Below are 55,225 nucleotides of genomic sequence, written 5' to 3'. Positions count from 1 at the left end.
CGGCATCTCCCGACGATTTCCGTGGAACCGACTGGCTGGTGCAACTTGTCGGCGCGCTGGTGCTGCTCACCGTGCTGGCGCTGGTCTTCTGGAGAGCGCTAGGTCCGACGTAGAAAGCCCAGCTGCGCCGGCGTCAGCCGCAACATGCGCGCAGCCTTGTGTTCGGTCAGGGTCGGCAATTCGCTCTCCGGCAGGCGCGCTGCGCTGGAAGCCAGGTTGACGATCAGCGCCTCGCGGCTGAACACACCGCTGTCGATGGCATAGGCCGCAGCGATCAGGTTCCGCAGCTCCAGAGGCAGGCGCCAGCGGGTGCGCAGGGCGGAGCCGAAGCTTGCGCCGTGCTCCTCCAGGGCCGTCTCCACGTCCGCCTTGCTCAGCTCGCCGCCAGCGCTGTGCCAATCCTGCAGGCTGCGCAGCAGTGCGAGATCGCCCAGGCAGTGCAGCAGGCCGGCGGTGAAGCAGCGGTCGGCATCGGCATCCAGGGACTCGGCCAGGGCGAAGGCGCCATCGGCGGTGTACCGGGACAGATCCCAGAAGTGCTCGGCGCGCTCTTTCAGCAGCGGGTCGGCCAGGGTCGCGGCGCGTTGCAGCGCCACCGCCAGCATCAGGTTCAGCGCCTGCGCCACCCCCAGGCGCGACAGTGCCTGCATCAGCGTCTGACAGGGCATGCCGACATGCCGTGCAGCGCTGTTGGCGGCGGAGATCAGGCAGGCGGTGATCTGCGGATCGTGGCCGAACTCCTGCTCGAGCATTTCCAGGTTGATGTCGCTGGCTTCCATGCAGCGGTTCACTGCCGCGCCGACTTCACCCATCAGCGGTGCGCCCTCGGTAGCGTCGCGTTCGGTTTGCAGGAAGCGCTCCAGCGACAGGCTCTGCTCCAGGGTCGGCAGCTCGCAGACGACGCTCTCGCCCGGAGCCAGCAGCAGGGAGCGCAAACGCTCGCGCAGGTTCTCGGCATTGAAGGGTTTGACCAGATAGGCCGTGGGCGCCAGCGGCAGCGCGGCGCGCACACTGGCGGCGTCGGCCTTGGAGCTGATCAGGATGAAGGGCTGGGCGACCGGCCCGCGGCGGCGCATACGCACGTGGCGCAACAATTCCAGGCCATCGCTGCCGGGCAGCTCGCGCTCGGCCAGGATCAGGGCAAAGGGATGGCGGCGGCAGGCCTCGATGGCCGTGTCGCCGTCTTCGCAGAACTCGACGTTCGCGTCGCAACGCACGCTCAGCACCAGTTGGCCAAGCAGCTCGCGGCTCCAGGGATCGCTGGCAGCCACCAGCACGCCGGGAGAAACGCTCATGGATCACTCCTCGTTCGGGACGGATGCCGTCGCGCACGGAAACAACCGGTCCAGAGCCTTCCCTGTCGAGCGCCCGGTCCTTCGGATGCCGCCGGCCAACGGCCTTCGGATATTGCGCAGCGTAGTCCAAAGCCCACGGGCTTTCCCATGCGCGCCATCAACATCCAAGGAGACTTCACACAAAAAAAGCACAAAAAAAGGCCCGCTTGCGCGGGCCTTTCTCTCGAACGGTTAGAGCGGTAAGGCTCAGGCCAGTTCGTCGAAGCACTCGGCCAGGATGGCCAGGCCTTTGTCCAGCTGCGCGTCCGGGATGGTTACCGGCATCAGGAAACGGATCACGTTGTAGTAGGTACCGCAGGAGAGCAGGATCAGACCTTTCTCACGGGCACGAACCACGATCTTGCTGACCAGTTCAGCGGCCGGCTTGTTGTGATCGCCGCCTTCGAACAGCTCGATGGCGATCATCGAACCCAGGCCACGAACGTCGCCGATTACCTTGTGCTTGGCCTGGATATCGCGCAGACCAGTTTTCAGGCGCTCGCCAACGGCTTGCGAACGATCCAGCAGCTTCTCTTCGTCGAACACTTTCAGCACGGCCAGGGCCGCGGCGCAAGCGATCGGGCTACCGGCGTAGGTGCCGCCCAGGCCGCCCGGAGCGATGGCGTCCATGATCTCGGCTTTACCAGCAACGCCGGAGATCGGGAAACCGCCGCCAACGGACTTGGCGAAGGTGGTCAGGTCCGGAACGATGCCCAGTTGCTCGGTGGCGAAGAAGGTGCCGGTACGGCCAGCGCCAGTCTGCACTTCGTCAGCGATCAGCAGGATGCCGTGCTCGTCGCACAGGGCGCGCAGGCGCTGCATGAAGGCCTTGGAGTTGACGTAGAAGCCACCCTCGCCCTGAACCGGCTCGATGATGATGGCAGCGATGTCGCGCGGCTGAGCGTCGTTCTTGAAGATGCGCTCGATGCTTGCGATGGACTCGTCTTCGCTCACGCCATGCAGTTCGCACGGAGCCAGGGCGCGGAAGATGCCGCCCGGCATCAGGCCCATACCAGCGGAGTACGGAACGACCTTGCCGGTCAGGCCCAGGGTCATCATGGTACGGCCGTGGTAGGCGCCGGTGAAGGCGATCACGCCAGCGCGGCCGGTGGCGGCACGGGCGATCTTGACGGCGTTCTCAACGGCTTCGGAGCCGGAGGTGACCAGCAGGGTCTTCTTCGGGAAGTTGCCCGGAACGCGCTTGGCGATTTCTTCGGCCAGCTCGATGTAGGGCTCGTACGCCAGTACCTGGAAGCAGGTGTGGGACAGCTTGGTCAGTTGTTCCTGAACGGCGGCGATCACTTTCGGGTGCAGGTGACCGGTGTTCAGTACGGCAATGCCGCCGGCGAAGTCGATGTACTCACGACCTTCGACGTCCCACACGGTGGAGTTCTCGGCGCGCTCGGCGACAACCGGGTGGATCTGGCCTACGCCGCGCGGTACGGCGGCCTGACGACGTTGCAGCAGGGATTCGTTGGTTTTGCTCATAGCTTCCTCAGTGGCCGCTCATCGGGCGACCGGATCAAAGGATGAAAGCGGGGAGAAGCCACACACGACAGCATACGATGATCGACTGTCGTGGAACTTGCGGCCCGCCAGACGGGTTGTCCGGTGCTACCACCGGAAAACGCCGACGCGAAGGTGGCTGTCAGCTCTTGCCTGCCACCCCGCGCCCACGGAAAAAACGGATCAGATACCGCCGAGGCAGAGGTATTTGACTTCGAGGTAGTCCTCGATGCCGTACTTCGAACCTTCGCGGCCCAGGCCGGAGGCCTTGATGCCGCCGAACGGCGCGACTTCGTTGGAGATCAGGCCGGTGTTGATACCCACCATGCCGTACTCCAGCTGCTCGGCGACGCGGAACACGCGGGCCAGGTCGCGGGCGTAGAAGTAGGATGCCAGGCCGAACTCGGTGTCGTTGGACATGGCGATGACTTCGGCCTCGTCCTTGAAGCGGAACACCGGCGCCAGCGGGCCGAAGGTTTCGTCCTTGGAGACCAGGGCGCTCTTCGGTACGTCGACCAGGATGGTCGGCTCGAAGAAGGTACCGCCCAGGCTGTGCGGCTTGCCGCCAGTGAGGACTTTCGCGCCTTTGGAAACGGCGTCGGCGATGTGCTCTTCGACCTTGGCGACGGCCTTGGAATCGATCAGCGGGCCGGTGGTGACGCCCTGCTCCAGGCCGTTGCCGATGTTCAGCTTGGCCACGGCGGCCTTCAGCTTCTCGACGAAGGCGTCGTACACGCCGTCCTGAACGTACAGGCGGTTGGCGCAGACGCAGGTCTGGCCGTTGTTGCGGTACTTGGAGATCAGCGCGCCTTCGACGGCGGCATCCAGGTCGGCATCGTCGAACACGATGAACGGAGCGTTGCCGCCCAGTTCCAGGGACACTTTCTTGATGTCCTTGGCGCATTCGGCCATCAGCTGGCGGCCGATCTCGGTGGAGCCGGTGAAGGTCAGCTTGCGCACGATCGGGTTGCTGGTCAGCTCGCCGCCGACTTCGCCGGCGCTGCCGGTAACCACGCTGAACACGCCTTTCGGAATGCCGGCGCGCTCGGCCAGTTCGGCCAGGGCCAGGGCGGAGTACGGGGTCTGCGAGGCGGGCTTGAGCACCATGGTGCAGCCAGCGGCCAGGGCCGGACCGGCTTTACGGGTGATCATCGCGGACGGGAAGTTCCACGGGGTAATAGCCGCGGTCACGCCGATCGGCTGCTTGATCACGATGATGCGCTTGTCGGGCTGGTGGCCCGGAATGGTGTCGCCGTAGATGCGCTTGGCTTCTTCGCCGAACCACTCGAGGAAGGAGGCAGCGTAGGCGATCTCGCCCTTGGCTTCGGCCAGCGGCTTGCCCTGCTCGATGGTCATCAGGCGAGCCAGGTCGTCCTGGTTGGCGATCATCAGGTCGAACCACTTGCGCAGCTTGTTGGCGCGTTCCTTGGCGGTCAGCGCACGCCAGGCCGGCAGGGCCTTGTCGGCGGCTTCGATGGCGCGACGGGTTTCGTCGGCACCCATCTTCGGCACGGTGCCGATGATCTCGTTGGTGGCCGGGTTGTTCACGTTGATGGTCTTGCCGTTATCGGCGTCGACCCAGGAACCGTCAATGTAAGCCTGTTGGCGGAACAGCTTGGCATCATTGAGTTGCATGACCTGTCTCCTTTCGAGGAAAGCCTGTGGACGACGGGTCTGCCTCGAGTCCCCGCCTGCCTTGTTGTCTGGATGGGAGAGACCGCAGTCTCTGCCGTTCATTCGCCCCGGCCGACCATTATCGACGCTGGATGCGAATGTCGCCTCAGCTTGGAGGCGATGCCAGGCGAACGGCTCTTAGTTCGCTCGGCATGCGGACACGAAAAAACGCAGGCCGGGGTCATTGCCCGGTCTGGTTGAACTCGTTCACGCACAGATTCCCGGGCTCGGCCCAGGAGTACGACTGCCCTACAACCTTCCGGTACGCTGATCGACGGAAGCCGCACGGAGACCTGTCACAAGGGACATGCGGTGGGTGCAACGGAAGACTGTCATCCCGCAGGCTGATGGCCGGCTGGTGTGATGCCAATTCTCCGGTCTCCTGTTGTTGTGATGGGGAGGCGTTTGAAATCTCAAACGAATCCTAGGGCCCTCGACTGCAAAGGGCAATAGCTCGTTCGACAAAACCAACGAAGGTATCAGGTTGCCGTCGGTTTTCGGCCTGTTTCTACCGACAAGCGGCTGTTTTCGTTCGATATCATGAACGAGCGTACCTGCATTGGACGCCTGCGAAGGAGATGCGTATGATTGCCGCCTGCCGCGCCAGCCGCGGCATACGCACCAGTAGCTCAGCTGGATAGAGTACTGCCCTCCGAAGGCAGGGGTCGTGGGTTCGAATCCCGCCTGGTGCGCCATCTGCCTTGTTTCGAGCTGCCTCAGGCAGTCTGCGAAACCACCTGAAAAGCCCGCCATGAGCGGGCTTTCCTGTTTCTGGCGGTAAAGCCCCGCGCTGTCTGCAGTGTCTGCCAGACATACCGACAGGCTCGGGGGCCCGGATCGGCCTCGACACCCTGTGATTCAACTTCGCCACCCAAGGCTGTATAAGCCTTCAGCCATCGCGCGAGAAAAGGACTCACCGCCCATGCTCCGGCTCTTGATGCCAGCCCTGCTCCTGGCCCTTGCCGGGTGTGCCACCAAGCCTCCGGCGCACCCCGAAAACCTCTGCGAGATCTTCCGCGAAAAACCGCAATGGCACGAAGCGGCGCTGAAGGTGCAAAAGCGCTGGGGCGGCACGATCCAGGTGCCGATGGCGATGATGTACCAGGAGTCCTCCTTCAAGCACGACGCCTTGCCACCGCGCTACTACTTCCTCGGCTTCATCCCCTGGGGCCGGGTCAGTTCCGCCTATGGCTACGCCCAGGCCAAGGACGAGACGTGGGCGGACTACAAGAAGGAAGCGGGAGGCTGGGGCGCCGACCGCGACGACTTCGCCGACGCGCTGGATTTCATGGGCTGGTACATGAACAAGACCTACAACGTGAACCGCGTTTCCAAGTGGGACGCCTATGCCCAGTACCTGAACTACCACGAAGGCTGGGGCGGCTACCGCCAGCGCAGCTATGACGCCAAGCCGTGGCTGAAAGCAACTTCACAGAAGGTCCAGGCTCGCGCCTCGCTGTACGGTGCCCAGTACAAGAGCTGCGAGCAGGAGCTGTCGAACGGCGGCGGCTGGTTCTAGCAGCCCCGGCTCTGCAGAGCCGAGGGCTCAGCGCCCCATGATCCGCTGGTACTCGTCCCGATATTCCTCATACGGCAGGTTGCGCCGCTGCAACTCCATGAGCTGCTGCTCCTGGCTCAGCGGGCGGGAGACATGGGCGACGGTTTCCGCCGCCACCGGCGCGGCAGGTTGCGGGACGGCTTCCGGAGGCTGGACCGGAGTGGTGGCCGGCTGCGCCCTCGGCACGCTGCGCGCCGGGCGGGCGACCAGCAGGGCACCGGTGATTTCCTCGACGATCTGTTCAGACACGGCGCCGACCTCGGACGAGCCCATGGAGGTGAAGACATCGCCGTCGGCCTCGCTTTCATAGCGGCGCGAGGCGAGCAACTGGCCGGTAAGGCCGTCGTGGTAGCGCACGGTGGAGGTAATCCACTCCTCACCACTGCCCGGCCGGCTGTTCGCGCTGTGACCGGCGCCGACCTCGATGACCACCAGGGTGGACAGGGTGTCGGTGGCGCGCGGCTCACCGTCCTGTTCGGAAACCTGGTAATCGGCCGACCCCGCCTCGTCGCGCAGTGCTTCACGCCAGCTCGCCTTCAGCGCGCTCCAGCGCGGGTTGGCGGCGACGCTGGCATCGGGCTGGAAGTTCACCACCAGCGCATGGCGGGTGTCGCGGTAGAGGGAGATCGGCGCGGTGCGGTCGTCCTTGCGAACCGCCGAGGAGCAGCCGCAGAGCAGGGAAATGGCCAAGGCGAGAGTGATGTAGCGCATGCTGCGTTCTCTTTATTGTCTGGCCAGCATTCTGCCAGCCAATCATGACGCCCGGATATCGTCCGAAGGTCAGTCTTCCAGCCAGTCCTCGCCGTCGTCCAGGCCGGGCTGGTACTCCTCCGCATCCTCGTCATCCTCCTCGTGATCGCCGGGCAGGTCTTCGAAGAACGCCGCATCCTCCTCCAACAGGCCATCGAGGTCGTCGTCGAGATCGAGCAGGTGATCGTGTTCGGGCTCGTGGAGGTCGGGATCTTCGTCAGTCATGGCCGGTCTTTCGTGGGGGTAAAAGGGGACTGGAATCACAGTATAAATGCCGGCGCCGCGCAATGACGCTTTCGATGGCGTGGACGCCGCTTTCCGACCTTGCCGGATTGCGATCTGTCCACGATTCTCTATGAACTCGGACATCGCGCCGTGAGACGACGACAGGGGGTAGGAATGAAGACTGTGGCTCAGCTGTTGACCGCCAAGGCGGACCAGCAGGTTTACACCATCGCCCCGGACGCGATGGTGATCGATGCACTGCGCCTGATGGCGGAAAAGAACCTCGGCGGGCTGCCGGTGGTGGAAGGCAACCAGCTGGTCGGTTTCTTCAGCGAACGCGACTACGCCCGGCGCCTGGCGCTCAAGGGGCGCGCCTCGGATGAGACGTCGATCCGCGCGGTGATGACCGCGCCGGTGATCACCGTGGACACCCACCTGAACGTCGACAAGTGCATGGGCATCATGACCGAGCGCCACTTGCGCCACCTGCCGGTGGTGGAGAACGGCGAGCTGCTTGGCCTCTTGTCCATCGGCGACCTGGTGAAGGCCGCCATCGCTGAACAGGCCGAGCTGATCCAGCAACTGGAACAGTACATCCGCGGCGAGTGATCGCCGCACCGGTGGCCGCTCAGCGGGCGGCCGCCGTTTCCACCTGGCCGGTGCGCATGTCGACGATGCTCAGGCAACCGTCGACATAACCGCTACCGGTATCGATGTAATGGGTGTTGCCCAGCGGCCGGACCGATTTCTGCGCGGTATGGCCGACATACAGGCGCTCCAGCCCGGCGATTGCCGTGGCGTCTTCCCTCTCGATCCGCGTGCGAGCCCACATGGCCAGCGCGGCGGCGCTGCGCCGGGCGGCGTCACCCTGCTCACCCGCCAGGGCCGCCACGCCGCTGTCCCAATCCGGGAAAGCCGGCGACACCGGCGCTTCCGCATGCACGATACCCACGCGGCGCCCTTCTCCCAGGTCCACCTCGATCACCACGGGTAATTGCTGCAGGCGGCGGGCGATGCGCGCACGAGTAACCGGCGTGAGCTTGTAGAGCCAGGCTCCGCCGTTTCGAAAGTGCAGGTCGCGGTCATCGCCGGCCAGCACCACGTCGATCACCAGTTGCTCGTGGTTGCCACGCACCGAAGCGAACCAGGGCTTGGCCAGCCAGTCCAGCACCTGCGGGGAATAGGGGCCACGATCCACCAGGTCGCCAGCGGCGAACAGGCGGTCAGCCGCCGGATCGAATCCGACTTGCTTGAGCAGGCGCTCCAGCAGTTCGAAATGGCCGTGCACATCCCCCACCACGAAATCGCGGCCGCACAGGTTGCATGGGAAGCGCTGCAGGGGTTGCTCCGGCAAGAGCGTATTCATTGCCAACTCCAGGCTGTTCGAGGGGCCAGCTTATCAGGTGCACATGGCATTCCCGCTCCACTTGCGACGAAAGCCTCAAGGGGTTGCTGCAGCGCTGCTGCCCAGGCAGCGACTGCCCAGCATGGGCTGCTGCCCCAGCAGCACACCGTCCGCAGTAAAAGTGAAAAGCCTTTAAGGATCAATGAGTTGGAAAGTCGGTACGGAAGTTGCGATGTCCCCTGCAAGCCAACCGGCCTTATCACGCGTGAGCCAGCAGAAGCGCAACGCAATAACAGCTTGATGCCTTGCGGCGACGACCGAGCACCACAGAGCCAGCCGTCCTTTCGCCGCCCCCTGGGGACACCATGTTCAAACGCAACACCCTTTCCCTCGCGATCCTGGCGAGCCTCGCCAGCGTCGCTGTGAATGCCGCCGACGGCGATACGCAGAACAAGGAAGAAGCCAGCACCGCGCCGACCCTCGGCAAGGTAGTGGTCACCGCGCAGAAGCGCGAAGAGTCGGTGCAGGAAGTGCCGGCGCCGATCACCGTGCTGAGCGGCGAAAAAATCCGCGACGCCTCACTGCAATCAGCCAACGAAGTCACCCGCTATACCCCCAACGCCTCCGCCGGCACCACCGACGGCCATGGCCGCCCGCGCTGGTGGATTCGCGGCCTGGGCACCGGCGACCAGGGCGCCAACACCGTCAGCCCGATCGGCATCTATGTCGACGACGTGTACATCGCCAACATCAGCGCCACCGGCTTCCCGCTGTTCGACCAGGAGCGCGTGGAAGTGCTGCGCGGCCCGCAGGGCACGCTGTGGGGCAAGAACACCACGGGCGGCGCGATCAACTTCATCTCGCGCAAGCCGACCTTCAGCCCCGAGGGTTACTTCAAGGTCGACATGGGCAACTACGCCAACCGCATCGTCGAAGGCGCGGTGAGCGATGCGCTGGTGGACGACAAGCTGGCCGGACGCGTGTCCTTCCACCACCAGGGCCGTGACGGCTACACCGAGAACAAGAACGACGGCAACGACCAGGGCGCGCTGGAAGACGACGCCGTGCGCCTGCAACTGGCCGCACGGGTGAATGACAACCTCGACGCCAACCTCAACGTCCACGCCCGCCACTACCACGACACCGCCAGCTACAACACGGTGAGCTACGGCACCCGGCCCAACGGTACCAACCAGTTCGGCTATTCCATCGATCCGGAACTGGGCAAGGCCAACTTCAACGCCAAGTACCAGGCCGAAATCGACCAGGCCGGCAGCAACCTCAACCTGGTCTGGCAGCTGGGCGAGCTGGAGCTGACCTCCATCACCGCGTTCGAGCATTTCACCCGCGACGGCTGGACCGACAGCGACAACACCCCGCTGGAACTGCAGCGCAGCTACAGCTACGCCGACAGCCAGCAATGGTCGCAGGAACTGCGCCTGGCCTCGCCGCGCACCGACCGGCTGAACTGGGTGCTGGGCTTCCACTACTTCAACGAGGACCTGCAGTCGAAGAACGCCAACGCGGCGCTGACCAACCCCTACGTCCCCAGCTACTACAACAACGTCAGCTACGACCAGCAGACCGAGAGCTACGCCATCTTCGGCAGCACCACCTACAACTTCACCGACGACTTCAGCCTGACCGCCGGCCTGCGCTGGACCCGCGAGACCAAGGACATCGACCTGGAGCGCCTGGTCAACCGCGGCGCGGCGAGCTTCGGTGACGGCCACTGGTGGCAGCCGGGCAACGTCGACTCGCCACTGATCGTCAACGCTACCCAGGACGAGAGCAACACCTGGAGCGACTACAGCTGGGACCTGACGCCCGAATACCGGATTTCCGATAACGCCCGCGCCTACTTCCGCTATTCCCGTGGCTTCCGCTCCGGCGGCTATAACGCCGGCGTCACCAGCCAGGCCACCGTGGCCAAGGTCGACCCTGAATACCTCACCTCCTACGAGCTGGGCCTGAAGTCGGAATGGTTCGATGGCCGCCTGAACGCCAACGCCAGCGTCTTCTACTACGACTACAAGGACATCCAGCTCAACATCGTCACCGCGGTGAACAACCAGACCGTCTCGCGCCTGGCCAACGGTGCCCAGGGCGAGGCCTACGGTGCCGAGTTCGAGCTGGAGGCGATCCCGGTGCAGAACCTGCACGTCAACTTCGGCCTGGGCCTGCTGCACACCGAGTTCACCGACTACACCTCGGGCGCCGACGACTACTCCGGCAACCACTTCGTCCGTGCACCCAGCGTCTCGGCGGTAATCGGCGCCGACTACCGCATCCCGCTGAACGTCGGCGGCGCGGTGATCCTCGGTACCGACTGGAATACCCGCAGCCGCCAGTACTTCTTCACCAACGACCAGAGCGCCAACATGCGCAGCGGCGGCTACACCCTGGGCAACGCGCGGGTGACCTACGAACTGCCCGGCGAAACCACCCGCGTCACCGCCTACGTGAACAACCTGACCGACAAGGAATACCGCAACCACACCCTGCCGGGCGGTTACCAGACCGCCGCGGTGATGTTCGGTGATCCGCGCACCTTCGGCGTCTCGGTCACCACCGACTTCTGAGCGAGGTAACTGCCATGTCCCTGATCCATCGCACGTTGCGCCGCCTGCTACCGGCCGCCGCCGTGCTACTCGCAGGCCACGCGCTGGCCGCCGAGCAGCCCACCACCCTGCGCATCGCCACGGTGGCCTATGCCAACGCCGGGCAGATCACCTTCAATGGCCCGGCCTATGTCATCGACCGCGACAAATGGCTGGAGCAGCAACTGGCCCAGCGCAACATCAAGCTGGAGTGGGTGCCCGCGGCCACCGGCTCGGTGGGCACCTTCGTCAACGAGGAGTTCGCCAACAAGCGCATCGACTTCGCCTTCTACGGCGACCTGCCGTCGATCATCGCCAACGCCTCGGGCGTGCAGACCCAACTGATCGTCCCCGGCGGCATCGGCAACAACGTCTACCTAGTGGTGCCGCCGGGATCGACAGCGAAATCCATCGCCGACCTCAAGGGCAAGCGCATCGCCCTGCACCGTGGCCGGCCGTGGGAACTGTCCTTCGCCAAGCTGCTGGAAGCCAATCACCTGGGCTTCGAGGACTTCCGCATCTTCAACCTCAACCCGCAGGCCGGCGCCGCCGCATTGAGCGCCGGACGGGTGGATGCGTTCTTCACCCTGAGCGATGCCTTCCTGCTGGAAGACAAGCAGGTCGGCCGCGTCATCTGGTCGAGCAAGGAGGCCCCGCCCGACTGGAAGATGCGCGCCGAAGTCTGGGGCGCGCGGGACTTCGTCAAGGATCACCCGGACCTCACCCAACTGGTGGTGGACGCCTACCTGAAGGCCGCGTGGTGGGTCTCCCAGGACGCCAACCAGGCGGCGTACCAAGAAGCGCAATCGCGCTCCGGCGTACCGCTGAGCGTGCTGCAACGCGAAGTCGCCGGCGAGCCATGGCCCGCGCACTTCTCCCCGCTGTATGACGGTGCCCTGCGCCAACACTATACCGACGGCATCGCCTATAGCCTGAAGGCGAAACTGATCCGCAACGAGGTGAAGGTGGACGACCTACTGGAGCCGAAGTTTGTCGAGCAGGGACTGAAGAATCAGCAGCTTGAGGGATTCTGGAAAGAGCAGGTAAAAACCGTCGCCAGTCAGCCCTGATACTCCTGACACCAGCGAAAATAATAAAGCCCCGTTCTCGGGGCTTTATTATTTTTTCGGCAAACTTCCAAGAGCAACTGTTCATAACAAGTAGCTGCCCCAGCACCACTGTAAAAGCAGTTGCTGCAGCAACAGCAGAGAAACACCTTAAATTCGCACTAAACCGCTCTAAAACGCATGGCACAGAGCTTGCTCAGGCTAATGGGTACATTATTAAAAGCCCCGAGCGACTGCCATGAAGCATGCAAGAGATTTTCGATTGAAACCGCTGGCCATTGCATTATCCAGCGCCCTTTTATTCAACGCTGAAGTTGTACTTTCCGACGAATCCAATAGCGCCGGAAATATCACCCTGAGTACCGTCACGGTCCAGGGACAAAGCCAGGAAACCCAGGTCGGCGATGCCCGCAAGGAAGTCGCCCCAGTCTCCAAGGGCACCCTCACCAAATCCCAGCTGGAAAAGTTCGTCGGCCTCGACAGCGCCGTCACCGGCGCCCTCAAATACCTGCCCGGCGTGCACGTCAGCGGCGGTGACAACAGCGGCATCACCGAAGGCGGATTGAACATCCGTGGCTTCTCCCAGGACCAGATCGGATTCGTCCGCGACGGCATCCCGCTCAACGACCCGCAGTTCCTCACGCCCCACGCTGACTTCATGGGCGATCCGGAAAACTACGAGTCGGTGTCGGTGCTCTACGGCTCCTCCTCGATCAACGCCCCGACCCTTACCGCCAGCGGTGGCAGCGTGCTGATCAAGTCCGTCGCGCCGACCAAGGAAAGCGGCCTGCTGGTGAAGCAGAACGTCGGCAGCGACAGCCTGTTCCGCACCTTCGCGCGGGTGAATACCGGCGAGGTGAACGGCTTCTCCGCCTGGCTCTCGGCCTCGCGCACCACCGCCGACCTGTGGGACAACAGCGGCGGCGAGCTGTCCTCCAACCGCTACGAAGGCAACCTGCAGTACGAGTGGGACGGCAACCGCATCAACGGCATCTTCTCCAGCTTCCTGATGCGCACCAACAGCTACAACCACCCGACGCTGGCCGAGTACCGCGCCAACAAGTACGACCAGGGCTACCCGCGGGACATCTACCCCACCAAGGGCAACGGTACCAACGGCGTGCCCGACGTCACCGTGCCCGGCCAGAGCGCGGCGGCCTCGCGCGCCGACTTCAAGATCCAGACGTATGCGCTCAACGGGTTGTTCAACCTCTCCGACAAGGTCCAGCTGAAGGTCGACCCGTACTTCGTCCGCGTCACCGACGGCACCGCCGCCGTGGCCGTGGTGCCAGTCAACGAGAACAAGGTCAACGCCGATCTCAATGGCGACGGCGACACTATCGACCCGCTGGTGACCGGCGCGCTCAGCGTCTACCCGACGCAGTACCGCATCGGCTCCACCAATACCCTGGACTTCCTGGTCAACGACGACCACACCCTGCAACTGGGCCTGTGGACCGACTATACCCACGCGCGCAACCAGTTCCCGGTGGTCGAGATCAAAAGCAACGGCAAGCCCGCCGGCATCGACGGCAGCCACAAGCTGCGCGATGGCAACGGCAACGCCATCTACTTCACCGACCAGCGCAACGAGATCACCACCCAGAAGCTCTGGGTGCAGGACACCTGGGACATCACCTCGCAGCTCGTCCTCACCGGAGGCCTGGCCTGGCAGCACACGCAGAACAAGGGCGACGATCGCCTCAGCGGCTTCAACGATAGCGCCGACTACAACCGCTTCCTGCCCAGCCTGAGCCTGAGCTACCAGCTCGACCCGCAGCAGCAGCTCTACTACAACACCACCTCGAACATGCGCACTCCGGCGGTGGCTTCGGTCTACGGCCAGGCCAATGGCGGCGACAAGCAGAAGCCGGAAGTCACCTGGAACCAGGAGATCGGCTGGCGCTACAGCACCGATGACGTGCTGCTCAGCGCGGCGCTGTTCTACGACAAGTTCAAGGATCGCCAGGCGGCGTTCGAGGAAGTCTCCGGCGTCACCTCCTACTTCAACGCCGGCGACGTCACCACCAAAGGCCTGGAGCTGTCGCTCAACGGCCTGCTGCCGGCGAACTTCAACTACTTCGCCTCCTGGACCTACCTGCGCTCCACCCAGGACGACGACTACAGCGCCGGCGGCGCCAGCCTCGACACCAAGGGCAACCAGCTCTACGACACCCCGCGCAACCTGTTCAGCGCCGGCATCGGCTACGACAACCAGACCTTCTACGCCAACTTCCTCGGCCGCCACACCGGCAGCTTCTACGGCGACCTGGCGAACAACGAGAAGATCGGCGGCTACACCGTGTTCGACGCCAACCTGGGCTACCGCCTCAAGGACCTGGGCAGCGCGCTGAAGGAAACCACCCTGACGCTCAACCTCAACAACGTCTTCGACAAGCACTACCTGTCGGGCGTGAACTCAGGGACGGTCTCCGCCGACCCGGCCGACGGCGACTTCTATGGCGCGCCGAAGTACTACAAGGGCGCCCCGCGCGCCCTGGTCGCCGGCATCTCCGTCGGCTTCTGATCACCCTGCACGCGCCCGGTGCGGGAGCGCCGGGCCGGGAGGCCACATGACCACTCCTCGCTACGACCACATCATCGTCGGCGGCGGCAGCGCCGGCAGCGTGCTTGCCAGCCGCCTCAGCGCCGACCCGCAACGTCGCGTCCTGCTCATCGAAGCCGGGCCGGACACACCGCCTCACGCCACGCCGGCGGAAATCCTCGACGGCCACAACCCCTTCCGCCTGCGCCTGGAACTGCGCGATCGCTACTTCTGGCCGGACCTGAACGTCCGCCACGGCGCGCAGCCCGAAGGCGTCGCGCGCCCCGAGCGCTACCTCGAACAGGCCCGCGTGCTCGGCGGCGGCTCCAGCGTCAATGTGCTGGTGGCCAACCGCGGCCTGCCGCGCGACTACGACCAGTGGGCCGAGCAGGGTGCCGAAGGCTGGGGTTGGAACGACGTGCTGCCGTACTTCCGCAAGCTCGAACGCGACACCGATTACGCCGGCCCACTGCACGGGCACGACGGGCCGATCCCGATCAGCCGCGTCTCCACCCGCGACTGGACGCCTTTCACCCGCTCCGTGGTCTCGGCGCTGCAAGCCGAAGGCCTGCGCGATATCGGCGACCAGAACGGCGTGTTCGACGACGGCTACTTCGCTCCGGCGGTGAACCTGGAGCATGGCCAGCGCGTGTCCGCCGCCCGCGGCTACCTCGATGAAGCAGTGCGCGCGCGGCCCAACCTGACGCTGTGGACCGAGAGCCAGGTGCTCGACCTGCAACGCGACGGCACGCGCATCACCGGCGTCGAACTGCAACGTGACGGTGAGCGCGTCACCGTAGAGGCTGGCGAAGTCATCCTCGCCGCCGGAGCGTTGCAATCGCCGGCCTTCCTGCTGCGTAGAGGCATCGGCCCGGCCAGCCAGTTGCAGGAACTGGGCATCGAGGTGATCGCCGACCGCCCCGGCGTCGGCGGCAACCTGTGGGAACACAGCTCGCTGGGCACCCTCGCTACCCTGGGCGATGCCGCGCGTTCGGACGCCGTGCTGGCGCGGCCCGGCACCTCGCACCAACTGGGAATCCGGGTCTCCTCGGGCGTCGATCCGGATACGCCCTCGGACCTCTACCTGGCCATCGGCGCGGATGCCGAGCGCGGCGTCGCCCACGCGCTGTTCTGGATCAACAAACCCAGCTCCAGTGGCCGCCTGACCTTGCGCGATCGCGACCCGGCGAGCCCGCCGCAGGTCGATTTCAACCTGCTCTCCGACCCGCGCGACCTGCAACGCGCACGCGTGGCGCTGCGCACCATCCAGCGCCTGTTCAAGCACCCGGTCCTGGCGCGCTACGAGCTGCAACTGGCGCTTACCCCCTTCGCCGTGCCGCAACCGGGCGGGCCGAAGCTGGAAACCCTGCTGGCCGACGACGCGGCGCTGGAAGCCTACCTGCGCCGACACATCGGCGGCGTCTGGCACCCCAGCGGCACCTGCCGCATCGGTGCCGCCGATGACCCGCAGGCCGTGGTCGACAGCGCCGGTCGCGTCCACGGCGTGGAAGGCCTGCGTGTCGCCGACGCCTCGATCATCCCGGTGATCCCCACCGCCAACACCAACCTGCCGACCCTGATGCTCGCCGAGAAGATCGCCGACGCCATCCTGGGCGGTGCCTGAGGAACTCGCCATGTCGCGCTATGAACTGCTGATCGATGGTCGCCTCCAGGCGGCCGAGCACTATGACCGAGTGATCGACCCGGCCAGCGAAGAAACCGTTGGCGAAGCCGCCCGCTCCAGCCTGGAGCAGGTCGACGCGGCGGTGGACGCCGCGCACCGCGCCTTCCCGGCCTGGGCCGCCGATCTCGACGTCCGCCGCCAGAGCCTGGCCCGGGCCGCCGAACGAGTACGCGGGAATGCCCAGGCGCTGGCCGAGCTGATCACCCGCGAACAGGGTCGCCCACTGCGCTCGACGCTGGAGGAAGTGGCTGGCGTTGCCGCCACTTTCGAGCACCACGCGCAGCTGGAGCTACCCGCCGACACCCAGTTGCGCGACGACGGCGAACGCCTGGTGCGCATCACCCGCAAACCCCTGGGAGTGGTCGCCGCGATCACTCCATGGAACGTCCCGCTGATCCTGCTGGTACTGAAGATCGCGCCCGCCCTGCACGCCGGCAACACCGTGGTGGCCAAGCCCTCGGAGCACACGCCGCTGTCCACCCTGCTGCTGGCGCGACTGCTGGGCGATGTATTCCCCGCTGGCGTGTTCAACGTGATTGCCGGTGCGGGCGAGGTCGGCGAACACCTGGTACGTCATCCCCGAGTGCGCCACGTGACCTTCACCGGCAGCGTCGCCACCGGCAAGCGTCTGTATGCCGGCGCGGCGGACGACCTCAAGCGCCTGACCCTGGAGCTGGGCGGCAACGATGCCGCGCTGGTACTGGAAGACGCCGACCTCGACGCCATCGTCGAACCGCTGTTCTGGGGCGCCTTCTGGAACAGCGGCCAGGTGTGCTTCGCGATCAAGCGCCTGTATGTGCATGACAGCCTGTTCGAACCGCTGCTGGCGAAACTCGCCGAACGCGCCGAGCGCACCCGCCTCGGCCATGGGCTCGACCCGCAGACGGAACTGGGGCCGCTGACCAATGCGCAGCAACTGGAACGGGTCATCACCCTGGTGGAAGACGCGAAGGCTCACGGCGCGCGCATCCACAGCGGTGGCGTGCGGCCCGACGGCTCCGGTTACTTCTACCCGCCGACCCTGGTAAGCGGCGTGGCGGCCGGTGTCGCGCTGGTGGATGAGGAGCAGTTCGGCCCGGTGCTGCCGGTGATCCCGTTCCGCGACGAAGAGGATGCCATCGCCCAGGCCAACGCCAGCCACTACGGCCTCGGCGCCTCGGTGTGGACCCGCGACCTGGCGCGCGGCGAAGCCATCGCCGGGCGGCTGGAGGCGGGCCTGGCCTGGGTCAACCAGCACGGCCACATCCAGCCCGGCGCGCCCAAGGGCGGGCACAAGTGGAGCGGGCTCGGCTACGAAGGCGGGCAACGCGGTTACGAGGCCTTCAGCGAGCTGCAGGTGCTGAACGTTTCGCGGCGTTGAGGCGCGGCTTATTTAGATCAAAGGCCCCTCACCCTAACCCTGGCTACGCGCCCCGCTCCTCAAGCGGGAGAGGGGACCGTTCTGCGCAGGATGGAACTACCGCGTCAGCCGGCACGGACTGCCCCTTCTCCCAGAGGGAGAGGACCGTTTGGCTCAGGATGAAACCACCGCGTCAACCAGCGCGGACTGCCCCCTCTCCCTGAGGGAGAGGGCTGGGGTGAGGGGGAAAGCGCCGGCACAGACTTTCCCGGAAAACAGATAGCCATTTCAACCCAACTCTCAAAGAGGATTCCCCGATGCGTGCCGGAAGCTGGCCCTCGATCCTGCTCACACTCGCCTTCGCTGTGATCATCGCAGCGTGCCACGGCAAGACCATCCTGCTGGTCGCCGACATCGCCAACGCCTTCTCGGTCAGCCCTTCGCGGGCCAGCTGGGTGGTGTCGGCGGTGGCGGTGGTCGCCGCCCTCGCCTCGCCCCTGGTCAACTGGATCGTGGCGCGGGTCGGCGAACGCCGTGCCATCGTCTTCGGCCTGTTGCTGGCGGCGGCGTGCAGCTACCTGGCGAGCCGCACTGAAGATTTCACCACGCTGATCACCCTGCGCGTCATCGAAGGCGCCGGCTACATCAGCGTGGTGCTCGCCGCACTCGCCTTGCTGGTGCACACCACCGAAGGCCGCCGCCGCACCACCGCGCTGGCGTTCTGGTCAGTGGCCTCGCCACTGGGTGGCGCCATCGCCATCTTCGCCGTGGCACCCTATGTCGGCGGCCAGCATGGCGAGTGGCGCAGCGCCTTCAGCGGCCACGCACTGGTGCTGTTGGTCCTGCTGCTGGCGACGCCGCTGCTGCCGTCGGTGAACCTGGCAACCCGCAGCGAGCGCCACTCCCTGCGCCAGACCTTCCGCCTCTACGCCGACCCGTCCGTGCTGCGCCTGGCGCTGGCCGTGGGCGCACCGCTGACCGTAGCGCTGGGCCTGGTAACCATCACCCCGGACTACTTCATCCACAGCCTGGGCGTTGCGCCGTCGACCATCGGCGTGATCTCCACCATCGGCATCCTCTCCAGCGTGCTGGCCGGGCTGCTCGCCGGATTCGTGCTCAACCTGCGCTTCTTCGGCCCGCTGGCCGTGGTCGGCGGTGCGTTGATCGGGGTGGTGCTGGAGGTGCTGGTGTTCATCCCCGGCATCGCGGCATCCACCGCCATCGTGGCGAAGATCATCCAGGGCTTCGTCGGCAGCTTCGTCGTCGCCTGGGTGTTCACCAGCATCCCGCGTATGAGCCGTGGCGGCGACGTGATGGGCGCCGGCGGCGTCGCCGAACAGGCGCTGTACCTGTCGATGTTCCTCGGCCCGGTATTGCTGTTCCCGCTGTTCAGCCTGCCCTCGCGCCTGCCGTTCTTCGCCGTGCTGATCGTCGCCAGTCTGCTGCCGCTGTTCCTGCTGCCGCTGGGGCTGCGCTGGCGGGCGGCGGAACCGCCGGTAGCTGCCTGAACGGATCGGCACTTGCAGGAAACCTCACGATCGAGCTTTCCATCGGATGAGGTGCGCCGGATAGGCCTGCCTGTGTAGGAGCGAGCTTGCTCGCGAACAAACCCGCTGCGGAATCTGTTCGCGAGCAAGAACTCGGCGTCCCCCTCGCTCCTACAAAAGCATCCGAGGTGGCCGACCCATCCCAAGGAAATGGCAACCACAGAGTGCTATCATATCGAGATAGCATTTCTGGATGCAGAACCGCCACCGCAAAACCCTCGCCATGATCTTCCGCACGCCAACCAGTGCATCGATAGTCTTTACCGACATCGAAGCTCTGGTTCTGCATTTGGGTGGCACCGTGGACGAACGTGAAGGGTCACGGGTGAAACTGGTTCTGCATGGCCAGACCTGGCGCTGCCATCGCCCGCATCCGGGCAAGGAGGCCAAGCGTTACCAGGTCGAGGAAGCCCGCGAATTCCTGCGTCGGGCTGGAGTGGAAACATGAGCCGCATGACCTACAAGGGCTACACCGCCCGTATTGAATTCGACGATCGTGATGATCTCTTCGTCGGCCGCCTACTGGGCGTGAACGACATCATCAGCTTCCATGCCGACAGCGTTGGTGGGCTCCATGCTGCCTTCCAGGATGCCGTCGAGGATTACCTGGTCGACTGCGCGGAGCGCGGTGTGGAACCGGAGAAGCCGGCGTCCGGCAAGATCATGCTGCGCATCCGCCCGGAGGTTCACGCCGCCGCCGCCATTGCGGCGAAGGCGTCCGGCAAGAGCCTGAACCAGTGGGCGGAGAGCGTTTTCGAACGCGCAGCCCGGAGGCGCACCGGCGGTTGAGTGCAGATATCCAAGCCGCCGATTCAAAGCCATGAAAAAGCCCTCGCAAGAGGGCTTTTTCAGTTCAGGCGAAAACTCAGGCCGCTGCGCCCAGCAGCTTCTGGCCCTGCTCCCAGAGGCCGGTCATCTTCCACTGCTGTTCCAGCACGCCGGGGCCGAATTCCTGGGAGCCGCCGAGGCCTTCGGCGAGGCCCTGGAAGTAGGCGCCTTCCTCGATCAGCAGGATCAGCTTGGACGCCTTGATCAGGTCCTCGCCCCAGAAGGTCGCGCCGCCGTTGGCTTCGAGGATGGCCGGGGTGTGCGGGTTCTCGGCGATCTTGTCGAGGATGAACAGCGGCTCGGGCTGACGGCGGTCGATGTAGATCGGCAGCTCGCGGGCCAGGGTCACGCGCTGGGAGGCGGCGTAGCGGATCGGCAGCACGCGGTGGGCGCTGGCCCAGCCGCCGAGGTACGGCGTGTGGACGTGGATCACCACGTTGATTTCCGGGCGCGCCTGGAAGATCGCCGCATAGCGCTTGCCGTTGCCGCCGGCGCCACGGCCGCTGAGCGGGGTCGCCCCGGCGATGCTTTCGTCGAGGATCACCTCGCCGTCCCAGGTCGAGATCACCGCGCGGATTTCCTGGTCATCCGCCCAGGGGTTGGGCGCATGGACGGCGATCACCTGGTCGCTGTCCGGCACGCGCACGTAGGCCTGGTAGGTATTGGTGGCGGTGAGGGTGCGGCTTTCCTTGAGCACGCGGAAGGCCTTGGCGAAGTCGCGGCGGACCTGTTCGAGCTGGCTGGCGAGTTGCGGATCGAGGGTGGACATGGAGTGCCTCCTGGCAGTCGGGGATGGATGAACCGCGTGGCGGTGTTCCAGTGACTGAGCAGGACTTGTGCCACTAAAAAATATCTCTATTAATCAATAGTTTATAAAACAATCAGGCTAACAGCGGGGCGCCACACCTGGCTGAACAGGCAAAACTGCTGCCCGCCCAGCATCCCCTGCTGACCCACTGCTGCTGTACAGACAAACGCCCTGCTGCCGCAGCAGCACACCATCCTGAAAGCCTCGCCACACCTGGCCTGCAGCCTTTGGGCACAGCCCTTGCTCAACACCTTGCACGAGCAGCACGACGCTGCCCCCGCAACGTAAAGGAGCAAGGCCATGAGCACCGAATTCTTCTGGCGACTGCCGCTGGGCAGCGACGGTCCCTATCTCGCCTCGGACAAGAACAACCGCGGCAGCCATATCGAACGCCCCGGCAACATCGCTCCGGGCCGTCTGCCCAACGGCGAGCCGGACGGTTTCACCTACATCGACTACATCGCCCAGGTCGCCAAGGCCGCCGAGATCGCCGGCTTCGAGGGCGCGCTGCTGCCCACCGGGCCGGAACCGTGGATCGCCGCCGCCGCGCTGGCCCGCGAGACCCGGCGGATCAAGTTCCTGATCGCCTTCCAGGCCGCCTGGACGCTGCCCGCCTATGCCGCGCAGCAGGCGGCCATCCTCCAGCACCTGTCCCGCGACCGCCTGGAGTGGAACATCATCACTGGCGGCAACCCCGCCAGCCAGCGCGCCAACGGCGACTTCCTCGAGCACGACAAGCGCTACCAGCGCACCGGCGAGTTCCTCGACATCATCGACGGCCTGTGGAAGAACGAGCAGTTCTCCTACCAGGGCGATATCTACCAGCTGGAGAACGGCTCTCTGCCCATCGCGCTGCGCAACGTGCGCAAACCGGGCGTGTACTTCTCCGGCTTCTCGGACCCTGCGCTGGACGTCGCGGCAAAGCACGCCGACGTCTACCTGAACTGGGCCGAACCCATCGACAAGCTCAAGCCGCACCTGGAGCGCGTGCGCGAGCTGGCCGACAAGCAGGGCCGCGAAATCCGCTTCGGCATCCGCATCGACCTGTTCGCCCGCGAGACCGAAGAGGCCGCCTGGAGCGAGCTGCGCCGCCAGTACGAGCGCATCGACGCGCGCACCAGCGCCTTCATCAAGAACTTCGCCACCGGCTCGGACTCCGTCGGCGCCGCGCGGCAGACCGCCTACCACCAGAACGTCGAGCGCTTCGACGACCTGATCCTCGGCCCCAACCTCTGGGCCGGCTTCGGCAAGGCCAAGCCGGGCCCGACCATCGGCCTCGTCGGCAGCCACGAGAACGTCGCCGAGCGTCTCGCCGAATACCGCGACGCCGGTTTCTCCACCTTCATCCTCGCCGGCAATCCGCACCTGGAAGAAGCCCTGCGCATCGGCCAGGAAGTGCTGCCGCTGGTGCAGGGCAAACGCGCCGACGTACACGAACTCAAGGCCCGCGCCTGACCCACAAGGAGCTGCACATGTCCCGTCCCCTCGATACCCTCTGGTACACCCGTTGCCCGGTTCCCACCGGCCTCGGCATCGCCGTGCAGAAAGGCTGGCTGGAAGAGTCCCTGGCCGAGCAGGGCACGAAGATCCAGTCGCTGCGCGAGTCCGCCGACCAGGCGGTGCGCGAGTCGCACTTCGACCACACGCTGCAGAACTCGGTACGCCACGGCGGCAACATCCCGGCCATCTGGGCCCGCGCCAGCGGCCGCGAGACCCGTGTGATCGGCCTGTCCTGGGCCGATGAAGCGCAACTGATCCTGACCACCGCCGAGAGTGGTATCCGCACCGTGCGCGACCTGAAAGGCCGGCGCTTCGGCCTGCCGGACTGGAGCGGCGCGCAGATCGACTTCACCCGCGCCCAGGCCATCCGCGGCCTGGAAAACGCCCTGCGCCTGGAAGGCCTGGAAGTGCGCGACCTGGAGCTGGTGGACTTCGGCCTGAAAGGCACCTTCAGCGATGAAGCGCCGGGCAATATCGTCGGCATCACCGGCCACGGCGGCAGCCGCCGGCGCAGCCAGAACCCGGAACTGGTCGGCCTGCTGCGTGGCGAAGTCGACGCGATCTTCCTCAAGGGCGCCCACGCCGTGCAGCTGGCACAGCAGTTCGGCCTGCACACGGTGATCGACACCGGCGCGCACCCGGAGCCGCTGATCCGCGCCAACAACGGCACGCCGCGCACCCTGAGCGTCGACCTCAACCTGCTGGAGCAGCACCCCGACGCCGCCACCGCGATCCTCGCCTCGGTGCTGCGCGCGGAGGACTGGGCGCACCAGCACCCGGACGACACCCGCCGCTACCTGGCGCGTGAAACCAACAGCAGCGAATTCTGGGTCGCCACCGCCTACGGCGAAGACGCCCACCTGCGCCTGCGCACCAACCTGGACGAAGGCTCGATTCTCGCCCTGCAGGACTTCACCGACTTCCTGCACCGCTGGAACTTCGTCCCGGCGCGCTTCGACGTGCGCGAGTGGATCGACCCGCGCCCGCTGGAAACCCTGCGCAGCCTGGCCCAGAAGGCAAGCTGAAAAACGTCGCGAGGGCGAGCCCTCTCCCCCAGCCCCTCTCCCTGAAGGGAGAGGGGAGTTATCGAGTTCCGAGTTCTCATGAGCACACCGCTGGAAACCCTCTGGTACACCCACAGCCCCGTCCCCACCGGACTCGGCATCGCCGTCGAATCCGGGCGCCTGGCCCAGGCCTTCCGCCCCTTCGGCACGCGCATCCAGTCGCTGCGCGAGTCCTCCGAACGCGAGGTGCGCGAGGCGCACTTCGACCATCACCTGCCCTACTCCGTGCGCCACGGCGGCAACATCCCGTCGATCTGGGCCCGCGCCAGCGGCGCGCGCACGCGGGTGATCGGGCTGTCGTGGAGCGACGAGGTGCAACTGATCGTCAGCGCGCCGGACAGCGGCGTGCGCAGCATCCGCGACCTGCGCCACCGGCGCTTCGGCCTGCCGAAGTGGGCCAACGTGCAGATCGACTTCACCCGTGCCCAGTCCCTGCGCGGGCTGGAAAACGCCCTGCGCCTGGAAGGCCTGGAAGTGCGCGACGTCGAACTGGTGGACTACCCCTACGGCGGCACCTTCAGTGACGACCCGGTACGCCATGTGTTCGGCGCCCAGGTGGCGCTCAAGGGCAACCGCGTGGTGCAGCGCAACAACGAGCTGATCGGCCTGCTGCGCGGCGACATCGACGCGATCTTCCTCAAGGGCGCCCACGGCCTGCAACTGGCCCACGAATTCGGCCTGCACGTGGTGATGGATGTCGGCTCGCACCCCGAGCCGCTGGTGCGTTCCAACATCGGCACGCCGCGCACCCTGACGGTTGACCAGCAACTGCTGGACGAGCATTTCGACGCCGCCGTGCTGGTGCTCGACAGCGTGCTGCGCGCCGAGCAGTGGGCCTGGGCACATCCGGAAGAAACCCGCCGCTTCCTCGCCCGCGAGCTGAACACCAGTGAGTTCTGGGTGGCCAGCGCCTACGGCGACGACGCCCACCTGCGCCTGCAGACCAACCTGGCCGAGCGCTCGATCAACGCGCTGCGTGATCTCACGGCGTTTCTCCAGCGCTGGCAATTCATCGCCCGCGACTTCTCGGTGGAAGACTGGATCGACCCGCGCCCGCTGGGAGCGCTGCTGGGGAAAGTCGATGTCGCCATCTGACGCGCCGCGCGAAAGGCCCGGCGCCTTCCTGCTCAACTTCATGCTGCTGGCGGCCTTCAGCGGGGCCACCATCGGCATGGCGAAGATCGTCACCACGCTCTACGCCATCAGCATCGGCGCCAACGCCATGCAGATCGGCATCATCTCGGCGATGGAAGCCCTCGGCATGGTGATCCTCACCCTGCCCGCCGGCTTCGTCATCGCCCGCTTCGGCGCGCGCCGGGTGTACTTCCTCGCCAGCCTCGGGCCGATGCTGCTGAACCTGGCCATTCCGCTGTTCGGTGGCTGGCTGTGGCTGGCCTTCGCGCGGCTGCTGATCGGCCTGTGCATCCCGTTCCGCATCGTCGCCATGAACAGCGCCTTTCTGCGCCAGCTCAAGCGCATCGGCAACGACAAGGCCGGCTGGTACCGCGGCTCGCTGACCCTGGGCATGGGCCTGCTTGGCCCGCTGCTGGGCAACTGGCTGAGCGGTGCGGCGAGCTTCGCCTGGGGCTTCGCCGCCATCGGCCTGTGCTTCGGCCTGATGGCCTTCTACAGCCTCGGTTTCTGGGAAGGCGAGGCACCCAGCGAGGATGTGCCTGTCGCTGCCGCCACCGGCGGACTGCTGCAACAGGTCGGCGGCATGCTGGCCAATGTCGAGATCGCCGAGAGCTGCCTGATCGAACTGCTCAGCGCCGCCACCAGTGCGCTGTTCGGCACCTTCATCCTGCTGCTGGCGATGGAAGTCGCCGGCCTCTCGCAAGGCCAGGCGGTGAGCCTGGTGATGATCCAGGGCCTGGCCTCGGTGCTCGGCCTGTTCGGCTTCGGCTACCTGATCGAGCGCAGCGGCCGGCGCCTTGCCTACATCGGCAGCCTCAGTGCGGCACTGCTCGCCCTGCTGCTGCTCGGCAGCGCGCACAACTACTGGCTGCTGGCCCTGGGCGGCGTGCTGCTCAGCGCAGCGGCGGCGCTCATCCACCTGGTGAACATGGCCCAGCTCGGCGAGCACGCCATGGACAAGAGCAAGATTTCCGGCCTGTTCAACCTCGCCTCGATGTCCGGCAGCTTTTCCGGCGCGCTGCTGGGCGGGGCGATCAGCCACTTCGTCGGGCTGGGCAACCTGTTCCTCTGCTGGATTCCCCTGGTGCTGCTGGCTGCGCTGTTCTGCTGGCAACGCAAGCTGCGCCGGCAAACCACCGAGCCGCTGCTCGGGCAGGAGGGCTGAATGGCCCCGCGTACCCTGGATCGCCTGAGCTGGTTTGTCTCGCCGCTGCTCCTGCTGCTGGCCTGGTTCATCGCCGCGCGCGCCGGCTGGTTCCCGCCGCAACTGCTGGTGCCGCCGGCGGAAGTCTGGGCCAGCTTCAAGGACCTGCTGGCCAGCGGCGAGCTGCGCGAGCACGTGGTCAACAGCCTGTCGCGCCTGGCCATCGGCTTCAGCATCGGTGCCCTGGGCGGCCTGGTGTTCGGCACCGCCATGGCGCTGTCGAAGACCGTGGAAGCTTACTGCGCACCGCTGTTCCACACGCTGCGCCAGGTGCCGTCGATTGCGCTGATCCCGATGTTCATCCTGTTCTTCGGCGTGGAAGAAACCTTCAAGATCCTGATCGTCACCAAGGCCGCCTTCTTTCCCGTGGCGCTGGCCGCCAGCGAGGGGGTGAAGGGCATCCCGCGCGGCTACTTCGAGGTCGCCAGCGTGTACCGCCTGCCGCTGTGGAGCCTGCTGCGCGACGTCGCCTTCCCGGCCGCCGCGCCGCCCATCGTCACCGGCCTGCGCATCAGCCTGAGCCGCGCCTGGATGGTGCTGGTGGCCGCCGAGCTGCTCGCCGCCGACAGCGGCCTTGGGCAGATGATCGAGCTGAGCCGGCAGATGCTGCGCATCGACATCGTGATGGTCGGGGTGATCGTCACCGGCGCCATCGGCTTCGTCCTCGATTTCGCTTTCCGCCTGCTGGAAAAGCGCCTGCTGCGCTGGAGACCGACGCCATGATCCGCCCTCTCAGATCGCTACGTGGACTGGTGCTGCCGGCGCTGCTGATCGCCGCGTGGCACTGGCAGTCGCAACAGGGCGCCAGCGCCGCTTACGCCTTCGTACCGCTCGAACGCATCGGCGCGGGTTTTGCCGAGCTGATCCGCACCGGCGAGCTGTGGCTGAGTGTCGCTGCCAGCCTGCAACGTACCTGCCTCGGCCTGCTGATCGGCGTGCTCGCCGGCTTCGCGCTGGGCGCCGGGATGGCCTTGTCGCGCCCCGTGGAGCGGCTGTTCGCACCGCTGTACCACACGATCCGCCAGGTGCCGATCCTCGGCCTGATTCCGCTGATCGCCCTGTGGTTCGGCAGCGGCGAGCCGTCCAAGGTGCTGATCGTCAGCCTCGCCGCCTTCTACCCGATGACGCTGAACGCCTTCGAGGGCTTCCGCGACGTGGAGAAGCGCTACCGCGAAGTCGGCCGCCTATATGCCTTCGGCCCCTGGCAGCAGTTCCGCGAAGTGCTGCTGCCCGGCGCGCTGCCCAGCCTGAGCAATGGCGTGCTGCACGCGCTGGCCTTCGCCTGGGTGAGTTCGGTGGGCTGCGAGCTGTTCCTTTCCACCGGAATGGGCCTGGGCAACCTGATGATGAACGCCGAGACCGGCTCGCGCATGGAGATCGTGGTGATCGGCGTGCTCAGCATCGGCCTGCTCGGCTACGCCATGAACCAGCTGTTCGCCCGCCTCAGCCGCCACCTGCTGCGCTGGCGCAACCTGCGCTGACCCTATTGCCATGAGTGCCTCGATCATGAACGCGATCCTCGACCCCGCCATCCTTCCCGCCCAGCAGGCGCAATCGGGCGCGCTGGCCATCCAGGGCCTGAGCAAGGCCTATTCCATCGATGGCCGCAGCCTGCCGGTGCTGGAGAACATCTCCCTCGACGTGCGCCCCGGCGAATTCGTCAGCATCGTCGGCGCCAGCGGCTGCGGAAAATCCTCGCTGCTGCGGCTGATCGTCGGCCTCGAAAACGATTACAGCGGGCGCATCCTGCTCGACGGGCAGAGCGTGACCGGCACCAGCCTGGAGCGCGGCATCGTGTTCCAGGACCACCGCCTGTTCCCCTGGAAGACCGTGGAAGACAACGTCGCCCTGGCGCTGAAGAACCAGAAGCTCAGCCGCGCCGAAAAGCGCGAGCGGGTCGCCGAGCACCTGGAGCTGGTGGGTCTGACCGGCTTCGAGCAGGCCTATCCACACCAGCTCTCCGGCGGCATGGCGCAACGCGCGGCCATCGCCCGCGCGCTGATCACCCAGCCCAAGGTGCTGCTGCTGGACGAGCCTTTCGGCGCGCTCGACGCCCTCACCCGCGTGCGCCTGCAGCACGAACTGCAACGCATCTGGGTGCAGCAACGCAGCACCATGATCATGGTCACTCATGACGTGGAGGAAGCGTTGTACCTGGGCGACCGGGTGGTGGTGATGGACGCGCGGCCCGGGCGGATTCGCCATGAGGTGCGGGTCGACCTGCCGCATCCGCGCGAGCGTGGGGAGCCGGTGCTGACGAAGTTGAAGGAAGAGTTGCTGGCGGAGCTGATGCAGGGGTGATCTTCGCTCTTACGCCATTTGCGAGCTCGCAGCCGGGGTCTTCCCTCACCCCAACCCTCTCCCAAGGGGAGAGGGGGCCGTTCGGCGTTGCCGGGATGCACGGCGTTCGCCGGATGCCATGTCAGCTCCCTCTCCCTCTGGGAGAGGGCTGGGGTGAGGGCAATCGCCCTGGCGCCCGATCTTCCCCGGGATTTCCCCTCAAGATGGCGCACCCGCCGCCAACGCCGCCGGGAAGTCCGGGTGATACCCCGCACCAATCTCCTCCAGCACCCCAGCCTTGCGCAGCTTGCCCAGCACCCGCGCATTGGCTTCGCACAACCGCACTTCGATGCCGCGCCGCTGCAATTGCTCGATCACTTCCTGCAGGGTCTGCAACCCAGTGATGTCCATGAACGGCACGTGGCGCAGGCGGATGATCAGCACCTTCGGGTCGGTATGCGTCTTCGCCAACGCGCGCTCGAAGGTCTCCGCCGCGCCAAAGAACAGCGGCCCCTCGATGCTGTACACCAGCACCCCCGGCGGCAGGTCGCCAAGGCCACGGCCGCGCAGTTCCACGTCCAGCTCGGGGCCGTCATCGGCGTGTACTTCCACCGAAGACGCCATGCGCCGCAGGAAGTGCAGCATGGCGAGGATCACGCCGATGTTCACCGCGATCACCAGGTCGCTGAACACGGTGAGCAGGAAGGTCACCAGCAGGATCGCCACGTCGGCGCGCGGCGCACGCTTGAGCATGAACAGGAAGTGCCGTGCCTCACTCATGTTCCAGGCCACCACGAAGAGGATCGCCGCCAGCGCGCAGAGCGGAATGTTCGACGCCAGCGGTGCGAGGAACAGCAGGATCAGCACCAGCGTGGCCGCATGAGTGATCCCGGCCAGCGGGCTGTTGCCGCCGTTGCGGATGTTGGTCGCGGTGCGGGCGATGGCGCCGGTGGCGGCGATGCCGCCGAACAGCGGGGTGACCAGGTTGGCGATGCCCTGGCCGATCAACTCCTGGTTGGAGTCGTGGCGGGTGCCGGCCATGCCGTCGGCGACCACCGCCGAGAGCAGCGATTCGATGGCGCCGAGCATGGCGATGGCGAAGGCCGGGCCGATCAGTTCGAGCACGCGCGGCAGCGTCACTTCCGGCAGGCTGAAGCTGGGCAGGCCCTGGGGAATGCCGCCGAAGGCGCTGCCGATGGTGGCCACGCCGTCGAAGTGGAACAGCGACTGGATGGCCGTCACCACCACCATCGCCACCAGCGGGCCGGGCACCCGGCGCAACGCGGCGATGCGCGGGGTGAACAGCACCAGCGCCAGGCTCAGCAGCGCCAGCAGGGTCGTCGCGAGGTGCAGTTGCGGCAGGGCCTGGATCAGGTGCCAGAGCTTCTGGTGGAAGTGTTCGCCGGTCACGGCGGGAAGGCCGAAGAAGTCCTTCCATTGGCCGACCCAGATGATCACCCCGATACCGGCGGTGAAGCCGACGATCACCGGCGCGGGGATGAAGCGGATGATGCTGCCCAGGCGACTGACGCCCAGCAGCACGAGGATCGCGCCGGCCATCAGCGTGGCGATCTGCAGGCCGTCGACGCCGTACTTGGCGGTGACTCCGGCGAGGATGACGATGAAGGCGCCGGTCGGCCCCGCGATCTGCACCCGGCTGCCGCCCAGCAGCGAGACCAGGGCGCCGGCGAAGATCGCCGTATAGATACCCTGCTCCGGCTTCACCCCGCTGGCAATCGCGAACGCCATCGCCAGCGGCAGCGCGACGACCCCGACGATGACGCCGGCCACCAGGTTGCGCGTCCAGTGTTCGCGGCCAAAGAGTCCGGCTTTCCAGGCTTCTCGCAGGGCGATCATCACAGTCTCCGACGGGATATCGATGCTGGATGCTAGCAGGCCGGAGCAGGAAACGGCCTGGCGCAGGTCATGACTGTGGCGTGCTGTCGCAGGCGAAACAAGGTGAACAAAATATTGCACAACCCTGACGGCGCGCTGCTTCCAGCAGGCTTTTGAAATGCCCATATATGGGCGTTCATAGCTGGAATCAGGGCGATCGATTTGCCAGGCGACCCGAAATTCGGCACAATATGTTCATTATGTTGAACATTAGAGCTCTACCTCTCCCCACTTCCCGCCTGGTGTCGCGCGAGCGCCACTGGACCGGCGACCTCTAGCTCCTCCCTTCGGCTGCTACCTGTTGGTCGCGCCAAGTGCGGCGAAATCCGCCGCCCGAGTCGGCGCCACCGAACCCGAACCGAAACCGCCGCAAGGATGCTCTTAGCGAGACTGCGCGCGGCTGCCCGTGGGAGGGCTCCACCATGCGTTCCTGGATCTATCTGTTTGCCGCCATCGGCTTTGAAGTCGTTGGCACCACCTCGATGAAATTCACCCATGCGCTGTACCCGGTCGCGGGTCTGCTGCTGATGTACGTGATGATCGGCCTGTCGTACTACTTCCTGTCGCTGGCCATCAAGCATGTGCCGGTCGGCGTGGCCTACGCCCTGTGGGAAGGCATCGGCATCGTGCTGATCACCCTGGTCAGCGCCTTCTTCCTCGGCGAGCACCTGAGCCTGGACAAGGCCCTGGGCCTGGCCGTGATGATCGCCGGTATCCTGCTGGTGAAGTCCGGTACCCGTACCGGTAAGCGTGAGGAGAACATGGAGGCTGTCACATGCTGAACCATGACCTGATTCCGATGGCCTGGCTGGGCCTGGCCATCGTCCTGGAAGTGATCGCCAACCTGCTGCTGAAGTACTCCGACGGCTTCCGCAAGCGCGCCATCGGCGTGGCCTCGATCCTCTGTGTGCTGGGTGCGTTCACCGCGCTGTCGCAGGCGGTACGCGGCATCGAACTGTCGGTGGCCTACGCCATCTGGGGCGGCTTCGGCATCCTCGCCACCGTTGCCATGGGCTGGGCCCTGTTCGGCCAGCGCCTGGTGTGGCGCGGCTGGTTGGGCCTGGCGATGCTGGTGCTGGGCATGGGCCTGCTGAAGCTGGCTTGATTGCTGGGAGTGAAGTGAAAAAGGCGGAGCTGGGCTCCGCCTTTTTTGTTGCCTTGAAAGTCAACCAGGAACGGCAAGATGGCCTTCATCGCAGCGAAACGCGCCATGCGGAGGACACGTCACATGGCTCGTGTGCCGTCCGCAGCCTGCTGAAGAAGATTAACCTTACTCTTGCGAAGTTTCCTGTAGCCACAAGGTCGGCCGGACCGTATTGAAGTGCCTCGCTGTCCTCAAGGCATTAGGCGCCGAGTTCAGCACATCAGCCAACCGCGATGGCCTGCTCGGCCGCACTGAACTTCTGCGAGGTAAACAATGAAAAAGATGAATACGCCGGGCAAGAAAAAACGCTGCGTCTCAAGCGCCTGTGTAGGGATAGGCCTGGCATTGACAGGTTCATGGGGGATGGCTAGCGAAAACGTGATGGGGAACTACGACATTCCGATGGACCCGGAGCCAGTAGCTCCAGCAGCCGAGTGCCAGCAGGTGCGGCAGGTAATAATGATAGCCACCCTCCATGAGCTTCAAAGGGAGAGCGCGCCTGATGTCAAGCCCGGGCAATATGGAGACAGCCTGCAGCAGTATGTGGAGGAAGTCCGCCAGGGAACGGGGTCCGTCGCGGCTCCGCAGCTCAAGGACACCCTGCAGAAATATTTCTCAGGAATGGAGCAGGCAGCAGCCATCTACAAGAAAACCGGTTTCGGTCCTCAATCGAAGGATGCGTCCAAAATCGGTCTGGATGACGAACAGCGGCTCACTGACGCACAGAGCTACTCCGGGGCGCACAGTTCACGTCTCGACAAGATCTGCCCGAAGTGACGCGGTTGGCATTCCGCTGCGAAGACCAGCTTCCGCACGGTCGACTCAGGACGTTGCCGATGTTCAGAGGCGGCCGCCCTTCCCGATCAGCTACGAGCGCCCCGCAGCCGCGTCTGCCCCAGATGATCCGTCTCGTTAGGCCAGCAGGCTGACCACCGCAAACCGACTGAGATTGGCCTGCGCCACCACCGTCTGCGCCGCCGCGCTGTAGTGCGTCGCGCTGCGCCCCATACGGTCGAGCATCGAGGCGGCGAAGGTGTGCGCCCACTCGCGCTCGTCCTCGCTGGCGTGGCGGTCGAGGAAGTCGCGGATGTCGTCCTGACGGTGGCGCAACTGATCGCGCAGGCCGCCGATGCGATCCAGCGCCGAGACCACCGAATCGAGTAGCTGACGCTGCTCACGAAAGGCATCGGTCTTGATCTCGGTGGGGAACGCCAGCAGTCCTTCTTCCTGGCTTTTCAGCCGGGTGTTCTTGCCCTTGGCGAACAGCTTGCCCTCGCCCTGCACCGCCAACTGGCCCTTGAGCTGTTGCCAGTCGGCCTCGGGCGCGGAGAACTTCAGCGCGCCGTCGCTATCGAGTTCGGCGCGGATGCCGGCCTGGCCCAGTGTCGCGTTGAAGCGGCGCAGCACCTGTTCGGTACTCATGCCGTCGTCCAGGACCACCGCCGCCGGTTCGGCGAGTTGGCGGCCAGCACTGAACAGCAGGGTTTCCTTGCCGGAACGCTGGATCGCTTCCACCGACTCCAGCCCCTCCAGGCTGAAACGGCTGCGCACCGGTTCGTTGAGGCGCAGGCGGAAGTTGGCGTCGAGGCTGCCGTCCGAGCGCTGGGCGCGCTGCTCCAGCAGCTCGTTGACCTGCCGGGTAGCCTGGCGCACGCCTTCGCGGTCCTGGGATTGCGGCGCGCTGAGTTCACGGCTGAGGTTGAGCTTGAGGCCGCCGAGACGGTCCTGCAGGTCGCCCAGGTAGCTGTCGGCGGACTGCATGGACGACAACTGCTGGTTGAGCTGCAGGTTGAAGCTGCCGCTCTTCTGCGCGCCACGCGCCATCTGCGCGGCGTTCTCACCCTTGTCCTCGCCCTTGCGCAGGGCATTCTGCCGCTCGCCGGCGGCCGGCAGGATGACGTCACGGCGGGCGCTTGGGTCGAAGACGGCGGCGGCCGGCAGTTGTTTGATGACCTTCATGGTGACCTCTGCACCGATGTGCCTCCGCCCGGCGCAGGGGCCGGGCGGAGGCGGGATAAAAAGTAGGGGCGATCCGCCGATTGGCGTCCAGACCTCCGTGCGGAGCCCCTACGAAGAAACTTACAGGCGGCTGAACAGCGATAGGTCGTTGAGCTTCAGGTAGGTCTTCTGCGTGGCCTGCAGCGCGAGCTGGTAGGTGTTCAGGTCGATGCTGGCGCCGGCGTAGTCCAGCTGCGACAGCTCGCCGTTGATCTTCTGGTTCACCAGCGAGACTTCCTCGTTGCTCGAATTGAGCATGGTCAGGGTGTTCTGCCGGCCGCCCAGTTCGGTGATCGCGCCGAGCACGCCATCGTGGCCGCTGTCGAGGCTGTCGATGGTCGCGGCGATCTGCGCGTGCACCGCCGGGTCGGTGACGTCCAGCGCCGGGTCCTTGAGCATCTTCACCGTGGCGTGCAGCTGGTTGAGGAAGTCCATGTTGCTGCCGAACATCCCCATCGCGGTGACGTTCTCCTCCACCTGTACGCCGTTGGCCACGGCGGCCTGGCGCGACTTGTCGTTGCCGGTGGCGACGTAGCTGTCGGTCAGCGGTTCGTAGGTCACCGCAGCGGTGTCGCTGAGGGTGCCGGAGAACAGATAGCGGCCCTCTTCGTCACGCACGTTGACGAAGCTGACCAGGGTCTTCTCGATATTCTCCAGCTCGCCGGCCATGGCGTTGAGGTCGCCGCCGGTGTTGGAGCCGTTGGCCGCCCAGAGCAGCAGGTCGCGCACGTTGAGCATCGCGTCGGAGGTGGCCTGCAGGTTGGTTTCCTGGGTCGACAGGTTGCCCGAGACGTTGCCGATGTTGGTGCGGTACTGCGCCAGGCTCGCTTCCTCGCGCTGGATGCGCAGCATGCGCACGCTGGCGATGGGGTCATCGGACGGCTGGAGGATGCGCTGGCCGCTGGACATCTGCTGCATCAGCTTGCCCAGGGCCGCCGAGTTGCTGTTCATCGAGCCGCCCATCAGCGCGGTGATCTGTGCGTTGGTAATGCGCATTCTGCTTTCCTTGCGAGGCCCCTTAGAAGGCCGCGAGCATCGAGTCGAACAGCTCCTTGGCGGTGCTGATGACTTTCATGTTGGCCTGGTAGGCCTGCTGGTAGGTGATCAGGTTGACCGCCTCTTCATCCAGGCTGACCGCGCTGACGCTGTCCCGGCTGGCTTGCGCCTGGGCCGCCACGGTGGTGGCGGTCTTCTGGTCGGCCTGGTTCTGCCGGCTGGCGCTGGCGACCTTGCCGAGCAGCCCGGCGAAGGCGTCGTTGAGCGTCACCTGGCTGCCGTTGATGGTGATGGTCTGGCCTTTGAGGTCGAGCAGCTTGAGCAGGTTGACGTTATTGCCGGACTCGCCAGCGGTGTCGGACAGCGCCAGCTGTTCAGGCTTGAGGTCGTTCAGGCTGAGCATCGCTGTGGTGCTGCCAGCGTTGTAGGTCAGCAGCGCCTGGCCGGCGTTGCCGTTCAGGTCGAAGCCATTCGCCAGGGTGTCGTTGACCATCTGCGCGAACTGGCCGGCCATCTCGTGCAGGGCGGTCTGGTTCGGGCGCAGCGAGTCGTACTCGGTGTCGTACAGCGCGCCGAGGGAGCCGCCCATGCCGTCCTGGGCCAGCGGGAAACTGGTGCCGGCGAAGGTCAGGGCGATTTCCTGCTCGCCGCTGGCGGTGCGGCTGATCGCCAGCTGGCCGGCGGAGTTGCCGGCCACCAGCGGCTGGCCATTGGCGAGCGACACGGTGAGCGAGCCGTCGGCCACTTCGTTGACGCGGATCGACGCGTACCTGGACAGGTCCGCCACCAGGCTCTCGCGGTGGTCGCGCAGCGCGGTGGTGTCGCCGCCGGAGGAGCCGACCTCGACGATCTGCTTGTTCAGCGCCGCCAGGTTGGCGGTCAGCCCGTTGATCTCCCCGACCATGGCGCCGCGCTGTTCCTGCAGGGCGCGCAGCTGGCTGTCGATATTGCCGGACAGGCCGTTGAAGCGCTGGGCGAGGTTCTTGGTCTCATTGATGATCTGCTGGCGCAGGGCAACCGAACCGGGCGTGGCGGTAGCCTCGCTGAGCGCGGCGAAGAAGTTGTCGAGGCCGACGCTGATGCTCGAACCCTCGCCGCCCATCAGCCCTTCCAGTGCGGACAGGTACTGCTGGCCGCTGTCGTAGTAGCTCTGCTCGGTGGTGGCGCGCCACAGCTGCTGGTTCTGGAAGTCGTTGGCCATGCGGCGGATGCTGGTCACCACCACGCCGCCGCCGACGTTCAGGCCGCCTTCACCGGCCAGCGAGGCGAGGATCGGGCTCAGCCGGCTGAAGCCGGGGGTGTTGGCGTTGGCCACGTTCTGCCCCGAGGTGGCCAGGGCAATCTGCGCCGCACGCAGGCCGCTGTAGCCGATCTGGCTCAACATACTCAAGACGCACTCTCCTTCGACTCGATGCGGATCGGCTGGGCGAACGCTGCCGAGGCCGGTCGGGAAACAAATTCAGGCTGTTGCCCCTGATAGGCGACGGAATCGGCGTGGCGCTTAAATCCTTCCTGCGGCGCGTGCTTCAGGCCGCTCTCCGGCGACAGGCCGCTGCCGGGGATACGCGCCGGCGCCTGGGCCTCACGCACACGGCGGAGTACGCCGAGGGTGTAGTCGCGGGTTTCGTCGTAGGGAATGCTGCGCACCCAGTCGGCCATGCCGATCTGCCCGCTGCGCGGGTCGCCGTTGTTCTTCAGCCACTCGTCCACCTTGCCGGGGCCGGCGTTGTACGCGGCCAGGGCGAGCACGTGCTGGCCGTCGTAGCGGTCGAGCATCTTGCCCAGGTAGGCGCTGCCCAGCGCCTTGTTGTAGGCCGGGTCGCTGGTCAGGCGCTGTTCGTCGTAGGGCAGGCCGAGTTCGCCGGCCACTTCACGGGCGGTATCGGGCATCAGCTGCATCAGGCCGCGCGCGCCCTTGGGCGAGACGGCAGCAGCGTCGCCGCCGGACTCCTGGCCGATCACGCTGTCCACCAGCGTGCGGAAACCGGCGCTGCCCTGCTGCCAGGCGTGGGCGAGACGGTCCACCCCGCGCTGCCAGGTATCCACCAGCGGATTGCGGCTGGAAACCGAAGGTCGGCGCAGCGCCTCACCGCCATCGGCGAGCGCGACGGGCTCGGCGGTATCGGTCGGCTCGGTGGAGAGCTGGCGCACCAGCAGGTCGGCGATGCCGGTCTGCTTGCGCGAGGCCAGGTGCTCGGCCAGCGCTTCGTCGTAGAAGTCGCGCATGGTGTCCAGGTCGCGGCTGCGCAGCGGGCTGCCGGCGGAGAGCACGTCGCCGGCCTTGCGCATCTGCTTGAGGATCTGTTGCAGGAACATCGCCTCGAACTGCTCGGAGGCGGCCTGCAACTGCTCGCGGCGGATCGCCTCGGGCGACTCTCCGGGCTGGCCTGTCGGCACGATGGGACGGTTGAGCGAGGTGATACTCATCAGATCACCACCAGCTCGGCATTCAGCGCGCCGGCCTGCTCCAGCGCCTGGAGGATGCTCATCACGTCGTCCGGCGTGGCGCCCAGGCTGTTCACCGTGTTGATGATGCTTTCCAGGCTGGTGCCCTCGGGCCACTTGAACATCGGCTTCTTGTCCTGGCTGACCGACACATCCGACTGCGGGGTGACCGCCGTGGTGCCGTTGGAGAAGGGCCCCGGCTGGCTGACCTGGGGGTTCTCGCTGATGGTCACGGTGAGCGTGCCGTGGGCCACGGCGGCGGCCTTCACGCGCACGCCCTGGCCGACCACCACGGTGCCGGTGCGGCTGTTGAAGACGACCTTGGGCCGGGTGCGGCCTTCCTGCACCTCCATGCCTTCGAGCATGGCCATGAAGCTGGTGCGTTGGGCGCTGCTGACCGGCGCGCGCACCGACACCTTGGTGCCGTCCAGCGCAGTGGCCGTGCCGGAGCCGAAACGCTCGTTCACCGCGTTCATCACCTGGGTGGCGGTCTGGAAGCTGGGCTTGCGCACGTTGAGCATCACGTCCGGGCGCTGGGTGAAGTCGCTGGGGATCATCCGCTCGATGGTCGCCCCGTTGGGAATCAGGCCACTGTTGGCGCTGTTGATCGACACACTGGAGCCGCTCTGCCCCTGCGCGTGCAGGCCGCCAACCACGAGATTGCCCTGGGCCAGCGCATAGACTTCGCCGTCCACACCCTGCAGCGGCGTCATCAGCAGCAGGCCGCCGCGCAGGCTCTTGGCGTCGCCCAGCGAGGACACGGTGACGTCGATGGTCTGCCCGGCGCTGTAGGACGGCGGCACGCTGGCGGTGACGCTCACCGCGGCGACGTTCTTCAGTTTCGGATCGACGTTCGGCGGCAGGTTCACGCCGAACTGCTTGAGCATGTTGGCCACCGACTGGTTGGTGAACTTCACCTGGTTCTTGTCGCCGGTGCCGTCCAGGCCAACCACCAGGCCGTAGCCGATCAGTTGGTTCTCGCGCACGCCTTCGATGTCGACCAGGTCGAGCAGCGGGATGGCCAGCGCCTCGGCCTGCCAGAACAGGCAGGCCGTCGCCAGCAGGCGGCCAAGGGTTCTACGCATGAGTGTTCTACGCATGGAGTGCTCGCCTGCTTACATCGGGAACAGCGGATGGGTGAAGAAGCGCGTCAGCCAGCCGGCCGAGTTGCTGTCGTTGAGCACGCCGCGCCCGGCGTAGGAAATCTTGGCGTTGGCGACGTTCTGCGAGGACACCTGGTTGGCGCGGTTGATGTCGTCCAGGCGCACCAGGCCGGTGAGGCGGATGAACTCGTCGCCCTGGTTCAGGCGCAGCGACTTCTCGCCCTTCACCAGCAACACGCCGCCGGGCAGCACCTTGTGCACGGTCACCGCGATGGAGCCGGTGAGGGTGTTCTGCTGCGAGCTCTTCGCCGAGCCGTTGAAATCGCGGTTGGCCGTGGCCGAGGTTTCCAGGCCGCCGTACTCCTTGGTCAGGATGGTCGGCACCGGCACGTCCAGGCTGGATTTCTTGCCGAAGCTGGTGCCCGCGCTCTTGCTCGACTGGGTGGACTCGCTGAGCACCACGGTGACGATGTCGCCCACGCCGATGGCGCGCTTGTCGCGCAGCAGCGAGCCGCCGTAGCCGGAACGGAACAGCCCGCCGCTGGTGGTGGGCGGCAGGCTGTAGTCCAGCTCCGGCGGCTGGTAGAGCGAGGAATCCTCGTCCGGCAGCATCTCGTTGAAGCTCTGGCAGCCGGCGAGCAGCGCCAGGGCGAGCAGCAGGGCAAGGCGCGTCATGGTCAGACCGTCTGGTTGAGGAACTGCTGCATGCCCGACGCGGCGTCGAGCACTTTGGCGTTGGCCTCGTAGGCGCGCTGGATGGCGATCATGTTCACCATGGCTTCCACCACCTGCACGTTGGAGCCTTCCAGCACGCCCTGCTTGAGCGTGCCCAGGCCTTCCTCGCCCGGCGTGCCTTCCTGCGGCTCGCCGCTGGCGGCGGTTTCCTTGTAGAGGTTGCCGCCGAGGGCTTCCAGGCCGGCCGGGTTGGTGAAGCTGACCAGGGTGATCTGGCCCAGCTCGGTGGGCAGCGTCTCGCCGGGAAGGATGGCGGTGACGATGCCGTCGCTACCGACGGTAAAGCGGCTGGCGCCGGCCGGCACTTCGATGTTCGGTGTCAGCGGCAGGCCCTGGGCGTTGACCACGATGCCTTCGTTGTTCAGCTGCAGCTGGCCGTTCTCGGTGTAGTAGGTGTCGCCGTTGGGCGCCTCGACCTGGAAGAAGCCGCTGCCGACGATGGCCAGGTCCATCGGTTGCCCGGTGGTCTGCATGCTGCCTTCGGTGAACACCTTCTGCGTGCCGACGACGCGCACGCCGCTGCCCAACTGGATGCCGGAGGGCACGGTGTTGACCTGGTCAGCCTGGGCGCCGGGTTGCAGTTGCACCTGGTAGAACAGGTCCTCGAACACCGCGCGGTCGCTCTTGAAGCCGACGGTGTTCACGTTGGCCAGGTTGTTGGCCACGGTGGACATCGCGGTGTCCTGTGCCGCCAGGCCGGTCTTGCTGACCCAAAGTGCCGAACTCATGTTGTGCTCCTGTCTGCGCGCCGCGCGTTACGCGCCACGGATCATGCGGTCGCCAGCCTCGGCGAGATCCGAGGCGGCCTTCATCATCTTCACCTGGGTCTCGAACCGCCGGTTCAGGCTCATGGTGCCCACCAACTGGTCGATGGCCGAAACGTTGCTCTGCTCCAGGTGCCCGGAGACCAGGCGTACGTCGTCGCTGGCGGCGACGTTCTGGCCGTCCTTGCTCACCAGCAGGCCCTGGGCGTTCTTCACCAGCGACGCGGCCGGCGCGTCCACCAATTTGAGGCGGTCGACGTCGGTCATCATGAAATCGCCGCGCGGCATCACCGAGATGGTGCCGTCGCTGCCGATGGCGATGGCGTCGTACTCGGGCAGGGTGATCGGGCCGCCCTCGCCGAGCACGACGCGGCCGTTGATCATCAGCTGGCGGTCGGCGTCGATTTCCAGGTTGCCCTGGCGCGTGTACGCCTCGCCGTTGCCGCTCTGCACGGCGAGCAGGCCCTGGCCCTGGATGGCGACGTCGAGGTCGCGCCCGGTAGCCATCAGGGTGCCGGCGCTCATGTCGACGCCGCTGCTCTCGATGCGCGCCAGGTGGCGGCTGTCGTAGCCGGCGCCGCTCACGTCCACAGCGGTGGCGTGCTCCAGGTCGGCGCGGAAGCCGGGGGTGTTGACGTTGGCCAGGTTGTTGGCGCGGATGTCCAGCGCAGACATGCTGCGGCTGGCCGCCGTCATCGCGGTGTAGCCGAGACGATCCATGACGAGTCCTTAGAGCCTGTTTGTGATCTTTTGAGTTAGAAGAGCATGTGGACTTATTGCGTGGAGAACCCCTCTCCCCAGCCCTGGCTGCGCGCCCCGCTCCGAAGGGAGAGGGAAATGCCCGAGCCTCGATACTTCCAACACCGTAGAAAATCGTAAGAAGGCGCTTAGATGGCCGAGAACAGCACTTGGGTGAGTTCCTTGTCGGTGGTCATCACCTTGGTGTTCGCCTGGTAGTTGCGCTGGCCTTCCATCAGGCCCACCAGTTGCTGGGTGATGTCGACGTTGGAGCCTTCCAGGTTGCCGGCCGACAGCGAGCCGAACTGGCCGATGCCGGGCACGCCGATCAGCGGGGCGCCGGAGGCGGAGGTCTCGGTCCAGGCGGTGCCGCTCTGGTTCTGCAGGCCGCCGGTGTTGACGAAGTTGGCCAACGCGACCTGGCCCTGCAGCATGCGCTGGCCGTTGCTGTAGTTGACGTAGACCTTGCCGTCGTTCTCCACCGCGATGCCGGTCTGCTCGCCGGCGGCGTAACCGGTGGTGCGGTTGGTGGTGACGATGAAGTCCGAGCCGTACTGGCTGGTGCCGGTGTAGTCGAGGGCGATGTTCATCGGGTTGACGCCCGGCAGGTTGAAGCTCACCGGCACCGCGGCGATCGGCGTGGACAGCGAGCCGTCCGGGGCGAAGGTCAGCGACTGGGTGGCGCCCACGGCATTGCCATCCACTGCGTAATGCGCGTCCCAGGTGTTGCTGCCGGTCAGTACGAAGTACTGGGTCAGCGTGTGCTCCTTGCCCTGCGAGTCGTAGATCTTGCTGGTGTAGGTGGAGTTGTAGGTCGCCACGTTCTGCGGATCGAACGGCGCAACGGTCGGCACCTTCTCGTTGGAGTCGAGGTTGGCGACGAACTCCAGCTTGTCGGTGGCCTTGGCCGGCAGGTTGGCGGTCTTCACCTGCAGGTCGGACACGGTGCCCACCAGCAGGTTGCCGGCCGCGTCGGTCGGGTAGCCCTGCAGGCGCTGGCCGGTGGCGTTGATCAGGTAGTTGGCGTTGTCCTGGCTGAACACCCCGGCGCGGGTGTACTGGGTGTCGCCATTGCCGCTCTTGACGACGAAGAAGCCGCCACCGGAGATGGCCAGGTCGAGGTTGCGGTTGGTCGACACCAGCGAGCCGCCCTGGCTGATGCTCTGGGTGGTGCCGGTGACTTCCACTCCCATGCCCTTGGTATCGGCGTAGACGCTGCCGAACTCGGTGCGCGAGGACTTGAAGCCGACGGTGCCGGAGTTGGCGATGTTGTTGCTGATGGTGTCCAGCTGCTGGGTGACCGCGTTCAGGCCGGTCAGGGCGATGTTGAAGCTCATGGCGTTAGCTCATCCTAAGAGGGGGAAACAGGCGCTCAGGCGGCCTGGCCCTGACTGAATTCGACGATCTTGTAGAACGGCACGGAACCGGCGCCCGCGACATCCAGCACCGGGCCGTCGGCGCTGACGCGGACGTTGTGGACCAACCCGGACACTTCGATGCCCGGCGTCTCACCGCTCTCGGTCTTCACCGCCAGCGTGTATTTGCCCGGCTTCAGGCCGAGGGCTTCGGGGTCCACGGTGAAGGGCACGGCACCCGGCTCCTGCGGGCCGAGGGTGATGTCGGTGCGCACACCGTTGGCATCGGTGAGCTGCAGCACCGTGGTGGCCGAGGCGTGTTCCAGGTTGATCTGCCCACTGACCTTGTCGCCGTCCAGCTGCAGGCTGTCGGCGCTGACCTTCACTTCCTGGCCGACCAGGCCGGCGGCGGTGAGGGTCTGCAGGTTGTCCATCAGCACCAGGTTGTTCTGCTGCAGGGTGGTCATGTTCTGCATGCTCTTCACCTGCGCCATGGCCGAGTACTGGTTGATGAACTCGGTGCTGTCCACCGGCTTGGTCGGATCCTGGTACTGCACCTGGGCGACCAGCAGGGTGATGAAGCTGTTCTCCATGTCACCCATCTCGCCGAGATTCACCGCCTGCTTGGGCGTGCCGGACGATGTGCCGTTGGTGCTGGTACCGCTGGTGTCGTTGTTCACCGTGCTCATCAGGCGTCTCCCAGTTTCAGCAGGCTGGACTGCATGCTCTTCACCCGGTTGAGCACTTCCACACCGGTCTCGAAGCTGCGGGTGGCGGACATCATGTCGGTCATCTCTTCGATCTCGTTGACGTCGGGGTAGTAGACGTAGCCGGTGGCGTCGGCCAGCGGGCTGCCCGGCTCGTAGCGGCGCTGCGGGGCACGGCCGGAGGTGACCACGTCGAGCACCTGCACGTGGGCGCCGCCCATGCCGGCGCTGCGGGTGAGCTGGTCGTTCTCGTAGACGGCGGCGAACATCGGCTTGCGCGCCTGGTACACGTCGTCGGGCTTGGCGGCGGCGGAGTCGGCGTTGGCCAGGTTGCTGGCCACGGTGTTCAGGCGCACGGTCTGCGCGTTCATCGACGAGCCGGCGATGCGGTAGATGGAATCGAATGCCATGGCGTCAGCGTCCCTCGATGGCCTGCTTGAGGCCGCGGAATTTCATGGTCAGGAAGGTCAGGCTGGTCTGGAAATCCATCGCGTTGCGCGAGAACTCCGCCTGCTCGGTGGCCAGCTCGACGCTGTTGCCGTCCTGGGAAGGCTGGTTGGGAATGCGGTACTTCAGCTCCATCGATTGCGGGCCCGCGCTGGCCAGCAATGCCGACGGATTGCCCTGGCGCTGCATCTCGGCGGCGAAATCGATGTCCCGCGCCTTGAAGCCGGGGGTGTCTTCGTTGGCCAGGTTGGAGGCCAGGATTTCGCTGCGCTGCATGTGCAGCGAGAGGGCTCTCTCGTGGATACCCAGGGTCTCGTCAAACCGTATACTCATTCGCGCAACCCGCTCTCGTCGTTCGGCCATCTTTCGGTGTGCGCAGCGATAGAGCACAAAGCATGCCCACCCCGGAATATCGCTTCATGCCGTTGATTTACAAGGACTTACGCTCAGGAAAGAACAGCGCGCGCAACGCGCCTTTTCCGCTTTCGACGCGCCGCGCGACGGGATGCGGAAAGGCCCTTTCCGCCTGCTTCCTCCTGCTGCTGCCCGCCCTCGCGCACGCGCACGCGCACGCGCAGGATGCACGTGCGCAACTCGACGCCGCAGCGCAGCAGCAGGTCGCCGCCGAGCTGAAGGAAGCCGCACGCAAAGCCGGATGGAAAGGCATGACTTTCACGGTGAACAACAACCTGCCCAACAGCCTCGGCAAGCTCGCTGCCTGCCCTGGCAGCCCGCAGCTGCGCGTGCTCGAAACGCCTACTGCGGTTACCGCGCGACGACGCTTCGAAGCCTCCTGCACAGGGCAAGCCGGCTGGCCGGTGACCTTCATCAGCCAACCCACCGTGTACCTGCCGACCGTGGTCGCCAGCGGCGAGATCGAGCGCGGTCAGACGCTGGACGCGGCGCAGCTCAAGCTCGCGCCGGTGGAGCTCGGCAAGAGCTCGCGGGGTTACTTCACCGATATCACCGAGGTGGCCGGCAAGACTGCCCGCCGGCGCATTCGCGCCGACCAGCCGCTGACGCCGGCGCTGCTCGACGGCGCCATGCTGGTGCGCCGCGGCCAGCAGGTGAAGATCGTCGCCAGCCAGGATGGCATCCAGGCCAGCGCCGTCGGCGAGGCGCTGGCGAACGGCAAGCAGGACGAGGTGATCCGGGTGAAGAACCTGCGCAGCCAGAAGGTCATCGAGGCGAAGGTAATGGCGTCGGGTGAGGTGAGTAGCATCTTCTGAGGCCGCTCGGAGCGGCGCGCCCATCGGTGGACTGACGTAAGAGCAACTGTCTTTTCGGGCTAGTACGTGCGGGTCCTTTCCCTCACCCCAACCCTCTCCCGGAGGGAGAGGGAGCTGTCCGTGCCGGCTTACGCCATAGCTTCCTCCTGCACCATACGGTCCCCTCTCCCGCTTGCGGGAGAGGGTTAGGGTGAGGGGCTCTTAATCTCCGCGATCGGTCCGCATCGCGCGCGTGGCCATCGAGGACAGAGGCCGTTCCCATGGAAACGGCATCAGGTCCACCAATACCGCACGAAGTGGAAGAACACCGGCGCCGCGAAGCACACCGAGTCCAGGCGGTCGAGCATGCCGCCGTGGCCTTCGATCATGTGGCCCCAGTCCTTCACCCCGCGGTCGCGCTTGATCGCCGACATCACCAGGCCGCCGAAGAAGCCGAGGATGTTGATCATCAGCGCGATCAGCAGTGCCTGCCAGAAGGCGAACGGGGTGATCCACCACAACGCGCCACCGATCAACGTGGCCAGCGCCACGCCTCCGACGAAGCCTTCCAGGGTTTTGGACGGCGACAGGTTGGGGGCGATCTTGCGCTTGCCGAAGAGCTTGCCGCAGACGTACTGCAGCACATCCGACAACTGCACGACGATCACCAGGAAGGCGATCAGCAGCAGGTTGCGGCCCTCGTAACCCTCGATGTTCAGGGTCAGCAGCGCCGGCACGTAGGAGATGCAGAACACCGCCAGCATCAGCGCCCACTGCACCTTCGAGGCGCGTTCGAGGAAGTGCTTGGAGTCGCCGCCCAGCGAGGCGAGGATCGGCAGCAGCAGGAATACATAGACCGGAATGAAGATGGAGAACAGCCCATACCACTGGATGCCGATCAACAGGTACTGCATCGGCAGCACGAAGTAGAAGGCCGCGACCAGCGCCGGGTAATCGCTGCGCCGGGTCGGCATCAGCGTGAGGAACTCGCGCAGGGCGTAGAATGACACACCATAGAACAGCAGGATCACCGCCCAGTAGCCGAGGGCGAAGGCGCAGCCGATCACCGCGACCATCACCCACCAGGCGTTGATCCGCGCGTTGAGGTTGTCGATCACCGCGTGCGGCCCCGCCGGCGCGCGCCAGCGCAGTACCGCGCCGACCAGCGAGGCGAGAACGAGAATGCCGCCGATACCGGCGAACAGCAGCCAGGTCTGGTTCATCTCAGCGACCCTCCGGCGCGGCGAGTTTCAACAGCGCCTCGCGGGCGCGTTCGAGGAAGGCTTCCTTGGCCTCCCCTTCCTGCACCGCCAGCGGCGAACCGAAGCTCAAGGTGCAAAGCAATGGCAACGGCAGTGCGCGGCCCTTGGGCATGACGCGGTTGAGGTTGTCCAGCCATACCGGCACCAGCTCGACCTGCGGATGTGCTTTGGACAGGTGATAGATGCCGCTCTTGAAGGGCAACAGGCGCACCTCCTCGTCGAGGTTGCGCGTGCCCTCGGGGAAGAGGATCAGCGAGTCGCCGTCGGCCAGTGCCTGCTCGACCGGTTCCAGCGGATTGCCGCCTTCTGCGCCGCGCGTGCGGTCGATCAGCACGCCGTGGAACACGCGGTTGATGATGAAGCCACGCAGGCCGCCCTTGCCCCAATAGTCCATCCCGGCGACCGGGCGCGTACGCGCGCGCAGTTCGGGCGGCAGCGAGGCCCAGAGCAGCACGAAGTCGCCGTGGCTGCTGTGGTTGGCGTAGTAGATGCGCTGCGCCGGGATCGGCGTGGTGCCGATCCACAAGCTGCGCAGGCCGGTCACCGCGCGGGCACCGGCGATGATGGCATAGGCGAACAGTCGTTCCAGCATTGCGGGGGCGTTCCTCAGGATTGGAAAGTCAGGGCGATCAGGCACAGCAGCGCAACGAGCCACTGCAGCGCACACAGCATCACCTGCCGACGCAGGAGTTTCAGCGCACCACGGCTGCGCTCGCTCCAGGTGCGACCGGACATTTCCGCAGGCACACCGACATAGGTGGCCAGCGCGTCGTCCAGTTGCCGGGTTTTCTCCGGCAGCGTCTCTCCGGCGTTGGCCATGGCCTCGAACAGATCGGCGTCCAGCGCCACACGCATGGCGTAGAACTTCTGTACCAGGCCGAGCAGCACCAGCAGCGCCATGCTCAGGCTGAACGCCAGCGTGGCGCTGGCCATCAGCGCGCCGTAGAAGCCCAGCGCCAGCGCGAGCACCGTCAGCGCCGAAGACAACCCATTGAGACTGCTGCCGCGGCGCAGCAGGCTGGCCACCAGGATCAGGCCCGGATCAACCGACATGACTCACCTCTCGTGGTAGTTGCGGCTGCCCGGCGACCTGCGCCAGCACCGCCAGTTGTTCGGCCTTGAGCACGATGTGTGGACGCGCGCGGCGAATCTGCGCCACCGCGTCCTCGACCGTGGCCGCCTGGCCGGATAACAGCAGCCACGCGGCCAGAACCGTCGCACTGCGCGAATAACCCAGGGCGCAGCAGACCAGCAACGGGCCACGCGCGCGAAGTTCGTCGATCAAGGCGGCGCCCAGTCGGCACTGATCGACGCTGGGCGCAATCAGGTCGAGCAACGGCAGGCTCGCGTAACGATCGTCATGCGCAGTGCAGGGAAGCTCGGCGCACAGGTCGAGCACTCCCAGCTCGGGCCGCGCCTTGCGCTCTGCCGCGCCGGGCAGGCGCCCCAGCCAGAGCCCGGGCAGTACCTCATCGGGCTGCGGGTGCTGGCGCGTCCACGCGCGGGAATTGATCCAGGCGGCCAGCCGATAAGGCGCCAGCAGCCAGCAGACAGCCAGCGAGTGGCGGCCCTCCGCGCGCTTCTGAAAGCCCTCCGCGCCGACGCCCAGGTAGCACAGCGCAACCAGCGCCAGCGATACCACCGGCCAGCACAACCAGAGCCAGATGCCGCCTCCGCTCAGTGCCAACATTCCGCAAAGCGCCGCGCCGATGGCATACAAGGCGGACAGTCGAAGTCGCCGCGGATCGAAGCTCAGCGTCCAGGCGGCCAAAGGCGACCGCCCTTCCCGCGGCCACAGCCAGAGGCAGAAGAAACCGGCCAGGGCACCCGTCGGCACATCGATGAAGTGGTGCTGCCAGGTGGTCAGTACCGACAGCCCGATGAGCGCGAACCAGCCATGCAGCAACCAGCGCCAGACCCCGCTGGCGTAGCGCCCGTAGGCCGCCCAGAGCACCACCAGCAGCGCGATATGCAGCGAAGGCGCCTGGTTGAACGGCTTGTCGAAGCCCATCAGCACGTCGAACAGCCAGCCGAACAGGCCGTCCAGCGCCGGGCGCTCGAAGCTGAAGCGCAGCGGGAAAAGCAGGAAACAGCTGACTGCGATGACCTGCGCCGTGAGCAGTCGTAGGGCATGGCTGTCCAGCTCACGCCGGGTGCGTGGTAGCAGGAAGGACAAGCCGTAGAGCAGGTCGATCGACCAGTACGGAATGATCGCCCACGGCCACAGCGGCATGCCGCGTTCCCAGTCGAACACCAGCACGCCGACCGTCTCGCGCTGCCCCGTCACCCAGTTGGCGAAGCCGTAGCTGGCGAAGAAGAACGGCGCGAGGCACAGCAGCCAGATCACCGCCCGGCGAAACACGCCGGGGTCGCGCGGCGGCATCGCTGCAGCCATCAACGGCGCTCCCGGCGGGCCAGGGAGACAGTGAAGATGCCATCCTCGTCGATGCGCTGGGCCAGCTTGCGGAAGCCCGCCGCTTCGACCAGTTGGTCCATCTCCAGTTGCGTGCGGCGACGCATCACCCAGGCCTGCCCGGCGCGGTGGCTGGTCAGGGCGCGGGCGATCAGCTCCAGCTGTGGGTGCCAGGGCTGGCCGGTGTAGATCAGGTAACCGCCCTCTTCCACCGCTGCGCCGAGGCCGGCCAGCGAGCCGCTGACCATGGCGTTGTCGGCGAACAGCTCGTAGAGACCGGACACCACCGCCAGGCTCGGTTTCGGTTCGACGGCGGCGAGATCCGCGCCATCGAAGGCATCGCCCTGGACAAAGCGCGCACGCTCCTTCAGCCCCAGGCGCTCGATCAGCGCCGAGCCTTCGCGCACGTTCAGCTCGCTGTAGTCGCGCAGCAGCACGCTTTCGGGCAGCGGTTCGACGCCCTGCAGCGCTTCGAGAATGTAGCGCCCGTGGCCGGCGGCGATGTCGAGGATGCGCACCTCGCGGCCCTGCTCGCGCAGGCTGGCCATGGCCAGGCGCAGCAGTTCCTCGATGTGCACCTTGCGCTGGCGGATGCCGCGCCAGCCGGCGGACTCCAGGTAAGTGCGGTCGATCATCCGCCCCACCGGCCCCGCGCCGGCGGGCTGGTTGCGGTAGACGTAATCCAGCGTGCTGCCGGAATCGAAACCGGTCTGGAAACCGAGGTTGATGCCGTCGGAGAGCAACCGGCCGAGGCGCATGTTGGCGCGGGTCGCGCGCCAGTAGAGGTCGCGGATCGACCAGCTGGGCAGCGGGGTCGCCAGGGCTTCAGCTTCAGCGCAGGTGTAGCCGAAGCGGTCGGCGTCGCGCAGGTCCGGGCGCTCCGGCGCGCGGGCAAAGCATTCGAGAATGAAGCGCCGGGCACGGGTCACTGCCTGCTCGCGGTTCAGCTCGCCCAGGGTGTCGTGGAAGAAACCGGGCAGGATGTGCAGTTCCTTGCGCGCTGTGCCAAGGTTGTCGAAGAAGCGCTGCTGGGGCTTGCGGTGCACCACGAAGTCGGAGCCGGAAATCAGTAGCTGGGTCGGCACCTGGATCGCCTGGGCATCGGCGACCACGCGATCAGCCGCTTCGTAGAGGCCCAGCAGCACGTTCACCGAGATCGCCTTGGCGATCAGCGGGTCGCTGTCATAGGAGGCGATGCGCTCGGGATCGTGGGTGAGGAATTTCGCCTTCACGTAGCTGTTGACGAAGAAGTTGCCGCGCCACGCCCTTGCCAGTTTCAGGCCCGGCCGGGCGAAGGGCACGTAGAGCTTGACCTTGAACGCCGGCGAAGCGAGCACCAGGCTGCGGATCGGCGGGGCATAGTCGTGGACCCAGGTGGACGCGACCACGGCGCCGACGCTCTGCGCCACGACGGCCATATCGCTGATGGCGATGCCGTGGGTGGCGGCGATGTGCTCGACGAAGGTCTGCACATCGCGCACGCTGGTGCCGAAGCTCGGGCTGTCGCCCCGCGCGCCCGGCGACTGGCCGTGGCCGCGAGCGTCCCAGGCGAAGACGTCGAAACCGGGCAGGTCCAGCTCGTCGGCCAGATGGCCGATGCGGCCGGAATGCTCATGACCACGGTGGAACAGCACGACCGCGCGGCGCGGCTCATCGCTGGCGGTCGCTGCGGGCCAGTGGCGATAGAACAGCTCGACGCCGTCGTGGGTCACGAAATGGTGGTTCGAAGATTTGCGCATAACTTCCTCTGTTGGATGCATTCGGAGGCGCTCCGGCCTCCACCGTGAAATGTCCTGGCCGCGACTCAGCCGGCCGATTGGTTGCGTTGCTCGGCCAATCCCTGACGCACCCGGTTGACGATAGTCAGCACCAGCAGCAGCGCCAGCAGTCCCAGCAGCGGGTCGAGCCAGTAGAGCGGCAGCAGGCCGCTGGCTACGCCGGCACCGAAGACGCCGAAGCACAGCGCGCGGTCGCTCTTGCCCATCGGCCCGTCATAGCGCCGCGAGGCCCCGACCATCACGCCCAGCACACCGGCGTATTCGCTGATCACCGCCAGCAGCACCACCAGCACGACCAGTCCCGGCGTCACACCGGGCAACAGCGCGAAAGGCAGGTAGAGAGCGCTGTCGGCAACCACGTCAGTCAGTTCGTTGAGGTAGGCGCCCAGCTTCGACTGCTGGCCGAATTCGCGGGCGAGCATCCCGTCCATGGCATTGAGCGCCATGCGCAGGAACATCCACAGGGGGATCAGCAGGAATACCCAGGGGTGGCCGGAGAAGATCGCGACGACCAGCGCGACCAGCAGCGAGAGGCCGCACGCGGCCAGCGTCACCTGGTTGGCGGTAACGCCCCGCTCGTACAGGCGCGTGACCAGCGGGCGCAGCAGGTTCTGGAAGCGGGACTTGAGTTGGTAGACGGAGATCATGGAGGTCCTTCTCATCGTTCGAAGCGAACTATCTACAGGAGCGATCCACAGCCCTGTGGACCCGCCGAGCTTAGCCGTACGCCCGGGGCAGGACTATCGGATGTGTCTCATCACCATAGATGTCCGATCGACGGTGCCGAGGCACAGTGGCGGCACCGGGCCCACCACGCCGCCCGCCAGAAACCCCACGCCAAAAATTTTTCGCCGCCCCTTAATGCCCTCCTGCGAGCTGTCGCCTTACCTCTTCAGCAGGCACAACGCCGGCTTCATCCAGCTCATACAGGAAGTCCACCATGGCCTTGTCGATTCAAACCAACTACTCCTCCCTGATCACCCAGACCAACCTGGGCAAGACCAACAGCCTGCTGGCGACCAACCAGCAGCGCCTGGGCACCGGCCTGCGCATCAACTCCGCCGCCGACGACGCCGCCGGCCTGCAGATCGCCACCCGCCTGAACGCCCAGTCCCGCGGTATGGACGTGGCCATGCGCAACACCAGCGACGCCATCTCCCTGATGCAGACCGCCGACGGCGCGTTCAGCGAGCTGACCGACATCACCCAGCGCATGAAGGACCTGGCCACCCAGGCCGCCAACGGCACCAACTCCACCGACGACGGCAAGGCCCTGTCCGCCGAGTTCAACGAGCTGGGCAAGGAGCTGACCAACATCATCTCCAACACCAAGTTCGCCGGTGACGCGCTGTTCGGCGTCGATGGCGCCAGCGGCAAGTTCGGCACCACCGGTGGCGTGACCTTCCAGATCGGTTCGGACAAAGCCGAAACCCTGAACGTCGACGTCGCCACCCAGCTGAAAGCCGTGACCGACGCCTTCGGCACCCTGACCAAGCAATTCGCCGCCACCCCGGCTGCCGGCACCGAGCTGGAAACCCTGAGCGGCGCCAACGATTCCATCGATAACGCCAGCAAGGCGCTGGACGCCATCGGCAGCCTGCGCGCGCAGTTCGGCGCGAACATCAACCGCCTGCAGCACACCTCCAACAACCTGGCCAACATGAAGGACAACACCGACCTGTCCAAAGGCCGCATCATGGACGCCGACTTCGCCGTCGAAAGCGCCAACATGAGCAAGAACTCCATGCTCATGCAGTCCGGCATCTCCATGCTCAAGCAAGCCGGCCAGATGCCCAGCATGATCATGGGCCTGCTGGGCTAAGGCCCGGTCCGCGCGAGACGTCTCCGTCTCGCGCAGTGCCATCCGAACGCCCCGCCTCGGCGGGGCGTTCTGCTGTCTGCGGGTACGCTGACACGTGGGCGCGAGCTGCATCATCCGCGTAGCGCCGCTCTGGCGTGGTGATTTCGTGGCTTGTGTGAAAATTGCAAGCACGAGTGTGCAAAATTCAGAACTTGCACCCACATTTTTCTGACGTCAAAATAATGCCCCTGCCTCCATGGACATATGGAGTTTCCCCGCGACCGTCAAGGGAGCGGCTCGCAAGGGCAAGATGAGCACATTCACTTCAACGCTTGCGGACAGTCGGCCTTCCATCGCCTGCCTGACCCTCCGTACCGGCCGTTCCGATTGCATCGCGCAGTTCTATCCAGCGCTATATCAGCTCGACCTCGACCGTGATGGCCAGGTGGAACGCATCGACCTGGGCTTTTCCGGCAGTCGCGTGCTCGAACGCCTGCTGCAAAGCCCGGGAGACGTGGTCGCGCGCGACGAACTGCTGACCCACGCCTGGTCCGACCGGGTAGTCGGCCAGGGCAGCCTGAACCAGCAGATCTATACCCTGCGCCAGGTGCTGGCGGACGAAAAGCAGCGACAGATCATCCAGACGCTGCCGCGTCGCGGCTACATGTTCAATCCGCAATACCTGGTGACCGCGGCCAGCGAGCCGGACGAGGAAATCGTCGACGCCACACCGGAAGTCATTCCACTGGCGAGCGCCGAAACAATCGCCGAAACGCCGAATCCCCGGCGTCTGAAACTCGTCGCCGCCAGCCTCTGCATCCTCGGCCTGCTGGTTCTTGCCGGCGCCTTCTACTACACCCAGGTGCGCAGCCCGGTCCTCACTGCCGAAGAGAGCGTCGGCAGCCTGCAGATCACCTACGTCGAAGAGAACGAACAGGCGTTGCAGCGACTGATGCGCAACACCCGGCCGCTGGCGCGCCAGCTCGCCGACCTGGCCACTCGCCCCGTCGCCTTGCTACTGCACATGACCTCGGGTTTCTACGAACTGGTCTGTGTGCAACCCGAAGGCACGTCCAACTGGCTGCTGATCCACGAGAGCCAGGTCGCCCGGATTCCCCAGGAGCAGCTGCGCAAGTGCCTGAACTGAACCAGTTCCGCCAGGCCGGCGTGGCTCGCCGCTGCCTGTTGATCTCGCTGTTCGGCCTCGCCTGCCTCGCACTCTCGGTAGCCATGCTGTGGAAGCACACGCAGAGCTCCTCGAAGATCGACGGTCGCTACGCATCGTCCGGGCAAGTCGTGCTGGGGAACGGCCGGGTACTGGATATCGCCCAGACCACCATGGTTCACGAGGGGCGCTTCTACTCGATGATCCAGCAGGACGCCAACATCCTCGAAGTCTCCGGCGGCGTCGGCAACGACCTCGTTGGGCGCTACCAGCTGCGGGTCGAGGAGAACAGCATCAGCAACCTGCAGGCCGACAGCGGCCTGGACAGCGAGCTGATCTTCAACCTGCTCTACGGCCGCCAGCGTGGCGCGCGCATCACCCTCGAACCGCTGGGCGACTGCCTCTACGGTGTGGAGACGCGCCAGGTGTTCTGCCCATACCACCTGAGCAAGCGCTGACCCGTTCACGGCGTCACCGGCGCGGCCGCCTTGGCGGGCGCTGCGTCGTTTGCCCTGGGCGTCACCAGCTGCGCACCGGACGCCGAGTAGTGCACCTGTGCATAACTCTCGCCGAAGATTTCCCGGTACAGGCTCTCCGCGCGCTGGGTCAGTAGCAGGATTTCGATGCGCCGGTTGGCGCCGTTCTCCGGGTCTTCCGGGCGCAGCGGCATGACATCGGCCTGGGCCGCCACCTGCAACACGTGCGCCGCAGGCAGCCCGCTGTCGACCATCACGTTGCGCGCGCGCAGGGCACGGTCGCCGGACAGGTTCCAGTTGTTGTAGCCATCCGGCCGGCGGTACTGCACGGCGTCGGTGTGGCCACTGAGGATCAGTTTGTTTTGCACCTTGGACAGCACGCCGGACAGCGCGCCGAGCAGGGTCCGGAAGTGCGGGTCGAGTGTCGCCTGGCCGCGCTCGAACATGAAGCGCTGCTGGTCGTCCTTGATCAGGATGCGCAGGCCCTGCGGCACTACCGTCACCTCGATGTTGGCCAGCGCGTCGACCTTGCCGGACACCTCGCGGATCAGCTCGGCCAGCTCGCGCAGGTCCTCGTTGCTGTCGTACTGACGACCGTCGCCGTCCTGCTGCACGTTGGAGTCTCTCGCCTGCTCGCCCGCCTTGCCCTGCTTGCCGGCGTCGAGCGCGAGCTGCGGCGCGGGTTTCTCCGGCGTCTTGATCGGCTGGGGCATGCCGTCCAGTTCGACAGGTGTGCGGCTGGCGCCATCGAACACGCCGGCGCCACCATCGACCACCGGGTTGGCGTCCTGATCGCCCACCGCCACCGGCTGCGGCTCGGTCTGCGGGTGGACGATCCACAGCACCATGAACAGCGCCATCATCGCCAGGGTGAAGTCGGCGAAGGCGACTTTCCAGGCGCCGCCGTGCTCATCATCGTGGCCCTTCTTGCTGCGGCGCTTGATGATGATCTCGCCATGCTTGTCGGCACGTTTCTTCATGCTGCGTCCCGCTCTTCCTCATAGCGGGTCACCCAGGTTTCCAGCTGCTTGAAGGCGGGTTTCACGTCCTGCTCGATCAGCTTGCGGCCGGCGTCCACCGCCAGCAGCGTCGGCTTGCCTGCGACGTGGGCGACCAGCGTGGTGCGCACGCATTCCAGCGCCGACAGCTCGGTCTTCACCCGCTGCGACATGGCGTTGGACAGCGGGTCCATCAAGCAGTAGCAGACGAAGATACCGAAGAAGGTCCCCACCAGCGCGGCCGCCACGTGGGCGCCGATCTCGGCCACCGATCCGCCGATGTTGCCCATGGTGATGATGATCCCGAGGATCGCCGCGAGAATGCCGAAGCCGGGCATCGCCTCGCCAACCTTGTGCAGCGACTTGGACGGTTGCAGCAGGGCGTGCTCCATGGCGTCCAGCTCCTGCTCGAGGAAGCCTTCCAGCTCGTGCGCGCTGATCTTGCCCATGGCCATCAGGCGGAAGTTGTCGGCGATGAACGCCATCAGGTTCTTTTCCTGGAGGATCAGCGGATAGCGGGCGAACAGATCGCTCTGCTCCGGCTCCTCGATGTGTGCATCGAGCACTTTCAGGCCGCCGACGTCGACCATCTCCAGCAGTTCGTAGAGGAGCATCAGCAACTGGCGCTGGAACTCCTCGCCACGGCGCTTGAAGACGAACACGCCCTTGATCTGCGAGCACATCTCCAGCAGCACTTCGCGCGGGTTGGCGACGACCAGCGAGCCGAGGCCAGCGCCGAGGATGATCAGCATTTCCGCCGGCTGCCAGAGTGCGCGCATGTCGCCGTGGGCCATGGCGTAGCCGCCGAGCACGGCGGCGATGATGATCAGGGCGCCGATGATTTTCTGCATGGTTATGGATTCTTCAGAGAGTGTCGGGGTCGTTGAGGAAACGGCTGCACTTGCCGATCGCCTGCTTCATCAGCTGGCAGATGCGCGCATCGGTCAGCTCCAGCACCAGGGCGATTTCCTTGAGGTTCAGCTCGTGCTGGTAATACAGGTTGAGAATCAGCCGCTCGCGTTCATTGAGGCGTTCCAGCGCCTGGGCCAGCAGACGCTCCTTGAGCACCCGCTCCTCCAGCGCTTCGCCGCTTCCCTGCACGCCGTCGTGGCCGTTTTGCAGCAGCGCGTCGAAGCTCTCGATGGCCTCGGAGGATTCGGCGCGCAGGTAGTCCTGGTAGCCCGCCTCGTCGAGACCGGTGGCGGCGAGTACCTCTTCGTCGCTGGGCACGCGGCCGAGCTGGCGTGCCAGCGCGCGGATCGCATCGCGCACCTTGTGCGCCTGTTGCCGGACCTGGCGCGGCCGCCAGTCGAGGCGACGAAGTTCGTCGAGGATCGCACCACGGATACGCAGCGCGGCGAAACGGCCGAACTGCTCATCCGGTTCGCCGTAGCGGCGCAGGCCTTCAAGCAGGCCCATCAGGCCGATCTGCTCCATGTCCTCGCGGTCCAGCACCTGGTTGGCCTGCAGCGACAGCTGGCTGACGATGCGGCGTACCAGGGGCAGGTACTGCATCATCCAGCGCTGCTCGGCGGCCGGCGTCAGGCGGACATGTCCACCCTCACCGGCATAGGCGGCGACGTAGTCGCAGGCGGGATCGCGAAGGGCATGCATGGCGGCTTACTGGACGACCATCTTGCTGAGCATCACGTGCTCGAAGGGCACCACCACCTTGCGCGCGGCGAAGTCGTCGATCACCGCCTTCTCCAGGCGCGTCTGCACGTCGCCGATGGGCATGGCACGCAGCACTTCGAACTTCTCCGGGGTCAGGTTTGCAACCACCGAGCTGCGCACCATGGGCGCG

At 65.9% G+C, this 55,225-nt stretch carries 55 protein-coding genes and 1 tRNA gene (2 of these 56 only partly in view); 26 read left to right on the top strand and 30 right to left on the bottom strand.

From position 1 onward, the window contains the following. Positions 1-113, top strand: partial view of a hypothetical protein gene (locus tag JVX91_RS06820; protein WP_205338577.1) — the final stretch only. Its footprint begins 169 nt before the window's first position; the window shows 113 of its 282 coding nt (coding positions 170-282); its start codon lies beyond the left edge, outside the window; the stop codon is at positions 111-113. Here JVX91_RS06820 and JVX91_RS06815 read toward each other — a convergent pair. The 3 genes from JVX91_RS06815 to gabD all read right to left on the bottom strand — a co-directional run bounded on the left by JVX91_RS06815 (position 99) and on the right by gabD (position 4,475). Then, positions 99-1,295 carry an HDOD domain-containing protein gene (locus JVX91_RS06815; RefSeq protein ID WP_205338576.1) on the bottom strand — a complete coding sequence of 399 codons (1,197 nt, stop codon included), beginning with the start codon at positions 1,293-1,295 and terminating at the stop codon, positions 99-101. The genes JVX91_RS06820 and JVX91_RS06815 overlap by 15 nt on opposite strands. A 246-nt stretch (positions 1,296-1,541) precedes the next feature. Beyond that, positions 1,542-2,822 (bottom strand): 4-aminobutyrate--2-oxoglutarate transaminase, encoded by a 1,281-nt coding sequence (gene gabT, locus JVX91_RS06810; RefSeq protein ID WP_024766390.1) that lies wholly within the window; start codon positions 2,820-2,822, stop codon positions 1,542-1,544. Positions 2,823-3,023: 201 nt separating this feature from the next. Next, a complete protein-coding gene (gene gabD, locus JVX91_RS06805; protein ID WP_054910195.1) occupies positions 3,024-4,475 on the bottom strand; it encodes an NADP-dependent succinate-semialdehyde dehydrogenase in 1,452 nt (483 codons plus the stop codon). 657 nt (positions 4,476-5,132) lie between these two features. Here gabD and JVX91_RS06800 point away from each other — a divergent pair. Together JVX91_RS06800 and JVX91_RS06795 are read left to right on the top strand one after the other, a co-directional pair. Next, positions 5,133-5,209 (top strand) — tRNA-Arg (locus JVX91_RS06800). 227 nt (positions 5,210-5,436) lie between these two features. Continuing rightward, positions 5,437-6,033, top strand: coding sequence for a hypothetical protein (locus tag JVX91_RS06795; protein WP_205338575.1), 597 nt, complete (start codon positions 5,437-5,439; stop codon positions 6,031-6,033). A 27-nt stretch (positions 6,034-6,060) separates the two neighbouring features. Here JVX91_RS06795 and JVX91_RS06790 read toward each other — a convergent pair whose 3' ends face one another. Both JVX91_RS06790 and JVX91_RS06785 read right to left on the bottom strand, forming a co-directional pair. Next, positions 6,061-6,783 carry a hypothetical protein gene (locus tag JVX91_RS06790; RefSeq protein WP_205338574.1) on the bottom strand — a complete coding sequence of 241 codons (723 nt, stop codon included), beginning with the start codon at positions 6,781-6,783 and terminating at the stop codon, positions 6,061-6,063. Positions 6,784-6,852: 69 nt separating this feature from the next. Beyond that, positions 6,853-7,047: a hypothetical protein gene (locus JVX91_RS06785; RefSeq protein ID WP_205338573.1), complete on the bottom strand. Its 195-nt coding sequence runs from the start codon at positions 7,045-7,047 to the stop codon at positions 6,853-6,855. 174 nt (positions 7,048-7,221) lie between these two features. Between JVX91_RS06785 and JVX91_RS06780 the strand changes: the two genes are divergently transcribed. Continuing rightward, positions 7,222-7,656 carry a CBS domain-containing protein gene (locus tag JVX91_RS06780; RefSeq protein ID WP_205338572.1) on the top strand — a complete coding sequence of 145 codons (435 nt, stop codon included), beginning with the start codon at positions 7,222-7,224 and terminating at the stop codon, positions 7,654-7,656. Between the two features lie 19 nt (positions 7,657-7,675). On the opposite strand, the gene JVX91_RS06775 is transcribed toward JVX91_RS06780, so the two are convergent. Then, positions 7,676-8,413, bottom strand: a complete 738-nt coding sequence (locus JVX91_RS06775; protein WP_205338571.1) for a metallophosphoesterase — start codon at positions 8,411-8,413, stop codon at positions 7,676-7,678. Between the two features lie 344 nt (positions 8,414-8,757). On the opposite strand from JVX91_RS06775, the gene JVX91_RS06770 reads away from it, so the two are divergent. The 8 genes from JVX91_RS06770 to JVX91_RS06735 all read left to right on the top strand — a co-directional run bounded on the left by JVX91_RS06770 (position 8,758) and on the right by JVX91_RS06735 (position 19,963). Beyond that, positions 8,758-10,974 (top strand): TonB-dependent receptor, encoded by a 2,217-nt coding sequence (locus tag JVX91_RS06770; protein ID WP_205338570.1) that lies wholly within the window; start codon positions 8,758-8,760, stop codon positions 10,972-10,974. 14 nt (positions 10,975-10,988) lie between these two features. Beyond that, positions 10,989-12,062, top strand: a complete 1,074-nt coding sequence (locus tag JVX91_RS06765) for an ABC transporter substrate-binding protein (RefSeq protein WP_205338569.1) — start codon at positions 10,989-10,991, stop codon at positions 12,060-12,062. Positions 12,063-12,297: 235 nt separating this feature from the next. Beyond that, the gene (locus JVX91_RS06760; protein ID WP_205338568.1) at positions 12,298-14,586 is read left to right on the top strand and encodes a TonB-dependent receptor; all 2,289 of its coding nucleotides are present in this window, start codon (positions 12,298-12,300) and stop codon (positions 14,584-14,586) included. Positions 14,587-14,632: 46 nt separating this feature from the next. Further along, on the top strand, positions 14,633-16,228 hold the full coding sequence (locus tag JVX91_RS06755; RefSeq protein ID WP_205338567.1) for a GMC oxidoreductase: 1,596 nt from the start codon (positions 14,633-14,635) through the stop codon (positions 16,226-16,228). Between the two features lie 10 nt (positions 16,229-16,238). Next, complete coding sequence (locus JVX91_RS06750) at positions 16,239-17,648, top strand: aldehyde dehydrogenase family protein (protein WP_205338566.1); 1,410 nt, start codon at positions 16,239-16,241, stop codon at positions 17,646-17,648. Positions 17,649-17,944: 296 nt separating this feature from the next. Next, positions 17,945-19,135 (top strand): MFS transporter, encoded by a 1,191-nt coding sequence (locus JVX91_RS06745; RefSeq protein WP_205338565.1) that lies wholly within the window; start codon positions 17,945-17,947, stop codon positions 19,133-19,135. Between the two features lie 232 nt (positions 19,136-19,367). Further along, entirely contained in the window at positions 19,368-19,622 is a 255-nt protein-coding gene (locus tag JVX91_RS06740) for a type II toxin-antitoxin system HicA family toxin (protein ID WP_205338564.1), read from the top strand. After that, positions 19,619-19,963 carry a type II toxin-antitoxin system HicB family antitoxin gene (locus JVX91_RS06735; protein ID WP_205338563.1) on the top strand — a complete coding sequence of 115 codons (345 nt, stop codon included), beginning with the start codon at positions 19,619-19,621 and terminating at the stop codon, positions 19,961-19,963. Before JVX91_RS06740 ends, JVX91_RS06735 begins: the two co-directional genes overlap by 4 nt. A gap of 76 nt (positions 19,964-20,039) precedes the next feature. On the opposite strand, the gene JVX91_RS06730 is transcribed toward JVX91_RS06735, so the two are convergent. Then, the gene (locus JVX91_RS06730) at positions 20,040-20,771 is read right to left on the bottom strand and encodes a class II aldolase/adducin family protein (protein ID WP_205338562.1); all 732 of its coding nucleotides are present in this window, start codon (positions 20,769-20,771) and stop codon (positions 20,040-20,042) included. Positions 20,772-21,110: 339 nt separating this feature from the next. On the opposite strand from JVX91_RS06730, the gene JVX91_RS06725 reads away from it, so the two are divergent. The 7 genes from JVX91_RS06725 (at position 21,111) to JVX91_RS06695 (ending at position 28,013) form a co-directional block, all read left to right on the top strand. Further along, positions 21,111-22,265: an LLM class flavin-dependent oxidoreductase gene (locus JVX91_RS06725; protein ID WP_045213251.1), complete on the top strand. Its 1,155-nt coding sequence runs from the start codon at positions 21,111-21,113 to the stop codon at positions 22,263-22,265. 17 nt (positions 22,266-22,282) lie between these two features. Further along, positions 22,283-23,335 carry an ABC transporter substrate-binding protein gene (locus tag JVX91_RS06720; RefSeq protein ID WP_205338561.1) on the top strand — a complete coding sequence of 351 codons (1,053 nt, stop codon included), beginning with the start codon at positions 22,283-22,285 and terminating at the stop codon, positions 23,333-23,335. A 78-nt stretch (positions 23,336-23,413) separates the two neighbouring features. Beyond that, the gene (locus JVX91_RS06715; protein ID WP_205338560.1) at positions 23,414-24,469 is read left to right on the top strand and encodes an ABC transporter substrate-binding protein; all 1,056 of its coding nucleotides are present in this window, start codon (positions 23,414-23,416) and stop codon (positions 24,467-24,469) included. Further along, positions 24,456-25,673: an MFS transporter gene (locus JVX91_RS06710; protein WP_205338559.1), complete on the top strand. Its 1,218-nt coding sequence runs from the start codon at positions 24,456-24,458 to the stop codon at positions 25,671-25,673. Before JVX91_RS06715 ends, JVX91_RS06710 begins: the two co-directional genes overlap by 14 nt. Continuing rightward, positions 25,674-26,435, top strand: a complete 762-nt coding sequence (locus tag JVX91_RS06705; RefSeq protein ID WP_205338558.1) for an ABC transporter permease — start codon at positions 25,674-25,676, stop codon at positions 26,433-26,435. Continuing rightward, the gene (locus JVX91_RS06700) at positions 26,432-27,193 is read left to right on the top strand and encodes an ABC transporter permease (protein ID WP_205338557.1); all 762 of its coding nucleotides are present in this window, start codon (positions 26,432-26,434) and stop codon (positions 27,191-27,193) included. The genes JVX91_RS06705 and JVX91_RS06700 overlap by 4 nt, the downstream gene beginning before the upstream one ends. 25 nt (positions 27,194-27,218) lie before the next feature. After that, a complete protein-coding gene (locus JVX91_RS06695) occupies positions 27,219-28,013 on the top strand; it encodes an ABC transporter ATP-binding protein (RefSeq protein ID WP_205339951.1) in 795 nt (264 codons plus the stop codon). Positions 28,014-28,211: 198 nt separating this feature from the next. Here JVX91_RS06695 and sulP read toward each other — a convergent pair whose 3' ends face one another. Next, positions 28,212-29,849, bottom strand: a complete 1,638-nt coding sequence (gene sulP / locus JVX91_RS06690) for a sulfate permease (RefSeq protein WP_205338556.1) — start codon at positions 29,847-29,849, stop codon at positions 28,212-28,214. Between the two features lie 461 nt (positions 29,850-30,310). Between sulP and JVX91_RS06685 the strand changes: the two genes are divergently transcribed. The 3 genes from JVX91_RS06685 (at position 30,311) to JVX91_RS06675 (ending at position 31,809) form a co-directional block, all read left to right on the top strand. Further along, entirely contained in the window at positions 30,311-30,670 is a 360-nt protein-coding gene (locus tag JVX91_RS06685; protein WP_205338555.1) for a multidrug efflux SMR transporter, read from the top strand. Continuing rightward, on the top strand, positions 30,664-30,993 hold the full coding sequence (gene mdtI, locus JVX91_RS06680) for a multidrug/spermidine efflux SMR transporter subunit MdtI (protein ID WP_205338554.1): 330 nt from the start codon (positions 30,664-30,666) through the stop codon (positions 30,991-30,993). The genes JVX91_RS06685 and mdtI overlap by 7 nt, the downstream gene beginning before the upstream one ends. A gap of 312 nt (positions 30,994-31,305) precedes the next feature. After that, complete coding sequence (locus JVX91_RS06675; protein ID WP_205338553.1) at positions 31,306-31,809, top strand: hypothetical protein; 504 nt, start codon at positions 31,306-31,308, stop codon at positions 31,807-31,809. A gap of 135 nt (positions 31,810-31,944) precedes the next feature. Here the strand turns inward: JVX91_RS06675 and JVX91_RS06670 are convergent, their stop codons facing one another. The 12 genes from JVX91_RS06670 to flgB all read right to left on the bottom strand — a co-directional run bounded on the left by JVX91_RS06670 (position 31,945) and on the right by flgB (position 42,653). After that, positions 31,945-32,991, bottom strand: a complete 1,047-nt coding sequence (locus JVX91_RS06670) for a hypothetical protein (RefSeq protein WP_205338552.1) — start codon at positions 32,989-32,991, stop codon at positions 31,945-31,947. A 120-nt stretch (positions 32,992-33,111) separates the two neighbouring features. After that, positions 33,112-34,026 carry a flagellar hook-associated protein FlgL gene (flgL, locus tag JVX91_RS06665; protein WP_205338551.1) on the bottom strand — a complete coding sequence of 305 codons (915 nt, stop codon included), beginning with the start codon at positions 34,024-34,026 and terminating at the stop codon, positions 33,112-33,114. Between the two features lie 22 nt (positions 34,027-34,048). Beyond that, on the bottom strand, positions 34,049-35,416 hold the full coding sequence (gene flgK, locus JVX91_RS06660) for a flagellar hook-associated protein FlgK (RefSeq protein WP_205338550.1): 1,368 nt from the start codon (positions 35,414-35,416) through the stop codon (positions 34,049-34,051). Further along, positions 35,413-36,453 carry a transglycosylase SLT domain-containing protein gene (locus JVX91_RS06655; protein WP_205338549.1) on the bottom strand — a complete coding sequence of 347 codons (1,041 nt, stop codon included), beginning with the start codon at positions 36,451-36,453 and terminating at the stop codon, positions 35,413-35,415. Before JVX91_RS06655 ends, flgK begins: the two co-directional genes overlap by 4 nt. Beyond that, entirely contained in the window at positions 36,453-37,556 is a 1,104-nt protein-coding gene (locus JVX91_RS06650; protein ID WP_240201713.1) for a flagellar basal body P-ring protein FlgI, read from the bottom strand. Before JVX91_RS06650 ends, JVX91_RS06655 begins: the two co-directional genes overlap by 1 nt. A 30-nt stretch (positions 37,557-37,586) precedes the next feature. After that, complete coding sequence (gene flgH, locus JVX91_RS06645; protein WP_037016153.1) at positions 37,587-38,249, bottom strand: flagellar basal body L-ring protein FlgH; 663 nt, start codon at positions 38,247-38,249, stop codon at positions 37,587-37,589. 2 nt (positions 38,250-38,251) lie between these two features. After that, positions 38,252-39,037, bottom strand: a complete 786-nt coding sequence (gene flgG, locus JVX91_RS06640; protein WP_205338548.1) for a flagellar basal-body rod protein FlgG — start codon at positions 39,035-39,037, stop codon at positions 38,252-38,254. 27 nt (positions 39,038-39,064) lie between these two features. Next, complete coding sequence (locus JVX91_RS06635) at positions 39,065-39,793, bottom strand: flagellar basal body rod protein FlgF (protein WP_205338547.1); 729 nt, start codon at positions 39,791-39,793, stop codon at positions 39,065-39,067. Positions 39,794-39,960: 167 nt separating this feature from the next. After that, positions 39,961-41,148 carry a flagellar hook protein FlgE gene (gene flgE, locus JVX91_RS06630; RefSeq protein ID WP_205338546.1) on the bottom strand — a complete coding sequence of 396 codons (1,188 nt, stop codon included), beginning with the start codon at positions 41,146-41,148 and terminating at the stop codon, positions 39,961-39,963. Positions 41,149-41,183: 35 nt separating this feature from the next. Beyond that, a complete protein-coding gene (locus JVX91_RS06625; RefSeq protein WP_205338545.1) occupies positions 41,184-41,855 on the bottom strand; it encodes a flagellar hook capping FlgD N-terminal domain-containing protein in 672 nt (223 codons plus the stop codon). Then, positions 41,855-42,283, bottom strand: a complete 429-nt coding sequence (gene flgC, locus JVX91_RS06620) for a flagellar basal body rod protein FlgC (protein ID WP_205338544.1) — start codon at positions 42,281-42,283, stop codon at positions 41,855-41,857. The genes JVX91_RS06625 and flgC overlap by 1 nt, the downstream gene beginning before the upstream one ends. Before the next feature lie 4 nt (positions 42,284-42,287). Further along, positions 42,288-42,653 carry a flagellar basal body rod protein FlgB gene (gene flgB / locus JVX91_RS06615; protein WP_205338543.1) on the bottom strand — a complete coding sequence of 122 codons (366 nt, stop codon included), beginning with the start codon at positions 42,651-42,653 and terminating at the stop codon, positions 42,288-42,290. A 62-nt stretch (positions 42,654-42,715) separates the two neighbouring features. Here flgB and flgA point away from each other — a divergent pair, with 62 nt between their 5' ends. Next, entirely contained in the window at positions 42,716-43,549 is an 834-nt protein-coding gene (flgA, locus tag JVX91_RS06610; protein ID WP_240201712.1) for a flagellar basal body P-ring formation chaperone FlgA, read from the top strand. Between the two features lie 272 nt (positions 43,550-43,821). Here the strand turns inward: flgA and JVX91_RS06605 are convergent, their stop codons facing one another. The 6 genes from JVX91_RS06605 to JVX91_RS06580 all read right to left on the bottom strand — a co-directional run bounded on the left by JVX91_RS06605 (position 43,822) and on the right by JVX91_RS06580 (position 49,628). After that, positions 43,822-44,751 carry a phosphatidate cytidylyltransferase gene (locus JVX91_RS06605; RefSeq protein WP_024766297.1) on the bottom strand — a complete coding sequence of 310 codons (930 nt, stop codon included), beginning with the start codon at positions 44,749-44,751 and terminating at the stop codon, positions 43,822-43,824. A gap of 1 nt (position 44,752) precedes the next feature. Continuing rightward, complete coding sequence (locus tag JVX91_RS06600) at positions 44,753-45,382, bottom strand: lysophospholipid acyltransferase family protein (protein WP_205338542.1); 630 nt, start codon at positions 45,380-45,382, stop codon at positions 44,753-44,755. A 14-nt stretch (positions 45,383-45,396) separates the two neighbouring features. Beyond that, positions 45,397-45,843, bottom strand: coding sequence for a hypothetical protein (locus tag JVX91_RS06595; RefSeq protein WP_205338541.1), 447 nt, complete (start codon positions 45,841-45,843; stop codon positions 45,397-45,399). Next, positions 45,833-47,173, bottom strand: a complete 1,341-nt coding sequence (locus JVX91_RS06590; protein WP_205339948.1) for a phosphatase PAP2/dual specificity phosphatase family protein — start codon at positions 47,171-47,173, stop codon at positions 45,833-45,835. The genes JVX91_RS06595 and JVX91_RS06590 overlap by 11 nt, the downstream gene beginning before the upstream one ends. Positions 47,174-47,184: 11 nt before the next feature. After that, positions 47,185-48,942 (bottom strand): bifunctional alpha/beta hydrolase/class I SAM-dependent methyltransferase, encoded by a 1,758-nt coding sequence (locus JVX91_RS06585; protein WP_205338540.1) that lies wholly within the window; start codon positions 48,940-48,942, stop codon positions 47,185-47,187. Positions 48,943-49,007: 65 nt separating this feature from the next. Then, complete coding sequence (locus JVX91_RS06580; RefSeq protein ID WP_205338539.1) at positions 49,008-49,628, bottom strand: CDP-alcohol phosphatidyltransferase family protein; 621 nt, start codon at positions 49,626-49,628, stop codon at positions 49,008-49,010. A gap of 293 nt (positions 49,629-49,921) precedes the next feature. On the opposite strand from JVX91_RS06580, the gene lafA reads away from it, so the two are divergent. The 3 genes from lafA (at position 49,922) to JVX91_RS06565 (ending at position 52,405) form a co-directional block, all read left to right on the top strand. Then, complete coding sequence (gene lafA, locus JVX91_RS06575) at positions 49,922-50,803, top strand: lateral flagellin LafA (RefSeq protein ID WP_205338538.1); 882 nt, start codon at positions 49,922-49,924, stop codon at positions 50,801-50,803. A gap of 289 nt (positions 50,804-51,092) precedes the next feature. Further along, a complete protein-coding gene (locus JVX91_RS06570; RefSeq protein ID WP_240201711.1) occupies positions 51,093-51,929 on the top strand; it encodes a winged helix-turn-helix domain-containing protein in 837 nt (278 codons plus the stop codon). Next, complete coding sequence (locus JVX91_RS06565; RefSeq protein WP_205338536.1) at positions 51,917-52,405, top strand: hypothetical protein; 489 nt, start codon at positions 51,917-51,919, stop codon at positions 52,403-52,405. The genes JVX91_RS06570 and JVX91_RS06565 overlap by 13 nt, the downstream gene beginning before the upstream one ends. Before the next feature lie 5 nt (positions 52,406-52,410). Here the strand turns inward: JVX91_RS06565 and JVX91_RS06560 are convergent, their stop codons facing one another. The 4 genes in view from JVX91_RS06560 to JVX91_RS06545 are tightly spaced (at most 13 nt apart) and all read right to left on the bottom strand, a layout consistent with a single transcriptional unit that may run on beyond the window. Then, positions 52,411-53,403, bottom strand: a complete 993-nt coding sequence (locus tag JVX91_RS06560) for an OmpA family protein (RefSeq protein ID WP_205338535.1) — start codon at positions 53,401-53,403, stop codon at positions 52,411-52,413. Further along, positions 53,400-54,272 carry a flagellar motor stator protein MotA gene (motA, locus tag JVX91_RS06555; protein WP_205338534.1) on the bottom strand — a complete coding sequence of 291 codons (873 nt, stop codon included), beginning with the start codon at positions 54,270-54,272 and terminating at the stop codon, positions 53,400-53,402. Before motA ends, JVX91_RS06560 begins: the two co-directional genes overlap by 4 nt. Before the next feature lie 13 nt (positions 54,273-54,285). Next, positions 54,286-55,035: a FliA/WhiG family RNA polymerase sigma factor gene (locus JVX91_RS06550; RefSeq protein WP_240201710.1), complete on the bottom strand. Its 750-nt coding sequence runs from the start codon at positions 55,033-55,035 to the stop codon at positions 54,286-54,288. Positions 55,036-55,041: 6 nt separating this feature from the next. Continuing rightward, a protein-coding gene (locus JVX91_RS06545; RefSeq protein WP_205338533.1) for a flagellar basal body-associated FliL family protein crosses the window boundary here: on the bottom strand, positions 55,042-55,225 show its 3' portion. It continues 305 nt past the right edge of the window; 184 of the gene's 489 nt are visible here — the last part of the coding sequence; its start codon lies off the right edge, out of view — the gene reads right to left on this strand; it ends in the stop codon at positions 55,042-55,044.

Source organism: Pseudomonas sp. PDNC002, assembly GCF_016919445.1.
Classification (GTDB): domain Bacteria; phylum Pseudomonadota; class Gammaproteobacteria; order Pseudomonadales; family Pseudomonadaceae; genus Pseudomonas.
Note: the sequence above shows the minus strand (reverse complement) of the source record. Positions and strands in the feature narration are given on the sequence as shown.

Bases quoted from the DNA above. Each gene is read 5' to 3' on its own strand.
- JVX91_RS06815 (WP_205338576.1), bottom strand. From the start codon at position 1,295: ATGAGCGTTTCTCCCGGCGTGCTGGTGGCTGCCAGCGATCCCTGGAGC.
- gabT (WP_024766390.1), bottom strand. From the start codon at position 2,822: ATGAGCAAAACCAACGAATCCCTGCTGCAACGTCGTCAGGCCGCCGTA.
- gabD (WP_054910195.1), bottom strand. From the start codon at position 4,475: ATGCAACTCAATGATGCCAAGCTGTTCCGCCAACAGGCTTACATTGAC.
- JVX91_RS06795 (WP_205338575.1), top strand. From the start codon at position 5,437: ATGCTCCGGCTCTTGATGCCAGCCCTGCTCCTGGCCCTTGCCGGGTGT.
- JVX91_RS06790 (WP_205338574.1), bottom strand. From the start codon at position 6,783: ATGCGCTACATCACTCTCGCCTTGGCCATTTCCCTGCTCTGCGGCTGC.
- JVX91_RS06785 (WP_205338573.1), bottom strand. From the start codon at position 7,047: ATGACTGACGAAGATCCCGACCTCCACGAGCCCGAACACGATCACCTG.
- JVX91_RS06780 (WP_205338572.1), top strand. From the start codon at position 7,222: ATGAAGACTGTGGCTCAGCTGTTGACCGCCAAGGCGGACCAGCAGGTT.
- JVX91_RS06775 (WP_205338571.1), bottom strand. From the start codon at position 8,413: ATGAATACGCTCTTGCCGGAGCAACCCCTGCAGCGCTTCCCATGCAAC.
- JVX91_RS06770 (WP_205338570.1), top strand. From the start codon at position 8,758: ATGTTCAAACGCAACACCCTTTCCCTCGCGATCCTGGCGAGCCTCGCC.
- JVX91_RS06765 (WP_205338569.1), top strand. From the start codon at position 10,989: ATGTCCCTGATCCATCGCACGTTGCGCCGCCTGCTACCGGCCGCCGCC.
- JVX91_RS06760 (WP_205338568.1), top strand. From the start codon at position 12,298: ATGAAGCATGCAAGAGATTTTCGATTGAAACCGCTGGCCATTGCATTA.
- JVX91_RS06755 (WP_205338567.1), top strand. From the start codon at position 14,633: ATGACCACTCCTCGCTACGACCACATCATCGTCGGCGGCGGCAGCGCC.
- JVX91_RS06750 (WP_205338566.1), top strand. From the start codon at position 16,239: ATGTCGCGCTATGAACTGCTGATCGATGGTCGCCTCCAGGCGGCCGAG.
- JVX91_RS06745 (WP_205338565.1), top strand. From the start codon at position 17,945: ATGCGTGCCGGAAGCTGGCCCTCGATCCTGCTCACACTCGCCTTCGCT.
- JVX91_RS06740 (WP_205338564.1), top strand. From the start codon at position 19,368: ATGCAGAACCGCCACCGCAAAACCCTCGCCATGATCTTCCGCACGCCA.
- JVX91_RS06735 (WP_205338563.1), top strand. From the start codon at position 19,619: ATGAGCCGCATGACCTACAAGGGCTACACCGCCCGTATTGAATTCGAC.
- JVX91_RS06730 (WP_205338562.1), bottom strand. From the start codon at position 20,771: ATGTCCACCCTCGATCCGCAACTCGCCAGCCAGCTCGAACAGGTCCGC.
- JVX91_RS06725 (WP_045213251.1), top strand. From the start codon at position 21,111: ATGAGCACCGAATTCTTCTGGCGACTGCCGCTGGGCAGCGACGGTCCC.
- JVX91_RS06720 (WP_205338561.1), top strand. From the start codon at position 22,283: ATGTCCCGTCCCCTCGATACCCTCTGGTACACCCGTTGCCCGGTTCCC.
- JVX91_RS06715 (WP_205338560.1), top strand. From the start codon at position 23,414: ATGAGCACACCGCTGGAAACCCTCTGGTACACCCACAGCCCCGTCCCC.
- JVX91_RS06710 (WP_205338559.1), top strand. From the start codon at position 24,456: ATGTCGCCATCTGACGCGCCGCGCGAAAGGCCCGGCGCCTTCCTGCTC.
- JVX91_RS06705 (WP_205338558.1), top strand. From the start codon at position 25,674: ATGGCCCCGCGTACCCTGGATCGCCTGAGCTGGTTTGTCTCGCCGCTG.
- JVX91_RS06700 (WP_205338557.1), top strand. From the start codon at position 26,432: ATGATCCGCCCTCTCAGATCGCTACGTGGACTGGTGCTGCCGGCGCTG.
- JVX91_RS06695 (WP_205339951.1), top strand. From the start codon at position 27,219: ATGAACGCGATCCTCGACCCCGCCATCCTTCCCGCCCAGCAGGCGCAA.
- sulP (WP_205338556.1), bottom strand. From the start codon at position 29,849: ATGATCGCCCTGCGAGAAGCCTGGAAAGCCGGACTCTTTGGCCGCGAA.
- JVX91_RS06685 (WP_205338555.1), top strand. From the start codon at position 30,311: ATGCGTTCCTGGATCTATCTGTTTGCCGCCATCGGCTTTGAAGTCGTT.
- mdtI (WP_205338554.1), top strand. From the start codon at position 30,664: ATGCTGAACCATGACCTGATTCCGATGGCCTGGCTGGGCCTGGCCATC.
- JVX91_RS06675 (WP_205338553.1), top strand. From the start codon at position 31,306: ATGAAAAAGATGAATACGCCGGGCAAGAAAAAACGCTGCGTCTCAAGC.
- JVX91_RS06670 (WP_205338552.1), bottom strand. From the start codon at position 32,991: ATGAAGGTCATCAAACAACTGCCGGCCGCCGCCGTCTTCGACCCAAGC.
- flgL (WP_205338551.1), bottom strand. From the start codon at position 34,026: ATGCGCATTACCAACGCACAGATCACCGCGCTGATGGGCGGCTCGATG.
- JVX91_RS06655 (WP_205338549.1), bottom strand. From the start codon at position 36,453: ATGAGTATCACCTCGCTCAACCGTCCCATCGTGCCGACAGGCCAGCCC.
- JVX91_RS06650 (WP_240201713.1), bottom strand. From the start codon at position 37,556: ATGCGTAGAACCCTTGGCCGCCTGCTGGCGACGGCCTGCCTGTTCTGG.
- flgH (WP_037016153.1), bottom strand. From the start codon at position 38,249: ATGACGCGCCTTGCCCTGCTGCTCGCCCTGGCGCTGCTCGCCGGCTGC.
- flgG (WP_205338548.1), bottom strand. From the start codon at position 39,037: ATGAGTTCGGCACTTTGGGTCAGCAAGACCGGCCTGGCGGCACAGGAC.
- JVX91_RS06635 (WP_205338547.1), bottom strand. From the start codon at position 39,793: ATGGATCGTCTCGGCTACACCGCGATGACGGCGGCCAGCCGCAGCATG.
- flgE (WP_205338546.1), bottom strand. From the start codon at position 41,148: ATGAGCTTCAACATCGCCCTGACCGGCCTGAACGCGGTCACCCAGCAG.
- JVX91_RS06625 (WP_205338545.1), bottom strand. From the start codon at position 41,855: ATGAGCACGGTGAACAACGACACCAGCGGTACCAGCACCAACGGCACA.
- flgC (WP_205338544.1), bottom strand. From the start codon at position 42,283: ATGGCATTCGATTCCATCTACCGCATCGCCGGCTCGTCGATGAACGCG.
- flgB (WP_205338543.1), bottom strand. From the start codon at position 42,653: ATGAGTATACGGTTTGACGAGACCCTGGGTATCCACGAGAGAGCCCTC.
- flgA (WP_240201712.1), top strand. From the start codon at position 42,716: ATGCCCACCCCGGAATATCGCTTCATGCCGTTGATTTACAAGGACTTA.
- JVX91_RS06605 (WP_024766297.1), bottom strand. From the start codon at position 44,751: ATGAACCAGACCTGGCTGCTGTTCGCCGGTATCGGCGGCATTCTCGTT.
- JVX91_RS06600 (WP_205338542.1), bottom strand. From the start codon at position 45,382: ATGCTGGAACGACTGTTCGCCTATGCCATCATCGCCGGTGCCCGCGCG.
- JVX91_RS06595 (WP_205338541.1), bottom strand. From the start codon at position 45,843: ATGTCGGTTGATCCGGGCCTGATCCTGGTGGCCAGCCTGCTGCGCCGC.
- JVX91_RS06590 (WP_205339948.1), bottom strand. From the start codon at position 47,173: ATGCCGCCGCGCGACCCCGGCGTGTTTCGCCGGGCGGTGATCTGGCTG.
- JVX91_RS06585 (WP_205338540.1), bottom strand. From the start codon at position 48,942: ATGCGCAAATCTTCGAACCACCATTTCGTGACCCACGACGGCGTCGAG.
- JVX91_RS06580 (WP_205338539.1), bottom strand. From the start codon at position 49,628: ATGATCTCCGTCTACCAACTCAAGTCCCGCTTCCAGAACCTGCTGCGC.
- lafA (WP_205338538.1), top strand. From the start codon at position 49,922: ATGGCCTTGTCGATTCAAACCAACTACTCCTCCCTGATCACCCAGACC.
- JVX91_RS06570 (WP_240201711.1), top strand. From the start codon at position 51,093: ATGAGCACATTCACTTCAACGCTTGCGGACAGTCGGCCTTCCATCGCC.
- JVX91_RS06560 (WP_205338535.1), bottom strand. From the start codon at position 53,403: ATGAAGAAACGTGCCGACAAGCATGGCGAGATCATCATCAAGCGCCGC.
- motA (WP_205338534.1), bottom strand. From the start codon at position 54,272: ATGCAGAAAATCATCGGCGCCCTGATCATCATCGCCGCCGTGCTCGGC.
- JVX91_RS06550 (WP_240201710.1), bottom strand. From the start codon at position 55,035: ATGCATGCCCTTCGCGATCCCGCCTGCGACTACGTCGCCGCCTATGCC.